The 56,364-nt window shown below is 59.4% G+C and carries 59 protein-coding genes (2 of these 59 running past the window's edge); 20 read left to right on the forward strand and 39 right to left on the reverse strand.

Annotated features, from left to right (window positions below):
* The 9 genes from hisD to M5B43_RS03995 form a co-directional block, all read right to left on the reverse strand.
* Positions 1-1,038: the 5' portion of a histidinol dehydrogenase gene (gene hisD / locus M5B43_RS03955; protein ID WP_248748878.1), read on the reverse strand. 279 nt of this gene lie to the left of the window's left edge; 1,038 of the gene's 1,317 nt are visible here — the first part of the coding sequence; its start codon is at positions 1,036-1,038; its stop codon lies beyond the left edge, outside the window.
* A gap of 128 nt (positions 1,039-1,166) precedes the next feature.
* Positions 1,167-1,802: an ATP phosphoribosyltransferase gene (gene hisG / locus M5B43_RS03960; protein ID WP_003188599.1), complete on the reverse strand. Its 636-nt coding sequence runs from the start codon at positions 1,800-1,802 to the stop codon at positions 1,167-1,169.
* Positions 1,803-1,961: 159 nt separating this feature from the next.
* The gene (gene murA / locus M5B43_RS03965) at positions 1,962-3,227 is read right to left on the reverse strand and encodes a UDP-N-acetylglucosamine 1-carboxyvinyltransferase (protein ID WP_248748879.1); all 1,266 of its coding nucleotides are present in this window, start codon (positions 3,225-3,227) and stop codon (positions 1,962-1,964) included.
* Positions 3,228-3,250: 23 nt separating this feature from the next.
* Positions 3,251-3,490, reverse strand: a complete 240-nt coding sequence (locus M5B43_RS03970) for a BolA family protein (RefSeq protein WP_049709972.1) — start codon at positions 3,488-3,490, stop codon at positions 3,251-3,253.
* A 115-nt stretch (positions 3,491-3,605) separates the two neighbouring features.
* Positions 3,606-3,911, reverse strand: a complete 306-nt coding sequence (locus M5B43_RS03975) for an STAS domain-containing protein (protein WP_248748880.1) — start codon at positions 3,909-3,911, stop codon at positions 3,606-3,608.
* A complete protein-coding gene (locus tag M5B43_RS03980; protein ID WP_248748881.1) occupies positions 3,908-4,558 on the reverse strand; it encodes an ABC transporter substrate-binding protein in 651 nt (216 codons plus the stop codon). Before M5B43_RS03980 ends, M5B43_RS03975 begins: the two co-directional genes overlap by 4 nt.
* 11 nt (positions 4,559-4,569) lie before the next feature.
* Complete coding sequence (mlaD, locus tag M5B43_RS03985; protein WP_248748882.1) at positions 4,570-5,037, reverse strand: outer membrane lipid asymmetry maintenance protein MlaD; 468 nt, start codon at positions 5,035-5,037, stop codon at positions 4,570-4,572.
* Positions 5,037-5,834, reverse strand: coding sequence for a lipid asymmetry maintenance ABC transporter permease subunit MlaE (gene mlaE / locus M5B43_RS03990; RefSeq protein ID WP_248748883.1), 798 nt, complete (start codon positions 5,832-5,834; stop codon positions 5,037-5,039). Before mlaE ends, mlaD begins: the two co-directional genes overlap by 1 nt.
* Positions 5,834-6,643, reverse strand: a complete 810-nt coding sequence (locus M5B43_RS03995; RefSeq protein ID WP_003171811.1) for an ATP-binding cassette domain-containing protein — start codon at positions 6,641-6,643, stop codon at positions 5,834-5,836. The genes mlaE and M5B43_RS03995 overlap by 1 nt, the downstream gene beginning before the upstream one ends.
* 308 nt (positions 6,644-6,951) lie before the next feature.
* Here M5B43_RS03995 and M5B43_RS04000 point away from each other — a divergent pair, with 308 nt between their 5' ends.
* The 10 genes from M5B43_RS04000 (at position 6,952) to M5B43_RS04045 (ending at position 13,959) form a co-directional block, all read left to right on the forward strand.
* Complete coding sequence (locus M5B43_RS04000) at positions 6,952-7,926, forward strand: KpsF/GutQ family sugar-phosphate isomerase (RefSeq protein WP_248748884.1); 975 nt, start codon at positions 6,952-6,954, stop codon at positions 7,924-7,926.
* A complete protein-coding gene (locus M5B43_RS04005) occupies positions 7,927-8,451 on the forward strand; it encodes an HAD family hydrolase (protein WP_248748885.1) in 525 nt (174 codons plus the stop codon).
* Positions 8,452-8,459: 8 nt separating this feature from the next.
* Positions 8,460-9,032 carry an LPS export ABC transporter periplasmic protein LptC gene (lptC, locus tag M5B43_RS04010; protein ID WP_248748886.1) on the forward strand — a complete coding sequence of 191 codons (573 nt, stop codon included), beginning with the start codon at positions 8,460-8,462 and terminating at the stop codon, positions 9,030-9,032.
* On the forward strand, positions 9,019-9,552 hold the full coding sequence (gene lptA / locus M5B43_RS04015; RefSeq protein WP_248748887.1) for a lipopolysaccharide transport periplasmic protein LptA: 534 nt from the start codon (positions 9,019-9,021) through the stop codon (positions 9,550-9,552). The genes lptC and lptA overlap by 14 nt, the downstream gene beginning before the upstream one ends.
* Positions 9,552-10,277 carry an LPS export ABC transporter ATP-binding protein gene (lptB, locus tag M5B43_RS04020; RefSeq protein ID WP_248748888.1) on the forward strand — a complete coding sequence of 242 codons (726 nt, stop codon included), beginning with the start codon at positions 9,552-9,554 and terminating at the stop codon, positions 10,275-10,277. The genes lptA and lptB overlap by 1 nt, the downstream gene beginning before the upstream one ends.
* 184 nt (positions 10,278-10,461) lie before the next feature.
* The gene (locus tag M5B43_RS04025; RefSeq protein ID WP_248748889.1) at positions 10,462-11,955 is read left to right on the forward strand and encodes an RNA polymerase factor sigma-54; all 1,494 of its coding nucleotides are present in this window, start codon (positions 10,462-10,464) and stop codon (positions 11,953-11,955) included.
* A gap of 74 nt (positions 11,956-12,029) precedes the next feature.
* A complete protein-coding gene (gene raiA / locus M5B43_RS04030) occupies positions 12,030-12,335 on the forward strand; it encodes a ribosome-associated translation inhibitor RaiA (RefSeq protein WP_003171804.1) in 306 nt (101 codons plus the stop codon).
* A 10-nt stretch (positions 12,336-12,345) separates the two neighbouring features.
* Positions 12,346-12,810, forward strand: coding sequence for a PTS IIA-like nitrogen regulatory protein PtsN (gene ptsN / locus M5B43_RS04035; RefSeq protein WP_248748890.1), 465 nt, complete (start codon positions 12,346-12,348; stop codon positions 12,808-12,810).
* 2 nt (positions 12,811-12,812) lie between these two features.
* Positions 12,813-13,670: an RNase adapter RapZ gene (rapZ, locus tag M5B43_RS04040; protein WP_248748891.1), complete on the forward strand. Its 858-nt coding sequence runs from the start codon at positions 12,813-12,815 to the stop codon at positions 13,668-13,670.
* A gap of 16 nt (positions 13,671-13,686) precedes the next feature.
* Positions 13,687-13,959 (forward strand): HPr family phosphocarrier protein, encoded by a 273-nt coding sequence (locus tag M5B43_RS04045; RefSeq protein WP_248748892.1) that lies wholly within the window; start codon positions 13,687-13,689, stop codon positions 13,957-13,959.
* Positions 13,960-13,996: 37 nt separating this feature from the next.
* On the opposite strand, the gene M5B43_RS04050 is transcribed toward M5B43_RS04045, so the two are convergent.
* From M5B43_RS04050 to pmbA, 6 genes are all read right to left on the reverse strand, one after another.
* Positions 13,997-14,890, reverse strand: coding sequence for a ZIP family metal transporter (locus M5B43_RS04050; RefSeq protein ID WP_248748893.1), 894 nt, complete (start codon positions 14,888-14,890; stop codon positions 13,997-13,999).
* Positions 14,891-14,924: 34 nt separating this feature from the next.
* The gene (locus M5B43_RS04055) at positions 14,925-15,536 is read right to left on the reverse strand and encodes a superoxide dismutase (RefSeq protein WP_248748894.1); all 612 of its coding nucleotides are present in this window, start codon (positions 15,534-15,536) and stop codon (positions 14,925-14,927) included.
* A 1-nt stretch (position 15,537) separates the two neighbouring features.
* A complete protein-coding gene (locus M5B43_RS04060; RefSeq protein ID WP_248748895.1) occupies positions 15,538-15,966 on the reverse strand; it encodes a hypothetical protein in 429 nt (142 codons plus the stop codon).
* Positions 15,967-15,993: 27 nt separating this feature from the next.
* Complete coding sequence (locus M5B43_RS04065) at positions 15,994-17,370, reverse strand: class II fumarate hydratase (protein ID WP_248748896.1); 1,377 nt, start codon at positions 17,368-17,370, stop codon at positions 15,994-15,996.
* A complete protein-coding gene (locus tag M5B43_RS04070; protein WP_248748897.1) occupies positions 17,363-17,758 on the reverse strand; it encodes a FagA protein in 396 nt (131 codons plus the stop codon). Before M5B43_RS04070 ends, M5B43_RS04065 begins: the two co-directional genes overlap by 8 nt.
* Positions 17,759-17,901: 143 nt before the next feature.
* Positions 17,902-19,248: a metalloprotease PmbA gene (gene pmbA, locus M5B43_RS04075; protein ID WP_248748898.1), complete on the reverse strand. Its 1,347-nt coding sequence runs from the start codon at positions 19,246-19,248 to the stop codon at positions 17,902-17,904.
* A gap of 108 nt (positions 19,249-19,356) precedes the next feature.
* Between pmbA and yjgA the strand changes: the two genes are divergently transcribed.
* Complete coding sequence (gene yjgA / locus M5B43_RS04080; protein ID WP_248748899.1) at positions 19,357-19,878, forward strand: ribosome biogenesis factor YjgA; 522 nt, start codon at positions 19,357-19,359, stop codon at positions 19,876-19,878.
* Positions 19,879-19,923: 45 nt separating this feature from the next.
* Here the strand turns inward: yjgA and tldD are convergent, their stop codons facing one another.
* The 8 genes from tldD to mreB all read right to left on the reverse strand — a co-directional run bounded on the left by tldD (position 19,924) and on the right by mreB (position 31,098).
* Positions 19,924-21,366 (reverse strand): metalloprotease TldD, encoded by a 1,443-nt coding sequence (gene tldD / locus M5B43_RS04085; RefSeq protein ID WP_248748900.1) that lies wholly within the window; start codon positions 21,364-21,366, stop codon positions 19,924-19,926.
* Between the two features lie 16 nt (positions 21,367-21,382).
* Positions 21,383-22,231 (reverse strand): carbon-nitrogen hydrolase family protein, encoded by an 849-nt coding sequence (locus M5B43_RS04090; protein ID WP_248748901.1) that lies wholly within the window; start codon positions 22,229-22,231, stop codon positions 21,383-21,385.
* 48 nt (positions 22,232-22,279) lie between these two features.
* The gene (locus tag M5B43_RS04095; protein ID WP_248748902.1) at positions 22,280-26,095 is read right to left on the reverse strand and encodes a YhdP family protein; all 3,816 of its coding nucleotides are present in this window, start codon (positions 26,093-26,095) and stop codon (positions 22,280-22,282) included.
* 76 nt (positions 26,096-26,171) lie between these two features.
* Positions 26,172-27,629, reverse strand: coding sequence for a ribonuclease G (gene rng, locus M5B43_RS04100; protein WP_248748903.1), 1,458 nt, complete (start codon positions 27,627-27,629; stop codon positions 26,172-26,174).
* Positions 27,630-27,699: 70 nt separating this feature from the next.
* The gene (locus M5B43_RS04105) at positions 27,700-28,296 is read right to left on the reverse strand and encodes a Maf family protein (RefSeq protein WP_248748904.1); all 597 of its coding nucleotides are present in this window, start codon (positions 28,294-28,296) and stop codon (positions 27,700-27,702) included.
* Positions 28,297-28,347: 51 nt separating this feature from the next.
* Positions 28,348-28,836, reverse strand: coding sequence for a rod shape-determining protein MreD (gene mreD, locus M5B43_RS04110; RefSeq protein WP_248748905.1), 489 nt, complete (start codon positions 28,834-28,836; stop codon positions 28,348-28,350).
* Positions 28,836-29,921, reverse strand: coding sequence for a rod shape-determining protein MreC (gene mreC, locus M5B43_RS04115; protein WP_349292356.1), 1,086 nt, complete (start codon positions 29,919-29,921; stop codon positions 28,836-28,838). Before mreC ends, mreD begins: the two co-directional genes overlap by 1 nt.
* Before the next feature lie 139 nt (positions 29,922-30,060).
* The gene (gene mreB, locus M5B43_RS04120) at positions 30,061-31,098 is read right to left on the reverse strand and encodes a rod shape-determining protein MreB (RefSeq protein ID WP_002555108.1); all 1,038 of its coding nucleotides are present in this window, start codon (positions 31,096-31,098) and stop codon (positions 30,061-30,063) included.
* A 210-nt stretch (positions 31,099-31,308) separates the two neighbouring features.
* Between mreB and gatC the strand changes: the two genes are divergently transcribed.
* From gatC to M5B43_RS04150, 6 genes are all read left to right on the forward strand, one after another.
* A complete protein-coding gene (gene gatC, locus M5B43_RS04125; RefSeq protein WP_003171764.1) occupies positions 31,309-31,596 on the forward strand; it encodes an Asp-tRNA(Asn)/Glu-tRNA(Gln) amidotransferase subunit GatC in 288 nt (95 codons plus the stop codon).
* 16 nt (positions 31,597-31,612) lie between these two features.
* The gene (gene gatA, locus M5B43_RS04130; protein WP_248748907.1) at positions 31,613-33,064 is read left to right on the forward strand and encodes an Asp-tRNA(Asn)/Glu-tRNA(Gln) amidotransferase subunit GatA; all 1,452 of its coding nucleotides are present in this window, start codon (positions 31,613-31,615) and stop codon (positions 33,062-33,064) included.
* 10 nt (positions 33,065-33,074) lie between these two features.
* Entirely contained in the window at positions 33,075-34,520 is a 1,446-nt protein-coding gene (gatB, locus tag M5B43_RS04135; protein ID WP_248748908.1) for an Asp-tRNA(Asn)/Glu-tRNA(Gln) amidotransferase subunit GatB, read from the forward strand.
* Between the two features lie 160 nt (positions 34,521-34,680).
* The gene (locus M5B43_RS04140; RefSeq protein ID WP_248748909.1) at positions 34,681-35,052 is read left to right on the forward strand and encodes a septal ring lytic transglycosylase RlpA family protein; all 372 of its coding nucleotides are present in this window, start codon (positions 34,681-34,683) and stop codon (positions 35,050-35,052) included.
* Positions 35,053-35,102: 50 nt separating this feature from the next.
* The gene (locus M5B43_RS04145) at positions 35,103-36,158 is read left to right on the forward strand and encodes a calcium/sodium antiporter (RefSeq protein WP_248749074.1); all 1,056 of its coding nucleotides are present in this window, start codon (positions 35,103-35,105) and stop codon (positions 36,156-36,158) included.
* Complete coding sequence (locus M5B43_RS04150; RefSeq protein WP_248748910.1) at positions 36,155-36,535, forward strand: carboxymuconolactone decarboxylase family protein; 381 nt, start codon at positions 36,155-36,157, stop codon at positions 36,533-36,535. Before M5B43_RS04145 ends, M5B43_RS04150 begins: the two co-directional genes overlap by 4 nt.
* Here the strand turns inward: M5B43_RS04150 and M5B43_RS04155 are convergent.
* The 5 genes from M5B43_RS04155 to kdgD all read right to left on the reverse strand — a co-directional run bounded on the left by M5B43_RS04155 (position 36,532) and on the right by kdgD (position 43,086).
* Positions 36,532-37,473 (reverse strand): AEC family transporter, encoded by a 942-nt coding sequence (locus M5B43_RS04155; RefSeq protein ID WP_248748911.1) that lies wholly within the window; start codon positions 37,471-37,473, stop codon positions 36,532-36,534. The two genes, M5B43_RS04150 and M5B43_RS04155, sit on opposite strands and share 4 nt — an antisense overlap.
* 175 nt (positions 37,474-37,648) lie before the next feature.
* Positions 37,649-39,202 (reverse strand): galactarate dehydratase, encoded by a 1,554-nt coding sequence (gene garD, locus M5B43_RS04160; protein ID WP_248748912.1) that lies wholly within the window; start codon positions 39,200-39,202, stop codon positions 37,649-37,651.
* A gap of 11 nt (positions 39,203-39,213) precedes the next feature.
* Entirely contained in the window at positions 39,214-40,578 is a 1,365-nt protein-coding gene (locus M5B43_RS04165) for an MFS transporter (RefSeq protein ID WP_248748913.1), read from the reverse strand.
* Between the two features lie 96 nt (positions 40,579-40,674).
* The gene (locus M5B43_RS04170) at positions 40,675-42,120 is read right to left on the reverse strand and encodes an aldehyde dehydrogenase family protein (RefSeq protein WP_248748914.1); all 1,446 of its coding nucleotides are present in this window, start codon (positions 42,118-42,120) and stop codon (positions 40,675-40,677) included.
* Positions 42,121-42,174: 54 nt separating this feature from the next.
* Positions 42,175-43,086 (reverse strand): 5-dehydro-4-deoxyglucarate dehydratase, encoded by a 912-nt coding sequence (gene kdgD / locus M5B43_RS04175; protein ID WP_248748915.1) that lies wholly within the window; start codon positions 43,084-43,086, stop codon positions 42,175-42,177.
* A gap of 233 nt (positions 43,087-43,319) precedes the next feature.
* Here kdgD and M5B43_RS04180 point away from each other — a divergent pair, with 233 nt between their 5' ends.
* On the forward strand, positions 43,320-44,477 hold the full coding sequence (locus M5B43_RS04180; RefSeq protein WP_248748916.1) for a phospholipase: 1,158 nt from the start codon (positions 43,320-43,322) through the stop codon (positions 44,475-44,477).
* A gap of 140 nt (positions 44,478-44,617) precedes the next feature.
* Here the strand turns inward: M5B43_RS04180 and M5B43_RS04185 are convergent, their stop codons facing one another.
* The 8 genes from M5B43_RS04185 to rplM all read right to left on the reverse strand — a co-directional run bounded on the left by M5B43_RS04185 (position 44,618) and on the right by rplM (position 50,416).
* Positions 44,618-45,367: a FadR/GntR family transcriptional regulator gene (locus tag M5B43_RS04185; RefSeq protein WP_248748917.1), complete on the reverse strand. Its 750-nt coding sequence runs from the start codon at positions 45,365-45,367 to the stop codon at positions 44,618-44,620.
* A gap of 156 nt (positions 45,368-45,523) precedes the next feature.
* On the reverse strand, positions 45,524-45,943 hold the full coding sequence (locus M5B43_RS04190) for a ClpXP protease specificity-enhancing factor (RefSeq protein ID WP_248748918.1): 420 nt from the start codon (positions 45,941-45,943) through the stop codon (positions 45,524-45,526).
* A 17-nt stretch (positions 45,944-45,960) separates the two neighbouring features.
* Positions 45,961-46,578 (reverse strand): glutathione S-transferase N-terminal domain-containing protein, encoded by a 618-nt coding sequence (locus M5B43_RS04195; protein WP_005784778.1) that lies wholly within the window; start codon positions 46,576-46,578, stop codon positions 45,961-45,963.
* A gap of 149 nt (positions 46,579-46,727) precedes the next feature.
* On the reverse strand, positions 46,728-47,507 hold the full coding sequence (locus M5B43_RS04200) for a cytochrome c1 (RefSeq protein WP_248748919.1): 780 nt from the start codon (positions 47,505-47,507) through the stop codon (positions 46,728-46,730).
* Complete coding sequence (locus M5B43_RS04205) at positions 47,507-48,718, reverse strand: cytochrome bc complex cytochrome b subunit (RefSeq protein ID WP_248748920.1); 1,212 nt, start codon at positions 48,716-48,718, stop codon at positions 47,507-47,509. Before M5B43_RS04205 ends, M5B43_RS04200 begins: the two co-directional genes overlap by 1 nt.
* Complete coding sequence (gene petA, locus M5B43_RS04210) at positions 48,718-49,314, reverse strand: ubiquinol-cytochrome c reductase iron-sulfur subunit (protein WP_248748921.1); 597 nt, start codon at positions 49,312-49,314, stop codon at positions 48,718-48,720. Before petA ends, M5B43_RS04205 begins: the two co-directional genes overlap by 1 nt.
* Positions 49,315-49,580: 266 nt before the next feature.
* A complete protein-coding gene (rpsI, locus tag M5B43_RS04215) occupies positions 49,581-49,973 on the reverse strand; it encodes a 30S ribosomal protein S9 (RefSeq protein ID WP_002555064.1) in 393 nt (130 codons plus the stop codon).
* Positions 49,974-49,987: 14 nt separating this feature from the next.
* Positions 49,988-50,416, reverse strand: coding sequence for a 50S ribosomal protein L13 (gene rplM / locus M5B43_RS04220; protein ID WP_003188508.1), 429 nt, complete (start codon positions 50,414-50,416; stop codon positions 49,988-49,990).
* 250 nt (positions 50,417-50,666) lie between these two features.
* Here rplM and M5B43_RS04225 point away from each other — a divergent pair, with 250 nt between their 5' ends.
* Entirely contained in the window at positions 50,667-51,707 is a 1,041-nt protein-coding gene (locus M5B43_RS04225; protein ID WP_248748922.1) for an NADP(H)-dependent aldo-keto reductase, read from the forward strand.
* A gap of 352 nt (positions 51,708-52,059) precedes the next feature.
* On the opposite strand, the gene M5B43_RS04230 is transcribed toward M5B43_RS04225, so the two are convergent.
* Positions 52,060-53,196 carry an acyl-CoA dehydrogenase family protein gene (locus M5B43_RS04230; RefSeq protein WP_248748923.1) on the reverse strand — a complete coding sequence of 379 codons (1,137 nt, stop codon included), beginning with the start codon at positions 53,194-53,196 and terminating at the stop codon, positions 52,060-52,062.
* Between the two features lie 244 nt (positions 53,197-53,440).
* On the opposite strand from M5B43_RS04230, the gene M5B43_RS04235 reads away from it, so the two are divergent.
* Complete coding sequence (locus tag M5B43_RS04235; protein ID WP_248749075.1) at positions 53,441-54,337, forward strand: GlxA family transcriptional regulator; 897 nt, start codon at positions 53,441-53,443, stop codon at positions 54,335-54,337.
* A gap of 115 nt (positions 54,338-54,452) precedes the next feature.
* Here the strand turns inward: M5B43_RS04235 and zapE are convergent, their stop codons facing one another.
* Together zapE and M5B43_RS04245 are read right to left on the reverse strand one after the other, a co-directional pair.
* Positions 54,453-55,547 carry a cell division protein ZapE gene (gene zapE, locus M5B43_RS04240; protein WP_248748924.1) on the reverse strand — a complete coding sequence of 365 codons (1,095 nt, stop codon included), beginning with the start codon at positions 55,545-55,547 and terminating at the stop codon, positions 54,453-54,455.
* Positions 55,548-55,626: 79 nt separating this feature from the next.
* Positions 55,627-56,364, reverse strand: the 3' portion of a protein-coding gene (locus M5B43_RS04245) for a tryptophan--tRNA ligase (protein WP_248748925.1). It continues 618 nt past the right edge of the window; the window shows 738 of its 1,356 coding nt (coding positions 619-1,356); its start codon lies beyond the right edge, outside the window; the stop codon is at positions 55,627-55,629.

A 56,364-nucleotide genomic window follows, 5' to 3' on the forward strand; every position in this document is an offset into this window, starting at 1 on the left:
CAGCCAGGCTTGAGGGTCGGCTACCGACAGTTCCAAGTGCTCCGGCGCAATACGGTTGGCCACTTCAATGGCCTGCTCCATGTCGCGTACCAGGATCAACGCACCGCGGCCATTGATCGACTTCTCGATGATCTCGGCGCGCTCCATGGTCGGCAGCAACTTATTGATGCTGGCGGCGACCTTGTCGAGGAACTCGGCGTCGGGGCTGACCAGGATTGCCTGGGCGTCTTCGTCGTGTTCAGCCTGGGAAAACAGATCCATGGCGATCCAGTCCGGGTCGGTCTGGCCGTCACACACCACGAGGATTTCCGAGGGGCCGGCGATCATGTCGATACCGACCTGGCCAAACACATGGCGCTTGGCGGTCGCGACGTAGATGTTGCCCGGGCCGACCACTTTGTCGACCTTCGGCACGCTTTCGGTGCCATAGGCCAGGGCCGCAACCGCTTGCGCACCGCCGATGGTGAACACGCGGTCAACACCGGCGATGCAGGCGGCGGCCAGCACCAGTTCGTTGATTTCACCGCGCGGGGTTGGCACCACCATGACCACTTCGGTCACGCCCGCCACTTTGGCCGGGATCGCGTTCATCAATACCGATGAAGGGTACGACGCTTTACCGCCGGGCACATACAGACCGGCACGATCCAGTGGCGTGACCTTTTGGCCGAGCACAGTGCCGTCGGCTTCGGTGTAGCTCCAGGAGTCCTGTTTTTGCTTTTCGTGGTAGCTGCGCACGCGTGCCGCCGCGATTTCCAACGCTTCGCGCTGCGGCACAGTGATACGCGTAAGGGCCAGCTCCAGGCGTTCGCGGGGCAAAATCAGGTCGGACATGGACTTGACGTCCAGACCGTCGAACTGGCGGGTGAAGTCTACCAGCGCTGCATCACCGCGCTCGCGCACGGCCTTGATGATGTCGAGCACTCGCTGGTTGACCGAGTCGTCGGACACGCTTTCCCAGCTCAGCAGATGATCCAGATGATGGGCGAAATCCGGGTCGGCAGCGTTGAGTCGGGCAATTGCAGTGGACGTGGTCATAGCGAGGGCCTCAATAGAATTGGCAAAAACTCAGGCGCCCTAAACTAGCAGTCGTTTCCGCTTGGGCACCTGAGAATTCTGGCTATGAGGCGGATAGACGGGCGCAGCTTTTCAGCTACGCGGGTGAGTCAACCGCGGTGTCGAGACTCCACTGCCTTGCGCAGGGTGTCGATCAACGCCTGGATACGGGCGTGCTGCATCTTCATCGAAGCTTTGTTGACGATCAGGCGGGAGCTGATGTCGGCAATGAAGTCCTGCGGTTCCAGACCGTTGGCGCGCAGCGTGTTGCCGGTGTCGACCACGTCGATGATCTTGTCGGCCAGACCGATCAGCGGCGCCAGTTCCATCGAGCCGTAGAGCTTGATGATATCGACCTGACGGCCTTGCTCGGCGTAGTAGCGCTTGGCGACGTTGACGAACTTGGTCGCCACCCGCAGGCGGCCTTTAGGCTCGACGTCACCGACACGGCCGGCAGTCATCAGCTTGCACAGCGCAATCCGCAGGTCCAGGGGCTCGTACAGGCCCTGGCCGCCATATTCCATCAACACGTCTTTGCCGGCGACACCCAGGTCGGCGGCGCCATGTTCAACGTAGGTCGGCACGTCGGTAGCCCGTACGATCAGCAGGCGAACGTCGTCCTGGGTCGTGGGGATGATCAGCTTGCGGCTCTTGTCCGGATTCTCGGTCGGCACGATGCCCGCTTCAGCCAGAAGCGGCAACGTGTCGTCAAGGATGCGGCCCTTGGACAGTGCGATGGTCAACATGGGAAATGTCAGTCCTTCATCAGGCTATTGCTGTCCGGTCGCAAACGGCGCCAGACACAGATCGAGGCCATGACAGCCTCGATTTGAAACAAATTCAGCTAACAGCGAACCCAGTCCTGTGGCGAGGGAGCTTGCTCCCTCGCCACAGTGACGGTGTTACTAGCCCGGTACGCGGCGGATTTTTGCGCCGAGCATCTGCAGTTTTTCTTCGATGCACTCGTAACCACGGTCTATGTGGTAGATGCGGTCGATCAGGGTATCGCCTTCGGCGCACAGTGCCGAGATCACCAGGCTGGCCGAGGCACGCAGGTCGGTCGCCATCACTGGCGCGCCCTTGAGCTTGTCGATACCGGTGACAATGGCGGTGTTGCCTTCGACCTGGATCTTGGCGCCCATGCGGTGCAGTTCATACACGTGCATGAAGCGGTTTTCGAAGATGGTCTCGATCACGGCACCGGTGCCTTCAGCAATCGCGTTCAGGGAAATGAACTGCGCTTGCATGTCGGTCGGGAACGCTGGGTATGGAGCGGTACGCACGTTGACGGCTTTCGGCCGCTTGCCGTGCATGTTCAGCTCGATCCAGTCTTCACCGGTGGTGATTTCAGCACCCGATTCCTTGAGTTTTTCCAGGACGGCTTCAAGGATGGTCGGATCGGTATCCTTGACCTTCACGCGGCCACCGGTCACGGCAGCGGCAACCAGGTAGGTGCCGGTCTCGATACGGTCCGGCATGACCTTGTAGGTAGCCGAGTGCAGGCGCTTCACACCGTCGATGGTGATGGTGTCGGTGCCGGCACCGGAGATGTTGGCACCCATGGCGATCAGGAAGTTGGCCAGGTCGACCACTTCGGGCTCGCGCGCGGCGTTCTGCAACACACTGCGGCCATTAGCCAGGGCAGCGGCCATCATGATGTTCTCGGTACCGGTTACGCTGACGGTATCAAAGAAGAAGTTTGCACCGCGCAGGCCGCCTTCCGGCGCCTTGGCCTTGATGTAGCCGCCTTCGACGTCGATGGTTGCACCCATGGCTTCCAGGCCACGGATGTGCAGGTCGACCGGACGCGAGCCAATGGCGCAACCACCAGGCAGTGCCACTTCGGCTTCGCCGAAACGGGCGACCATCGGGCCCAGCACCAGGATCGACGCACGCATGGTTTTCACCAGTTCGTACGGGGCGATCAGGGTCTTGATAGTACGAGGGTCGATTTCGACCGCCAGCTTTTCGTCGATCACCGGCTCAATGCCCATGCGACCGAACAGCTCGATCATGGTGGTGATGTCGTGCAGGTGCGGCAGGTTGGCCACAGTCACCGGGCCATCGCACAGCAGGGTCGCTGCCAGAATCGGCAAGGCGGAGTTTTTCGCACCGGAAATGCGGATCTCGCCATCAAGGCGGGCACCGCCGGTAATAATCAATTTATCCATAAGAATCTCGACGCCTTGGGGGCTCAGGTGCGCTCGGCCCAGGCCGCGCGGCTGAAAAATTTCATAGTGACCGCATGGATGCTGCCATCGGTGATCCACGGGTTCAAATGGGCATAGATCTGCTGTTGACGCTTGACCGGGCTCAATGCCGCCAGTTCATCGCTAATCACGTTCAGCTGGAAGTTGCAGCCTTCGCCTTCAACTTCAACGCTCGTTTCCGGCAGCTTTCCTTCAAGGAAGCTCTTAACTTCTAGGGCCTGCATGCTCAACCTCTATCGGCGCCCAGTGCGCACGGGTCGCACATCATACAAAAAAGCCCCGCGCCTGCGAACCCCGCATAGCAGGACTCTGACGGGGGGCTTCATTGATAGTGGGTATTTAAGGATGTGCCAACAGCTCGGTCAGGCCAGAAACCTGGGCAATTTCACGCATGTCGTCGGGCAATGCGCGAATGCTGACCGACTTCTTGGCCGCTTCGGCATCGCGTATGAAACACAGCAGCAACGACAGGCCAACGCTGCTGGACTTGGTGACTTGCGAACAATCAAGTACCAATGCCGGGGCAGTGCTGGCCTTGATCAACGCCTGGCCCTGCTTGCGCAGGTCAGGCCCTGAGCGGTAATCCAACACGCCACTGAGGAACAACTCGCCGGCGTCGCCAAGACGGACAGCCGACTCGGTCATTGTGCGGTCTTCCCAGCTGCTTCTTTATCGGACGTTTCCTTGGCCTTGGCGACTTCACCCGCCCAGCCATTGATGGTCTTGTCCAGGTCGTTGCCATTGCGCTGCATGGCATCAGCGAACTGATCACGGAACAGCTTGCCGATGTTGATGCCGTTGATGATCACGTTACGCAGTTTCCACTCGCCGTTGATCTTCTCCAGCGTGTACTGCACCGGGTACACCGCGCCATTGTTGCCCTTGACGCTCATGTTGACGCTGGTGCGATCACCCGACTCATCGCCGGCAGGTGCGACGGTAATGCCCTGGTTGTTGTACTCAAGCAAAGCGTTGCCGTAGAACTGGAACAGGCCCTTCTTGAAGTTTTCCTGGAACGTCTGCATCTGCGCAGGGGTTGCCTTGCGCGAGTACTTGACCGTCATGATGCTTTTGGAAATGCCTTCAGCATCGACCACCGGACCAACAATGGTGTTCAACGCATCGTAGAATTTACTCGGGTCTTGCTTGTACTGTTCTTTGTTGGCCTTCAGGTCAGCCAACATCTTGTTGGTCGTGTCCTGCACCAGATCGTGCGCAGAACCCGCCGCGTTGGCCATCAGCGGCAGCGCTGCAAGCAGTACCAGCAGGCCACGTCGCAAGGTAGAGATCATGAACACATTCCTCATTTGGCGTCTTTATTGACCGTATTGAGCAGGAATTTACCGATCAGGTCCTCAAGTACCAGCGACGACTGCGTGTCGTGGATGGTGGAACCATCCTTGAGCAGAGCTGTTTCCCCACCCACGCTGACACCGATGTACTTCTCGCCCAGCAGACCCGCAGTGAGAATAGATGCAGTGGAGTCAGTCGGCAGATTATCTACCTTCTTATCGATTTGCATGGTCACTCGACCGGTGAAGCTGTCGCGATCCAGATCGATTGCCGTGACCTTGCCGATGGTGACACCGGCCATGGTCACTTTGGCTCTGACAGTCAAGCCGGCGATATTGTCGAAGTATGCGTAAAGTTTATAAGTGTCGGCGGTGGGGCTGGCCGAAAGGCCACTGACTCGCAGGGCCAGCAACAGTAAAGCCAGGATGCCAGCCAGCAAGAATAGGCCGACACCGATTTCCACAGTGCGGTTTTGCATCAGAAATCTCCAAACATCAAGGCGGTCAAAATGAAGTCAAGGCCCAGTACCGCCAATGAGGCGTACACAACGGTCTTGGTGGTGGCGCGACTGATCCCCTCTGAGGTGGGCTCACAGTCGTAGCCTTGGAATACGGCGATCCAGGTCACTACAAAGGCAAAGACGATGCTCTTTATGACGCCGTTGAGCACATCACCCGTGAAAGTCACGCTGTTTTGCATGTTGGCCCAGTAGGAGCCGTCGTAGACCCCCAACCAGTCCACCGCCACCCACGAACCGCCCCAGATGCCGACCACGCTGAAGATCATCGCCAGCAATGGCAGGGAAATGAAGCCGGCCCAGAGGCGCGGGGCAACGATGTACTTGAGCGGGTCCACACCGATCATTTCCAGGCTGGACAGTTGTTCGGTGGACTTCATGTTGCCGATTTCGGCAGTCAGCGCGGAACCGGCACGCCCGGCGAACAGCAAAGCGGTGACTACCGGGCCAAGCTCACGCAGCAGCGTCAGGGCCACCATCTGCCCCACAGCCTGCTCCGAACCGTAGCTGGAAAGGATATTGAAGCCTTGCAGCGCCAGCACCATGCCGATGAATACCCCGGAGACCACGATGATCACCAGGGACATCACGCCGACCGCATGCAACTGCTTGATCAGCAAGCCAAAGCCGCCACCAATGCCGCCACGACCGAGCAAGGCGTGAAACAGGAAAATAGTCGAACGGCCCAGGACTTCGACGATGTCGATACCCGAGCGGCCGAAAAGGCGAACCTTCTCGATGAGAGATGTCTTGCGCATCAGCGCTTCCCCAGAAGATCTGAGCGGTAGTCCGCTGCCGGAAAGTGAAAAGGCACCGGGCCATCGGGATCGCCGGTCATGAATTGGCGAATGCGCGGGTTATCGGCGTTCATCAACTCTTCAGGCGTGCCCTGCCCCAGAACCTGGCCATCACCCACCACATAGAGGTAGTCGGCGATGCTCGCGGTTTCGGCCAAATCGTGGGACACCACGATACTGGTGATCCCCAACGCATCGTTGAGCAAGCGGATCAGGCGCACCAGCACGCCCATGGCGATCGGGTCCTGGCCAACAAAAGGCTCGTCGTACATGAGAATCTGGGGGTCGAGGGCAATGGCTCGCGCCAGGGCAACACGGCGTTTCATGCCGCCGGACAATTCGTCCGGCATCAGGTCAATGGCACCGCGAAGGCCCACGGCCTGCAGTTTCAACAAGACGATGTCACGAATCATTTCATCGGACAGCTGGGTATGCACCCGCAGCGGAAACGCTACGTTTTCGAAAACATCGAGGTCGGTGAACAACGCACCGCTCTGGAACAACACACCCATGTGCTTGCGTGCATCGAACAGATCGCTGCGCGACAACGTCGGCAGGTTCTGGCCGTTGACCCATACTTCGCCGGCACTGGGCCGCAATTGCATGCCCATCAGGCGCAACAGGGTGGTCTTGCCGCAACCGGAAGGCCCCATGATGCCCGTGACCTTGCCGCGAGGAATGCGAATATCGACGTTATTGAAGATGCTGCGCGTCCCGCGCTTGAAGGTAAGGCCCTTCAGCTCGACCGCGTAGGCGTTATCGGCACTCATCTAATCTCCTTGGGATGCAGCCTTTCACTCAGACACCATGCTTGCGACTTTCGTTTGCAATGGATGCGCAATATTTAGCGCCATGGGCTGGGCGGACCGAACTGGCGGCGAACTATATCACTGCTGGTACAGAGCCCCCAAGGCCGGAACAGCGCTTGTTCAGATTCGGGACAGGGAAAAACGTCGCCAGCCATGTTTTGAAGGTGAATCCCTGGCACCCCGCAAATAAAGCCTGACGAACTTACGTGAGGGAATTGATCATTACCGCTATAATCGCCGACTTTTCGTCAGGCTATACGATTTCAGACATGAGCCAATCCAGCGACCTTATTCAATCCGCACAACGCACCATCCGCCTCGAGCTTGAAGCCGTAGAAGGTTTACTGGCCCATATCGACGCGGATTTCGTACGCGCCTGCGAGATGATTCTGGCCAGCAAGGGCCGCGTTGTCGTCGTCGGCATGGGCAAGTCAGGCCACGTCGGCAACAAGATCGCCGCGACGCTGGCCAGCACCGGGACCACGGCGTTTTTCGTGCACCCGGCCGAAGCCAGCCATGGCGACATGGGCATGATCACCAAGGATGACATCATCCTGGCGCTGTCCAACTCCGGCACCACCAACGAAATCGTGACCTTGCTGCCCCTGATCAAGCGCCTGGGCATCCAGATGATCAGCCTCACGGGCAACCCTGAGTCAACGCTGGCCAAGGCCGCCGACGTCAACCTGAACGTGCACGTGGCCCACGAAGCCTGCCCACTGAACCTGGCGCCCACCTCCTCCACCACCGCCGCACTGGTCATGGGCGATGCCCTGGCGGTGGCGCTGCTGGAGGCTCGCGGGTTTACCGCCGAGGATTTCGCATTTTCCCATCCCGGTGGAGCACTGGGCCGTCGCCTGTTGCTGAAAGTGGAAAACGTCATGCACAGCGGCACAGAACTGCCGAGCGTTCCACGCGGCACCCTGCTTCGGGATGCGCTGATGGAAATGACCCGCAAGGGCTTGGGCATGACCGCCATCGTCGAAACCGATGGCCGGCTGGCCGGGATATTCACCGACGGCGACCTGCGTCGAACCCTGGACCGCACCATTGATATCCATACCGCCACCATCGACGCAGTAATGACCCCTCACGGCAAGACCGCCCGCGCCGAAATGCTCGCGGCTGAAGCGTTGAAAATCATGGAAGACCACCGGATAGGCGCACTTATCGTGGTCGACCACGATGATCGGCCGATCGGGGCCCTTAACCTTGGCGACTTGCTGCGCGCAGGAGTGATGTAAATGACCAGCGACCTGTTGCAACGCGGTAAAAACATCAAACTGGCGATTTTCGACGTTGACGGCGTGCTGACCGACGGTCGCCTATATTTTCTCGAAGATGGCAGCGAATTCAAGACGTTCAACACCCTCGATGGCCAGGGCATCAAGATGCTGATGGCGGCGGGTGTGCAAACGGCGATTATCAGTGGTCGAAAAACACCGGTTGTGGAACGTCGCGCACAAAACCTGGGGATTCCTCACCTGTATCAGGGCCGCGAGGATAAACTGGTGGTTCTGGACGAGCTTCTGGGCCAACTCAACCTAAGCTATGAACAGGTTGCCTACCTGGGTGACGATCTGCCTGACCTGCCGGTCATTCGCCGGGTGGGCCTTGGCATGGCTGTCGCGAATGCCGCGGCATTTGTTCGCGAACATGCCCACGGCATTACCATCGCCCGTGGCGGCGAAGGTGCCGCGCGCGAGTTCTGCGAGTTGATCCTGCGCGCCCAGGGCAGCCTTGAAGCGGCCCACGCCGCCTACCTATAGAGCTTTATATGCTGAGCAAAAAGATTCGCAACTTCCTGCTATTCGGGGTCATCGCCGCGCTGTTCCTTGCGGTGGGCTACTGGAATATCAGCCCGGAGCGCTTCCTCGACAAACCTGTTGCACAGGTTGATGAAGGTGCTATCGACTATTACGCCACCCATGCCTATAGCGTGCAGTTCCTGCCTGACGGCAAAGTGCAGTATGAGATGACCGCCGACAAGGTCGAACATCTGAAGGCCTCCGAGGTCACTTTGCTGACCAATCCGGACATGAACCTGTACCGCGGCACCGAGTTCCCCTGGCATGTCACGAGCCTGCGTGGCGAGGTCAACCCGGACGGCACCCAAGTAGAATTGATCGACTCGGTGCGCGTTGCGCGTACCGACGAACAGAACCGCGACACCATCATTACCAGCAGTCGCATGACCGTATTCCCACAACAGCAATATGCGCAGACCGAGCAAGACGTTAGAATCGACGGCGCTGGCGGTGTATCGACTGGCAAGGGAATGAAAGCGTATTTGAAAGAAAGCAGGATACACCTGCTATCGAACGTAAGAGGACAGTATGAGGCTCGTTAAAACCCTCCCTATTTTGCTCGGTCTGGGCGCAGCACTGGGAAGCGTGAGCGCCTGGGCTCTGCCGAACGATAGCCAGCAACCGATCCACATTCAGGCCAACGATGCCCAGCTGGATGACAAGCAAGGCGTCGCGACCTATACCGGCGATGTGATCATTACCCAGGGCTCGATGAAGATCACCGGTAACACGGTGACGCTCACGCGCACCAAGACCGGTGACATCGATGTCGTCACCTCGGTGGGTAACCTGGCCTATTTCGAACAGAAGCAGGCCGCTGCCGATCCTGGCCCGATGAAAGGCTACGGCAAGACCATTCAGTATCACGCCCAGCAAAACCGTATCATCCTGATCGACCAGGCCAAGGTCATCAGCACCGACGGCAACACCACGGAAGGTGAAAAAATCACCTATGACACCGTGAAACAGATCGCTAGCGCCGGTCGCGCCAATGGCAACAAGGTCACCGCACCTCGCCCGCGCATCGACATGGTTATCCAGCCGAAGAAGAAGGCCGAGTAATGGCAACCCTGAAAGCCCAGCATCTGGCCAAGGCCTATAAAAGCCGTCAGGTCGTTCGCGATGTGAGCCTGTCGATCGACAGCGGCCAGATCGTCGGCTTGCTCGGCCCCAACGGTGCCGGCAAGACCACTTGCTTCTATATGATCGTCGGGCTGGTCCAGGCAGACCAGGGGCGCGTACTGATCGATGACCTGGACGTCAGTCACCAGCCGATGCACGGTCGTGCGCGCGCGGGTATCGGCTATCTTCCCCAGGAGGCGTCGATCTTCCGCAAACTGTCGGTTGCCGACAACATCATGGCGATCCTCGAGACCCGCAAGGAACTCGACCGTGACGGCCGTCGCAAAGAGCTGGAAAGCCTGCTGCAGGAATTCCACATCAACCACATTCGTGACAACCTCGGCATGAGCTTGTCCGGTGGTGAGCGCCGCCGTGTCGAAATCGCCCGCGCCCTGGCGACCGCGCCGAAGTTCATCCTGCTCGACGAACCGTTTGCCGGCGTTGACCCGATCTCGGTTGGCGACATCAAGCAGATCATTCACCACCTCAAGGCCAAGGGCATCGGCGTTCTGATCACCGACCACAACGTCCGCGAGACCCTCGACATCTGTGAAACTGCTTATATCGTCAATGACGGCCAACTGATCGCCGAAGGCGATGCCGCCACCATCCTGGCCAACGACCTGGTCAAGGAAGTGTACCTGGGCCACGAGTTCCGCCTGTAATCACGGTGGCATCAGGGTTACGCACCAAGACGCGCGGGAAGCAATAAAAACCTCATTTTTTTATTGTTACCGCGCTCTAGGCAAAGGCCCCGATATCAGGCATATAATTTGCTTATGTTTGGCGCTCACGCGCCCTGTCGTGGATGGCGCATTGCGCCGGCGAATAAGGTGTTAAGCCCCTGCCATGAAACCATCGCTAGTCCTGAGAATGGGCCAGCAGCTGACGATGACACCGCAGCTGCAACAGGCCATCCGCCTGCTCCAATTGTCGACCCTGGACCTGCAACAGGAAATCCAGGAAGCCTTGGAGTCCAATCCGATGCTCGAACGCCAGGAAGAAGGCGACGACTTCGATAATGCAGACCCGCTGGCCGACAACATCGAGCAAAAACCCAACACCGACGTGCAGGAACCGTCCTATCAGGAAACCGCCCCTACGGTGGACAACCTTGAGGAAGGCGAATGGAACGAACGTATTCCCAACGAACTTCCCGTGGACACCGCCTGGGAAGACGTCTACCAGACCAGCGCCAGCAGCCTGCCCAGCAGTGATGATGACGAGTGGGACTTCACCACCCGGACATCCGCTGGCGAAAGCCTGCAAAGCCATTTGTTGTGGCAACTGAACCTGGCGCCAATGTCCGACACCGATCGCCTGATCGCTGTCACCCTGATCGACTGCATCAATAATCAGGGCTACCTGGACGAAACCCTTGATGAAATCCTCGAGGCCTTCGACCCGGAACTGGACATCGAGCTGGACGAAATCGAAGCCGTCCTGCATCGCATCCAGCAATTTGAGCCGGCCGGCATCGGCGCACGCACCCTCAGCGAATGCCTGCTGCTGCAACTGCGTCAACTGCCTGCCAAGACGTCCTGGCTTGCCGAAGCCCAACGCCTGGTTAGCGACTACATCGACCTGTTGGGCAGCCGCGACTATAGCCAGCTGATGCGCCGCATGAAGCTCAAGGAAGACGATTTGCGCCAGGTCATCGAACTGGTGCAGAGCCTCAACCCACGTCCGGGCTCGCAGATCGAATCCAGCGAAGCCGAATACGTCGTCCCTGATGTGATCGTACGCAAGGATAACGAACGCTGGCTGGTGGAGCTGAACCAGGAGTCGGTGCCACGCCTGCGGGTCAACCCGCAATACGCCGGTTTTGTGCGTCGCGCCGATACCAGCGCCGATAACACCTTCATGCGCAACCAACTGCAGGAGGCGCGCTGGTTCATCAAGAGCCTGCAAAGCCGCAACGAAACCCTGATGAAGGTCGCGACCCAAATCGTCGAACACCAGCGCGGCTTTCTGGAATACGGCGACGAGGCAATGAAACCGCTGGTGCTGCACGATATTGCCGAAGCAGTCGGCATGCATGAGTCAACGATTTCCCGGGTGACCACGCAGAAATTCATGCATACCCCACGGGGTATTTATGAGCTGAAATACTTTTTCTCCAGCCACGTCAGCACCTCCGAAGGCGGCGAATGCTCGTCCACGGCGATCCGCGCGATCATCAAAAAACTGGTTGCTGCGGAAAATCAGAAAAAGCCGTTGAGTGACAGCAAGATCGCTGGTTTACTGGAGGCACAAGGCATTCAGGTCGCCCGTCGAACCGTCGCCAAGTACCGCGAGTCCCTCGGGATCGCGCCTTCCAGCGAGCGTAAGCGTTTGATGTGACGGGCGGGCCATAGCGTTCCAGTGGCAGGCGTTTTGCCTGCCGCTTTATGCACTGGCAACGAAGGAGAAGCTGCATGCAAGTCAACATCAGTGGACACCAGCTGGAAGTCACCAAGCCCCTGCGTGAATACACCGAGAGCAAGCTTAATAAGCTTGCGGGGCATTTTGACAAGATCACCAATGTGCAGGTCATCATGGAGGTCGATAAGCTCAAGCAGAAAATCGAGGCCACCCTGCACGTACCGAATGCCAAACTCGTCGCCAATGCGGAACATGAAGACATGTACGCGGCGATTGACTCGCTCTACGACAAGCTCGACCGCCAACTCATAAAGCATAAGGAAAAGAATCTGCACCTGATGCAAGGTACAGGTCGTTAACTCTCCCCCCATGATCCGACTTGAAACCATCCTGACCCCCGGCCGTTCCCTTGTGAACGTGCCGGGCGGCAGTAAAAAGCGCGCCCTCGAACAAATTGCCAACCTGATCGGCCGCGAAGTGCCCGAATTGGACACGCAAGCTGTGTACGAAGCGTTGATCGCCCGTGAAAAACTCGGCTCGACCGGTTTTGGCAACGGCATCGCCATTCCTCACTGCCGGCTCAAAGGGTGCGAAAACCCCGTCAGCGCCCTGCTGCACCTGGACCACCCCATTGATTTCGACGCTATCGACGGCGCCCCGGTTGACCTGCTGTTCGTGCTGCTGGTCCCGGAAGCCGCCACCGACGCGCACCTGGAACTGCTTCGGCAGATCGCCAGCATGCTCGACCGCAAGGAAGTACGCGACAAACTGCGCAGCGCCAAGGGCAATGAGGCGTTGTATCAGGTTGTCCTGGATGAACAAAACGGGCAGTAATCATGCGTTTGATCATCGTCAGCGGCCGTTCCGGCTCAGGTAAAAGCACCGCCCTCAATGTGCTTGAGGACAGCGGTTTCTATTGCATCGACAACCTGCCAGCCGGCCTGCTGCCGGAATTGGCGGAGCGCGCCCTGATTCACACCGAATTGCCGCAACCCCTGGTTGCCGTATCGATTGACGCCCGCAACCTGCCCAGCCACCTCTCGCGGTTCCCGGAACTGCTGGAGGAAGTGCGCGCCAAGCACATTCATTGCGATGTGTTGTACCTGGACGCCGATGAAGAAACCCTGCTCAAGCGTTTTTCCGAAACCCGCCGACGCCACCCCCTGAGCACACCTCAGCGCTCACTGGCCGAAGCCATTGAGGACGAGACCAAACTGCTTGGGCCGATCATTGACCTGGCCGACCTGAAGATCAACACCACCAATCTGAACCTGTATCAACTGCGCGACGCGATCAAGCTGCGCCTGCTGAACCAGCCAGAACCAGGTACAGCGTTTCTGGTGGAGTCGTTTGGCTTCAAGCGTGGCATGCCAGTCGATGCCGACCTGGTGTTCGACGTGCGCTGCCTGCCCAACCCTTATTGGAAGCCGGAGTTGCGTGATCAGTCGGGGCTCGATCAGCCAGTGATTGACTACCTGGCAGCTCAGCCGGATGTGGAAGAGATGTTCCAGGACATCTCCAGCTACCTGCTCAAATGGTTGCCACGTTTTGCCGCAAGTAATCGCGCCTATGTCACCATTGCCATTGGCTGTACCGGCGGCCACCACCGCTCCGTCTATTTGACTGAACGGCTGGGCCAGGTGCTGCAACAAACCCTCAAGAACGTCCAGGTTCGCCACCGCGACCTTAGCTGAAAGGAACACCCCCGCGATGCCCGCTCTGGAAATTGAAATCATCAACAAGCTGGGCTTGCACGCCCGGGCCTCCGCCAAGTTCGTCGGCGTGGCCGGGCAGTTCCCCTGCCAGATCCGCGCCGGGCGCACACCGCAGTCGATGGTCGACGGCAAAAGCATCATGGCCATGATGATGCTGGCTGCCGGCAAGGGCACCAAGATTCACCTGCTGACCGAAGGCGAGCAAGAGCAGGAAGCGATGGACGCCTTGGTGAAGTTGATTAACAACTACTTTGATGAGGGTGAGTAACCTCACCTTTTGAAACAGGTGCGAGGCTGCAATGGCCTCACCCTAATGCCGTGTCCATGACCATCATCAAGCAGAACCCGATACACAGTCCCAGGCTGGCGAGTTTTTCGTGACCATTGCGACGCGACTCGGGGATGACCTCGTGAGTCACGACCAGCAACATCGCCCCGGCGGCCAGCGCCAGCCCCAGTGGCAACAAAACCTCCGCCAGGCTCACCAACCACGCGCAGAGCACTGCAAATACCGGTTCGACCAAACCTGATGCAGCCCCAATCAGGAACGCCTTGACCCGCGACATCCCGGCCCCCGCCAGTACCAGCGCAATCACCAGACCTTCCGGCACATCCTGCAAGGCGATCCCCATGGCCAGGCTGTCAGCATCCGGGATACCACCGCCGGCAGAAACACCTACGGCCATGCCCTCCGGAATATTATGAGCAATGATGGCAAACACAAACAGCCAGATACGTGGCGGGATGACCGGCTTATCCGGCGTGCCCATCAACCTCTCCGGGCTGCCACCAGAGACCTTGCGGTCCACCAGGTACAGGCCGAACGCCCCAAGCATGATGCCGAAGCTGATCAAGCCGCTGGCGCCCCAAGGTGAAAGCCCCAAGCTTTCAGCGGCAGCAATGCCGGGTACGATCAGCGAAAACGCCGTCGCCGCCAACATGACCCCGGCACCAAAACCCAACAACGTATCGCTCAGTGCCACCGGCATTCGGCGTATCACCAAAACCGGCACAGCCCCCAGCGCCGTGCCAAGCGCGCAGACCGCCCCGCCCTGCAAGGCGCGCAGGATGCGAGGCTCCAGGTTCAGCCAGGCCAGCCCTTGGGCCACCAGCAATGCAGTGCCTGCCAATACCAGCAGCGAACCTAACGCATAACGAAACATTCGCACGCTGCTGATCGCCAGTGTTTCAGTGCCCATAGCCAGCCTTAGATCTTGTTGTAAAAGGGAAATGTCAGGCCAGGGTGGCCTCGTAGCGCGTGGCAACTTCCTGCCAGTTGATGACGCTGTAGAAAGCATTGATGTATTCCGGGCGGCGGTTCTGGTACAGCAGGTAGTAAGCGTGCTCCCAGACGTCAAGACCGAGGATCGGTGTGTTGCCACTCATGAGCGGGCTGTCCTGGTTGCCACTGCTTTCTACCACCAGCGTCTTGTGCGGCGTGACGCTCAACCAGGCCCAGCCACTGCCGAAGCGAGTCAAGGCCGCCTTGGTGAAAGCCTCCTTGAAACGATCGAAGCCGCCCAATTGCGCGTCGATAGCCGCGCCCAACACGCCGCCAGGTTTGCCGCCGCCCTGGGGCGACATGACCGCCCAGAACAGCGAGTGGTTGGCATGACCACCGCCTTGGTTAATCACCGCCGCGCGCAGTTTTTCCGGCAGTTGCTGGACACTGGAGACCAGCCTCTCCACAGGCCAACCGGCGAACTCCGTCCCCTCGACCGCGGCATTTAAGTTATTGATATAAGTCTGGTGGTGCTTGGTGTAGTGAATCTCCATGGTTTGCGCATCGATATGCGGCTCCAGCGCATCGTAGGCATAGGGCAACTCAGGCAAGGTGTAGGTCATGTCAGTGTGCTCCGTAATAAGGCGTGGTCGGTTGCGGTACCGAACCGCCCAATAAGCGATGAGTGCGCGGGTACTCGCCGTGATCGCTGATGAAGTTCAACAGCTCGACATAGGTCTTGCTGCTCTGGCGCAAAGCCGCCTGGCGCAGTTGCGGGCTGAGGCGCGCGTCCTGCATGGTCTGCAGCAAACGCTGGTGTATGGCACAGAGGTACTCCGCACTTTCCTCTGGCTGGTTCAGGCGCAAGTGCAGGTCAGCAAGGTTGTGATGGGAAATGACACACGCCGCCACTGCTTCATCGGCATCCGCCCAACGCTCGAACAACACCTGGGCCAGGGCAAGGGCTTGTAAATAGGCCTCGCGAGCGTCAACCAGTTCGCCGGCCATAAAGCAGCGATTGGCCCGCTCGATCGTGCGTTTCCAGTGCTCCATGGTGAGCCTCCACAGCAGAGTCAGTGATTACACGCCACCCGCCGTGAGCTTTTCCGGGTCCAGCAGGACTTCCAGTTGGCTACGAGGCAAGTCGGTGTGCTCGAGGGCGACATCAATGACCGGACGACCTTGCTGATAAGCCTGCTTGGCGATTTCAGCGGCCTTTTGGTAACCAATGATCGGGTTAAGGGCAGTGACCAGAATCGGGTTGCGCGACAGTGCCTCCTTGAGCTTGGTTTCGTTGACTTTGAAGCTGGCAATCGCCTTGTCCGCCAACAAACGACTGGCGTTGGCCAGCAGCTCAAGGCTGCTGAGCAGGTTCTGGGCGATGATCGGCAGCATCACGTTCAGTTCAAAGTTGCCCGATTGGCCGGCCACCGTGATCACCGTGTCATTACCGATGACTTGTGCGGCCACCATGGCCGTCGCTTCCGGGATCACCGGATTGACCTTGCCGGGCATGATCGATGAGCCCGGCTGCAGCCCTTCGAGTTCGATTTCGCCAAGACCGGCCAAGGGGCCAGAGTTCATCCAGCGCAGGTCGTTGGCGATTTTCATCAGCGACACAGCCGTTGCTTTCAATTGACCGGAGACTGCAACGGCGGTGTCCTGGGAGCTGATCAACGCAAACAGGTTCTTACCCGGCGTGAACTTCACGCCAGTCAGGGTGCTCAGTTGCTCGCTGAAGCGCACTGCAAACTCGGGGTGCGCATTAATCCCGGTGCCGACTGCCGTACCGCCTTGGGCCAGCGCTTGCAAACTCGGCAGCAGGTCTTGCAGGTGGCTGATATTGGCCTTGAGCTGTTGCGACCAGCCGTTAAGCACCTGGCTCATGCGTACGGGCATGGCGTCCATCAGGTGTGTGCGACCGGTTTTGATGAACGGGTGAACCGCTTCGGCCTTCTGCTCGATCACCTGCACCAGGTGCCAAAGGGCCGGCAACGTTTGCTCATGCAGCACCAGCGCGGCACTGACGTGGATGGTGGTCGGGATGATGTCATTACTGCTTTGACCGCAATTGACGTGATCATTAGGGTTGATCGCCTCGCCGAGCAAACGACTGGCAAGGGTCGCAATCACTTCGTTGGCGTTCATGTTGGAGCTGGTGCCGGAGCCCGTCTGGAAGATATCCACAGGGAAGTGCGGCATGTAATCACCCTCCAGCAAGCCCTGGGCGGCGTCGACAATGGCTTTGCCCTGCCCTTCGCTGATCTGCTTGAGGTCGACATTGACCTTGGCGGCGGCGGCTTTGGCCAGAATCAGGGCGCGGATGAATTGCGCCGGCATGGGTTGATGGCTGATCGGGAAGTTATTCACCGCGCGCTGGGTTTGCGCGCCGTACAACGCCTCGGCGGGGACTCGCAGTTCGCCCATGCTGTCGCGTTCGATACGGGTATTACTCATCGGAAGATCCTTGCACCAAGTCGGAGTGAGAAAGTGATGGCCGCAATTCGCAGGTCGCCAATTGCCAGGCAAACGTCTGCCAACGCTTGAGGCGGCAGGCGCAGCGGGAGAGTTTTTCGAGGTCGCGCAAGGGGCGCCACGCCTGGTCCAGGCACAGGGATCGCCAGTGCCAGGGCAGCGCAATGTCGCTGGCGGTGTCGATCAGCAGGCGAAATGATGTTTCGGCGATGGTCCACGGATGAGTGGCGGTACAGCACGCCAGGTATCGCCCCTCATTGAGGTAATGTTCGATCAGGCGAGGTTCATTAGGATCGAGGCCGCAGCGAATCTGACGACTCATCCAGCGCCAGCTTTCCAGGTACGGATCCTCATGCAGGACAGAACTCATGATCCACACTCATTCAGTAATGATATTCATTATTAAATGATATTAAGAATCAAAACAAGAGCGCCGCATAGTCCATCTATGACACAGGCAAAAAAAAGGCGCGCTATCGGTAAGATGGCGCGCCTTCTTGAGTGTTGGAGAGCTTAGCTACCGGCGACAGTCATTCGCTCAATCAACACTGAGCCCGTGCGAATGTTGCTGCGCAGTTCCAGGTCATTACCCACCGCCACAATCTGCTTGAACATGTCACGCAGGTTGCCGGCAATGGTGACTTCCTGAACGGCAAATTGAATTTCGCCGTTCTCCACCCAGAACCCCGCCGCGCCACGGGAGTAATCGCCCGTGACCATGTTCAGGCCATGCCCCATCAGCTCAGTCACCAGCAGGCCACGCCCCATGCGCCGTAACAGCGCCACCTGATCTTCGTCGCCGTGGGTCACGAACAGGTTGTGAACGCCACCGGCGTTGGCGGTGCTCGGCAGGCCGAGTTTGCGACCGGCGTAAGTGCCCAATACATAGGACACCAACTCACCCTTCTCAACGAACGGTTTGGCATAGGTTGCCAAGCCATCGCCGTCGAACGACGAGCTGCCCATGGCCCGCATCAGATGCGGGCGCTCATCGATAGTCAGCCACTCGGGAAACAACTTTTGCCCGATAGCCCCCTCAAGAAACGAGGATTTTCGATACAGGTTGCCACCGGAAATAGCCCCCAGGAAGCTCCCGAACAACCCACCGGCCAGCTCTGCCGAAAACAGCACCGGCACTTCGCACGTCGGCACCGGACGCGCGCCCAAACGGCTCGCTGCCCGTTGCGCAGCACGCTGGCCAATGCTCACCGGGTCGGCCAGCAATTCGCCCTGACGGTTAACGTCGTACCAGTAATCACGCTGCATCTGGCCATTGGCTTCGGCAATCATCACGCAGCTCAAGCTATGGCGGGTAGAGGCATAACCTCCGATAAAACCATGGCTGTTGCCGTATACACGACACCCCTGATGAGTGCTCAGCGTGGTGCCGTCAGCATTTTTGATCCGGGCATCGGCGTCAAAAGCCGCTGCCTCACAAGTCAGCGCTTGCTCAATAGCCTGTTCCGGTGTGATGTCCCACGCGTGAAACAGATCGAAATCCTTCAACTCCTTAGCCATCAGCGCCTTGTCGGCCAGGCCCGAGCTTTCGTCTTCGGACGTATGCTTGGCAATCGCCAGCGCAGCGGCAACCGTCTCGCGAATCGCCTCCGGGCCACTGGCCGACGTGCTGGCAGAGCCTTTGCGCTGGCCCACATACAATGTGATGCCAAATCCCTGGTCGCGGTTGAATTCGACGGTTTCCACTTCCCGCTGACGTACCGACGTCGACAGCCCCTGCTCCAGCGACACCGCTACTTCACAGGCGCTGGCCCCCTGGCGCTTGGCCTCGGCAAGGATCTGCTCGACTTGTTCCTGCAGTGCCGGTAACGCTTGCGGACCGACGCTTTGGGCTGCACTCATGGTTTTCTCCACTCAAATTCTGCTTTCGGTTAAGGCCATCGAGCGACCGGGCCGGACAAGCGGCCCCCGACTGGTTATCATGGCGGCGTTTCTTTGCGGACTGCCACCATGGTTGATTCTTACGACGACTCCCTCGATGGGGAGAAAAGCAAAACCCAGGTCAAACGCGAGCTGCATGCGCTGGTTGACCTCGGCGAGCGCCTTACAACGCTCAAGCCGGACTTGATTGCAAAACTGCCACTGACCGACGAAATGCGCCGGGCTCTGGCGGATGCGCCCAAGCACACCGCGAATATCGCGCGTAAACGGCACATCTCGTTTATCGGCAAGCTGATGCGCGACCAGGACACTGACGCCATTCTGACTCTGCTCGATCAACTGGATGCCTCCACTCGCCAGTACAACGAACGCTTCCATAACCTGGAACGTTGGCGTGACCGCCTGATCTCGGGCGATGACGCAGTACTGGAGAAATTCGTGGTGGACTATCCGGACGCCGATCGCCAGCAACTGCGCTCCCTGATTCGTCAGGCCCAGCACGAACTGGCGCAAAACAAGGCACCGGCTACCAGCCGTAAAATCTTCAAGTACATCCGTGAGCTGGACGAGACTCAACGCGGCCTGCGCTGATCCTCTTCCCCGGGTGGCGGTCTTCGCCACCCGAAGCTCCATGCCTTACGACCCCGTGCCACCCACGGTGATCGCATCAATTTTCAGGGTCGGCTGGCCGACACCCACCGGCACCGACTGCCCGTCTTTCCCGCACGTGCCCACACCACTGTCCAGTGCCAGGTCGTTGCCGACCATCGACACCTTGCTCATGGCCTCAGGCCCGTTACCAATCAACGTCGCCCCTTTGACCGGCGCGGTAATCTTGCCGTCTTCGATCAAGTACGCCTCGCTGGTGGAGAACACGAACTTGCCACTGGTGATATCCACCTGGCCACCGCCGAGGTTGGCGCAGTAGATACCGCGCTTCACAGAAGCAATGATTTCCGCCGGATCGCTTTGGCCACCCAGCATGTAGGTGTTGGTCATGCGCGGCATCGGCAGGTGTGCGTAGGACTCACGACGACCGTTACCGGTGCGTGCCACACCCATCAGGCGAGCATTGAGCTTGTCTTGCATATAGCCCTTGAGCACGCCGTTTTCGATCAGCGTGGTGCACTCGGTCGGCGTACCTTCGTCATCGACGCTCAGCGAGCCACGGCGACCGGCCAGGGTGCCGTCATCGACAATGGTGCACAGCTTGGACGCAACCCTCTCGCCCATGCGACCGCTGTAGGCGGAGCTGCCCTTACGGTTGAAGTCACCTTCCAGGCCATGGCCCACGGCCTCATGCAACAACACACCGGACCAGCCCGACCCCAATACCACCGGTAATGTCCCCGCCGGCGCCGGGATGGCTTCCAGGTTAACCAGAGCCTGGCGCAGCGCTTCGCGGGCATAGCCCATGGCGCGGTCTTGCGCGAGGAAATAGCGGTAGTCGGTACGCCCGCCACCGCCATGGCCACCGCGTTCGCGGCGACCGTTCTGCTCGACGATCACGCTCACGTTGAAACGCACCAGCGGCCGCACATCCGCCGCCAGGCCACCGTCGGTGGACGCTACGAGGATGCGCTCCCACACACCGGCCATGCTCACGGTCACTTGCTGGATACGCGGGTCCAGCGCCCGGGTAGCGGCGTCGACACGCTTTAGCAACTCGACCTTTTCCGCGCGGCTGATCACCTCCAGTGGGTTATCCGGCGCGTACAACTGAGCCACGTCCTGGGTGCTGAATGCCTGTACCGTGCCGTTCTGGCCGGCACGGGAAATCGAACGTGCCGCCCGAGCAGCCAGGCCCAGGGCCTCCAGGGTAATCGCGTTACTGTAGGCAAAACCGGTTTTTTCACCGGATTGCGCGCGAACGCCTACACCCTGGTCAAGGTTGAAACTGCCTTCCTTGACGATGCCGTCTTCCAGCGACCAGGACTCGGAAATCTGCCCCTGGAAATACAGATCGGCGGCATCGATGCCCGGCCCGGCCAGATCGCCAAGCACGGTTTGCAAGCTTTCGATGGTCACGCCACCGGGTGCCAGGAGGTGTTCACTGACTGAGGACAACAACTCGCTCATAGGTTTGGCCTTAAATTCATCGTTCTGAAGCAGGTCGCTGCGCGCCCTGCGAGAAAAAGCGCCGATGGTTCACCACCGGCATGCGCGCCCGTATCGACGCCTGTTCACTGCTATCGCGCTCGGCCAACAACACCGCTTCGCCAGAATCCTGTTGCTTCAACACTCGCCCCCAAGGATCGACAATCGCCGCATGCCCGAAGGTTTCCCGTGGGCCCGGATGCACGCCACCTTGAGCGGCCGCCAGCAGATAACACTGGGTTTCGATGGCCCGCGCCCGAATCAGCACATCCCAATGCGCGGCACCGGTCACCGCCGTAAAGGCCGAGGGTGCCGTAATCAGTTCAGCCCCCGCTGCGCGTAATTCGCTGTAAAGCTCGGGGAAGCGCAGGTCGTAGCACACCGTCAGGCCCAATCGCCCTACCGGCGTGTCCGCCACCACGACATGGTTACCGAAAGCATAGTCGTCGGATTCACGATAACGACCTCGAGCATCGGCTACGTCGACATCAAACAGGTGCAGCTTGTCGTAACGGGCGACGACTTCGCCCCGATCATCGATCAGCAGCGAGCAGGCGTTGGACTTGGCGTTCGGTTGGCCCTTGGGCGGCAGCGGCAATGTACCTGCCACTATCCATAAGGTGAGGTCGCGGGCGGTCTGTTTCAACCAGGGCAGGATCGGACCTTCCCCCTGTGCCTCGGCGCGGCCGATATCGGCGATGTCACGACGCCCCATGGCGGCGAAATTCTCCGGCAGTACCGCCAGCTTCGCACCACCCGCTGCCGCTTGCTCCAGCAGGCGTCGCGCCTGGGCCAGGTTGGCCAGCACGTCACTCTGGCTGACCATTTGAATTACCGCAAAGGACATGGGCCGACACTCCATAATAGGCATGCGGCCATGCTACTCCACAGGCTCTCAGTTTGGCTTTTCAAATGGCTTGTCGAAGGTGATTTTTGGATCCTTCCACGGGCCCTGCACTTTGTATTGCACGCTGGCGAAGCGCGAAACCCGATCACCAATCAATTTGTCGATCAGGAACAACGCACCACCAATGGCCGGCGCACCGACAATCAGCGCCGCGATAGGCAGGTTGTTGGTGACCGGCAAAGTAACCAGCAGCTTGGCATCGACACGATCAGCCACCAGGTCCAGGGTGCCGTTAAGCTCCAGATTGGTCGATGGCCCGGTCATGGTAATGGGCTCACGGGTCACGAACACACCATTGCTGGCTGCCAGCAAGCCCTTGACTCGGTCGTAGCTCAAGCCTTTGCCAAGCAAGTCAGAGAAGTCCAAGCGCAAACGGCGACCGATGGAGTTGAAGTTAAGCAGGCCGAATACCCGCAACGCCTGCGCGCCCCCTTCCACTTCCACAAACTGCCCTTTACGGAATGACGCGTCCAGGCTACCGGAGAAACGCTTGGGCCCGACCCAGGCCGGCGAACCCGGCCAACGGCCATCCACGTCCAGGTGAAAGTCCTCGCTGGTCACCGTCGGCGCAAAGCCCCAACCCTTGAGGACGTCGGCAATGTTCTTGCCATCAAGTCGCCCCTTGTACCAACTGCTGCTGGCACCCGGTGCACCTTCCCAACCTCCCGCGCCCTTGAGCAACATGCCCTTGAGACCCAGGTCCAGGTTATTGAAGGCCAGGCCCTTGGCAGTTGGACGGATCTTCAGCGACCAGCCCCCCACCAGGTCCGGCCCCTGGAAGAGTTGGTCAATGACGATGTCCAGTGCCGGTATATCCTTGGGATCGATATCAGCCAACGGGTCCGGTGCGTTCTCGTCCGCCTGTGCCGTCGGATCCACTGCCGGCAGCTTCACGTACTTCAGGTTGATCGCAATCGGTGCTCCCTTGGCGTCCGGCAGGTTTACCGTCCCCTTGGCTTGTTGGCTGTCTAGCTGCAGGCCCCAGGCAGCGGGCTTGCGATCAAGTTGCAAGCTGACCTGGTCAAACTGGGTGCCAAAACCGGTCAGTTTGCCCACCTTGAAATCAGCCCCGCTGAGCAGTTGCTTGGCACTCCCGCCCGGGTCATTGCCCGCGTAGCGGTTCACGAGTTTTTTCCACGGGTCGATGTCCAGCTCCGACAGTACGCCACGGATGCGCAGGCCCTTCGCCGCAGGCAATAAAGCACCGCCGTCGCCGAGGAACAGCTCACCGCGCCCTTCGCTGAACTTGTCGGGCGGTGCCGCAAAGGTGAAGCTCGCCAGCTCACCGTAATCAAACCAGTAGCGACGCTCGGCGCCTTGCAAGGTCATACGGAACACGCTGTCACGCCCCTGGCTGGCCGGCATACCGAACGGCGCCGGCAAGTCGACCGCGACCCCCTTCATCGTAGAGCTGACCATCAGTTGGCTATCCGCGCCATCCAGCGTCAGCTGTAATTGGTACGGTATATCACCGGACACCGGCAGCGGCTGGCTGATTTTCAACCAATCCGTGAGTCGCTTGACCGTGACCTGGCCCTTGGCGCTGATACGGGTGCTGAGATTACCCGGCTTGCCATCGGCAAAGATCTGCGCGGTGATCGGCCGCTCGAACGCCTGGGCCGAAATGTTCCGGCCACTCAGGCCCTTGGCGCTGTCGAAGCGGAAATCACCCTTGAGCTGGGTCAAGTCCAGGGTCGGCTCCGCCAATTGCAGGCGCGACTTATCAGTCTTGAAATCCACTACGATCTTAGGCTCGGCGCCCTTGGCCAGGGGTACATCCAAGTCGATGCTGCCTTGCAGGTCGCCCTCGCCCTTCCAGCCGGCAAAGGTGGATGCAGTACCAATGGGCGCCTCCTGGAGGATTTTCAGGCCGTCACCCAAACCGCCGGAAAACCCACCGGTGATCAGCAGATGGCTGTCCTGGCCAGCAGGCGCATGGGGAATATTGACGTAGACGTCCTTGACCTGGGTATCCAGCAATTGGCCCTTGCTGGCCAGAATGCGCACGCCACTTTCTTCGACGAACACGTCGCCATTGACCTTGCTCACATGAGGCCAGCCCGGCTGGAAGGCAAGCTCGGCGTCATGCACCTTGAAGAACAGGCTGATATTGCGCGAAGCCGGCAACGCGTCGTGGTTCAGTGAGCCTTGATACTGGAAGAAACCCTGATCAACCGCGCCTTTGAGGATCGCAGTGCGTAACCACTCATCCAACGACGGGCTCAACACCGCCGGTAAATACTTGGGTGTGAAACGCCCATCACCATCGACCATGCCGACCCGCAGGTCCATGTAGTCTTCCTGGCTGTGGTCGAAGTGCAGGCGAATCAGGAAGTCCGCAGCGACCTTGCCCTCTTCGCCCAGCACCTTGATATACGGGGCTATCAGGGTGAAGCCTTCTTTGTCCAGCGTCCACGTCAGGCGTGCATTGGCCTGGATGTACTGCCAGGGCTTGGCGAAGATCGGGAACAGGTGCAGGGAAAAGTCCTTGCTGTCCATGCGCAACTCGCCATGCCCCAAGTCGCCGCTGATACTGCCGGACACGTTACGTGCGGCAGGTGCGCCGAAATAGGCATCAAACCCGATGCGCTCAAGGTTGGCGGCAAAGCTGAGTTTTTGGTCGGTGGTGTCTTGTGGCCGCAAGTCCACCAGCACATTGCGCAACAGGCCGGTGGCCTTCAAATGCTCAAGGGCCGTGGCGAAACCTTCGGGTAATGGCGCCAAGGCATTCAGCAGCGGTGTGATAGGGGTCAGGTCGAGACGATCGGCCTGCAGCTTCCACACTTCCAGGTCTTTATCGGTAGCCAGGCTTTGCTGCAATTGCAGGCGTGATTCCCAGCGGGTTTCCCCAATGTTCAGCGCCAGCGTATCAAACAGCACCTGGAGGCCACCCTCGCGACGTTGCAGATAAGCCGTCAGGGCGAGGTTCTCGAGGTGCACGGGCTTGCGGTCAGCGTAACTGCCCTTCACTTGCGGCGAATTGAGGCGCACCGCAGCACTTTGCACAGTGCCTTTGGCCCAACTGAGCCAAAACTCACCACCGGCCTTGAACTGCGTAAGCTTCCATTGCTGGGTCAGCTTGGCGGGGATCCACTTGGCCCAGTCGCTTTGAGGGAGGCTCAGGTAAGCCTCGACTTCAGCGTCTTTCCATTGTTCGGCGCGCATGCGGCTACGCAGGCTTAAGGCAAGCGGCTGGCCGTCAGGCAGGGTCAGGCGGGCGTCCAGGCGTTGGTGGGTCATGCCGGTGTGCAGGCTCAAGCCCACATAAGTCAGGGCCAGTGGCTCCTGGCCGAACGGTTGCACGGTGACCTGGCTGTCCAGCAACGACACACGCTTGACCATTTGCATGCGTGTCAGCAACTGTTGCGGGTCCAATGACTGGTCATCCTGAACCGGCAGACCTTGCACCACCCAATGGCCGTCTTTGTCTTCCTTGACGCTCAGTTGCAGGCCACTGACTTCCAGGTGGGCGATGCGTACTTCTCGGGCCATCAAACTGGCCCAGATGTCCGGCACCACTTCGACCTGGTCCAGGCTCAAGGCACTGCTGCCCTCGCCGAGTATCACGTCGTGGGCCAACAACACCGGCGCAAAGCCGCTCCAACGCCCTTCAAGGCTGCCGATATGCAGGGGCATATCCACAGCAGCCTGGGCCTTGGCCTCGACCTCGGCACGGTACTCAGCCACCAGCGGGGCCAATTCACGACCCAGGCTCACGTACACCGCCGCCAATACCAGCAGCAACGCACACAGGCCCAGGCACCAACGGGTCAAAGCGGCAAAAAAGCGTGTCAGACGCTCCATGTCAGGCGACCCTCAAGGCAGTAGTCGGACGGCAGATCAAGGTCTGTCGGTCTCGTAAAAGGAAAGCGAATGGGGATCAGAGCAGCACCACGTCGTATTGTTCCTGCGAATACATGGTTTCGACCTGGAAGCGAATCGTGCGACCGATAAAACCCTCCAGCTCAGCGACGTTACCAGACTCCTCATCCAGCAGCCGATCGACGACTTTCTGGTTGGCGAGCACTCTATAACCCTCGGCCTGGTAGGCGCGCGCCTCGCGCAGGATCTCGCGGAAGATCTCATAGCAAACGGTTTCCGGAGTCTTCAATTTACCGCGCCCCTGGCAACTGCTGCACGGTTCGCACAGCACCTGCTCCAGGCTTTCACGAGTGCGCTTGCGGGTCATCTGCACCAGGCCCAACTCGGTGATACCGATGATATTGGTCTTGGCGTGGTCACGCTCCAGCTGCTTCTCGAGGGTACGCAGCACCTGGCGCTGGTGCTCTTCGTCTTCCATATCGATGAAGTCGATGATGATGATGCCGCCCAGGTTGCGCAGGCGCAGTTGGCGCGCGATCGCCGTAGCGGCTTCAAGGTTGGTCTTGAAAATGGTCTCTTCAAGGTTGCGATGGCCCACAAAGGCGCCAGTGTTGACATCGATGGTGGTCATGGCTTCCGCCGGGTCCACGACCAGATAGCCGCCGGACTTGAGCGGCACCTTGCGATCCAGGGCTTTCTGGATTTCGTCTTCGACGCCATACAGGTCAAAGATCGGCCGCTCGCCGGGGTAATGTTCCAGACGATCGGCAATTTCCGGCATCAGCTCGGCAACAAATTGCGTGGTGCGCTGGAACGTTTCCCGCGAGTCAATGCGGATTTTTTCGATCTTCGGGCTGACCAGATCGCGCAGCGTACGCAACGCCAGGCCGAGGTCTTCATAAATGACGCTCGGTGCGCCAATGGTCTTGATCTGCGCACCGATCTGGTCCCACAGGCGCCGCAGGTAGCGGATGTCCATGAGGATTTCATCGGCACCAGCGCCTTCAGCGGCAGTGCGCAGGATAAACCCGCCCGCCTCCTTGATGCCTTCGGCGGCCACGCAGTCGCTGACCACCTTCTTGAGGCGCTCGCGCTCGGCTTCGTCCTCGATCTTCAGGGAAATACCGACATGGGCAGTGCGTGGCATGTAAACCAGATACCGCGAGGGAATCGACAGCTGGGTGGTCAGCCGGGCGCCTTTGGAACCGATGGGGTCCTTGGTGACTTGCACCACCAGGCTCTGCCCTTCATGTACCAGCGCGCTGATGCTTTCCACCGCCGGGCCTTCACGCATGGAGATTTCCGATGCATGGATAAAGGCGGCACGGTCCAGGCCGATGTCGACGAATGCCGCCTGCATCCCTGGCAATACACGCACCACCTTGCCTTTGTAGATATTGCCGACGATCCCGCGCTTCTGGGTACGCTCGACGTGCACTTCTTGTAGAACACCGTTCTCTACCACCGCCACGCGCGATTCCATCGGCGTGATATTGATCAGAATCTCTTCACTCATGGCTGGGTCTCGTTCAGGCGTTTTCACAATAGTGACCGGTCGCTTAAGGCTTGGCGCTGGAATAGGGCGTTCAGCGCACGGTAAGGTTTTGCCAACAGGGTATGCCGAATTGGCCGAGCAGTTGCGCGGTTTCGCACACCGGCAGGCCAACTACGCCGGAATAGCTGCCATTAAGCCCGGCGACAAACACCGAACCCAACCCCTGGATAGCATAGCCGCCCGCCTTGTCCTGCGGTTCGCCACTGTGCCAGTAGGTTGTAGCCTCCTCGACAGAAATACCGCGAAAACGTACACGACTGCTTACACATTGAGTTTCGCAGCGCGCACCGTCGGTGAGGGCAATAGCGGTGAGGACTTCATGTTCACGCCCTGCCAAGGCCATCAACATCGCCAAGGCATCGGCCTGGTCCACGGGTTTTCCGAGGATCTGACCCTCGACGATCACAGCCGTGTCGGCGCCCAGCACGCAGGCGCCCGCCGTACATTCAAGCGCAGCAAAACCCGCTGTGGCCTTGCCGCGCGCGAGGCGCTCGACATAGGCAACAGCGGATTCATTTGTAAGAGGGGTTTCATCAATAGCGGCGCTGACAGCGGTGAAGGGCACACCGATCTGCATCAACAGCTCACGTCGCCTCGCAGAACCCGAGGCCAGATAAAGCGAATTCATTGCAGCCTCTCCCTGTAGAGTTCGATAACCAGGCAGAGCCTCGCAATCCATTCAATTGATTTTATAGCGACGACGTAACCCACGCAGGCCGAAACTGACCCAAGGCCACAACAATGCACTGACCAGGGCCGGTAATACCAACGCCAGGGTTGGCTGGCGATTGCCGGTCAAGGCACTGAGCCACAACTGCACCAACTGCGCCAGGCCGAAGATCACCAGGATCACCAGGCACTGCTGCCACATCGGGAACATGCGCAAACGTTGCTGCAGCGACAACACCAGGAAGGTGATCAGGGTCAGGATCAACGCGTTCTGGCCCAACAAGGTGCCATACAGCACATCTTCCGCCAAGCCCAGGCACATCGCGGTGACCATGCCCACCTTGTGCGGCAGGTTCAACGACCAGAATGCCAACAGCAAGGCCAGCCATAGCGGGCGCAAGATTTCCATGAATTGCGGCAGTGGCGAAACGCTGAGCAACAAGCCGATGGCAAAGGTCAGCCAGACGATCCAGCCGTTGCGCGAATGAGTACCGGCCATTATTCCTCCCTCTGCCGCGTGGTTGCCGGGGTCGTGGCCGCAGGCGTGGTGGCAGCGGGTTTAGCCGCTGGCTTGGCCGCACGGGCACTACGGGCGGCGGGCTTGACCGGTGTTGCCACTGGCGCTGCCGGGGTTGCCGGCGGTGCAGGTGGCCCTACAAAGGCCGGTTTCGGCACCGTGGCAGGAATGACCGGCGCAGTGCCGTTCTGCTTGTCTTCCGCTTCCTGGGCCTGCGCTGCGTCGTTGGCGCGCTCTTCCGGGGTGCGGTTGTCGCTGAATACCAACAGCAGGTAGCGGCTGCGGTTCAACGCTGCCGTCGGCACGGCACGCACGATAGCGAACGGTTGGCCGGAGTCATGGATCACTTCCTTGACCGTCGCCACCGGGTAGCCCGCCGGGAAGCGCTGGCCCAGGCCGGAGCTGACCAGCAGGTCGCCCTCTTTGATGTCGGCCGTGTCGGCCACGTGCCGCAACTCCAGGCGCTCCGGATTACCGGTGCCGCTGGCAATCGCACGCAAGCCGTTGCGGTTGACCTGCACCGGAATGCTATGGGTCGTGTCTGTCAGCAACAGGACGCGCGAGGTGTAGGGCATCAGCTCAACCACCTGGCCCATCAGGCCACGGGCATCGAGTACCGGCTGGCCAAGCACCACCCCGTCGCGCTCACCCTTGTTGATGATGATGCGATGCGTAAAGGGGTTGGGGTCCATGCCGATCAACTCGGCCACTTCGACCTTTTCATTGACCAGTGCGGAGGAGTTGAGCAACTCGCGCAGCCGAACGTTCTGCTCGGTGAGGGCCGCAAGCTTTTGCATGCGCCCCTGCAACAGCAGGTTCTCAGTCTTGAGTTTTTCGTTCTCGGCGACCAGCTCTGTGCGGCTGCCGAATTGGCTGGCCACGCCCTGGTAGAGACGTTGCGGCAGGTCGGTGATCCAGTAGGTCTGCATCAACACCAGCGACATCTGGCTACGCACGGGCTTGAGCAGTGCAAAGCGGGCATCGACCACCATCAGCGCGACCGAAAGCACGACCAGCACCAATAAGCGCACGCCCAATGAGGGGCCTTTGGCGAAAAGCGGTTTAATAGGCCGCTCCTCCCAGGCAAATGTTCTCTTTATTCATACGGCATCAAACCGGCCTGGATGCAGATTGAAGAAGATAAACGCCAACAGGCAGCACTGCAAAGTGCTGCCTGCCGACGACGCATGAACCATCCAGGCAATCTTATTCGCTGGAGAGCAGGTCCATGGTGTGTTTATCCATCATTTCCAGTGCACGACCACCGCCGCGGGCAACGCAGGTCAGCGGGTCTTCGGCGACGATCACCGGCAGGCCGGTTTCCTGGGCCAGCAACTTGTCGAGGTCGCGCAGCAATGCGCCACCACCGGTCAGTACCAGGCCACGCTCGGCGATATCGGAAGCCAGCTCCGGCGGCGATTGCTCCAGGGCGCTCTTCACAGCCTGAACGATAGTGGCCAGGGACTCTTGCAGAGCTTCCAGCACTTCGTTGGAGTTCAGGGTGAAGGCACGTGGGACGCCTTCGGCCAGGTTGCGACCACGAACATCGACTTCGCGAACTTCGCCGCCCGGGTAAGCGGTGCCGATTTCCTGCTTGATGCGCTCGGCGGTGGATTCGCCGATCAGGCTGCCGTAGTTACGACGTACATAAGTGATGATCGCTTCGTCGAAGCGGTCGCCGCCTACGCGTACGGATTCGGCATACACCACACCGTTCAGGGAAATCAGGGCGATCTCGGTGGTACCACCACCGATATCCACCACCATCGAACCGCGCGCTTCTTCGACCGGCAGGCCGGCACCGATCGCAGCAGCCATTGGCTCTTCGATCAGGAACACTTCGCGGGCACCGGCACCAAGGGCCGACTCACGGATGGCGCGACGCTCCACCTGGGTGGACTTGCACGGAACGCAGATCAGCACACGAGGGCTGGGCTGCAGGAAACTGTTTTCGTGAACCTTGTTGATGAAGTACTGCAGCATCTTCTCGCAGACGCTGAAGTCGGCGATCACGCCATCCTTCATCGGACGAATGGCAGCAATATTGCCTGGTGTACGGCCGAGCATGCGCTTGGCCTCGGTGCCAACGGCAACGACACTTTTCTGATTACCATGGGTCCGAATGGCCACAACCGATGGCTCATTCAGGACGATACCGCGCTCGCGCACGTAAATAAGGGTGTTGGCAGTGCCCAGGTCAATGGAAAGATCGCTGGAAAACATGCCACGCAGTTTCTTGAACATGGGAAAGGGACCCTAGGCAACGCGTGGGTAAAAAAGTGCGGCAAACTCTAACAACGACAGGGATTTTGGGCAAGGCGCCAATGTGCTAAATTGGCCGACTTTCTGTGCACCAACCCCCACAATCGCGGCCATATGACCGTAGAAATGCGGTAGTGTTCCGACAATCTAACACACGGACGCCCTCCGTTCTGTTTTCCACTGGAGAATCCCATGGCGCTTGAACGCTCCGACGTGGAAAAAATCGCTCATCTGGCCTCGCTTGGCCTGAATGAAGCCGATCTTCCACAGACCACCGCAGCCCTGAACAGCATTCTCGGGCTGGTCGACCAAATGCAGGCCGTGAATACCGACGGCATCGAGCCCCTGGCTCACCCGCTGGAAGCCAGCCAGCGCCTGCGCGCAGACGTTGTGACCGAGCGTAATAATCGCGAGGCCTACCAGTCCATCGCGCCAGCGGTCGAAAACGGCCTGTACCTGGTTCCGAAAGTCATCGACTAAAGGGAAAGAGCCTTTCATGCATCACATGACTCTGGCCGAGATCGCCCGCGGTCTCGCCGACAAAAAGTTTTCTTCCGAAGAGCTGACCAAGACCCTGCTGGCGCGTATCGCCGAGCTGGACCCCAAGGTCAACAGCTTCATCAGCCTCACCGAGGAACTGGCCTTGAGCCAGGCCAAGGCCGCCGACGCACGTCGCGCCAACGGTGAAAATGGCGCACTGCTGGGCGCCCCGATCGCCCACAAAGACCTGTTCTGCACCCAGGGCATTCGCACCAGTTGCGGCTCGAAGATGCTCGACAACTTCAAGGCGCCTTACGATGCCACCGTGGTCGCCAACCTGGCCGCTGCCGGCGCCGTGACCCTGGGCAAGACCAACATGGACGAATTCGCCATGGGTTCGGCCAACGAGTCGAGCTACTACGGCGCGGTAAAAAACCCATGGAACCTGGAGCACGTGCCGGGCGGCTCGTCCGGTGGCTCGGCGGCGGCCGTTGCCGCGCGTTTCCTGCCAGCGGCCACCGCCACCGACACCGGCGGCTCAATCCGCCAGCCAGCGGCCTTCACCAACCTCACCGGCCTGAAGCCGACCTACGGTCGCGTTTCCCGCTGGGGCATGATCGCCTACGCCTCCAGTCTGGATCAGGGCGGCCCATTGGCACGCACTGCCGAAGACTGCGCAATATTGTTACAAGGCATGGCCGGCTTCGATAAACAGGACTCCACCAGCATCGATGAGCCCGTGCCGGACTACAGCGCCAGCCTCAACACTTCGATCAAGGGCCTGCGCATCGGTGTGCCGAAAGAGTATTTCAGCGCTGGCCTCGACCCGCGCATTGCTGAACTGGTGCACAACAGCGTCAAGGAGCTGGAAAAGCTCGGCGCGGTAATCAAGGAAATCAGCCTGCCGAACAACCAGCACGCGATTCCTGCGTACTACGTGATCGCGCCGGCAGAAGCCTCCTCCAACCTGTCGCGTTTCGACGGCGTGCGCTTCGGCTACCGCTGCGAAAACCCGAAAGACCTGACCGACCTGTACAAGCGCTCCCGTGGCGAAGGCTTCGGTGCCGAAGTACAACGCCGGATCATGGTGGGTGCCTACGCCCTGTCGGCCGGCTACTACGACGCTTACTACCTCAAGGCGCAGAAAATCCGCCGCCTGATCAAGAACGACTTCATGGCGGCCTTTGAAGAAGTCGACGTGATCCTCGGCCCGACCACGCCGAACCCGGCCTGGAAGATCGGCGCCAAGACCGGTGACCCGATCGCCGAGTACCTGGAAGACCTGTACACCATCACCGCCAACCTCGCGGGCTTGCCGGGCTTGTCCATGCCCGCCGGTTTCGTCGATGGCCTGCCGGTTGGCGTGCAACTGCTCGCCCCGTATTTCCAGGAAGGCCGCCTGCTCAATGTGGCGCACCAGTACCAGTTGAACACCGACTGGCACACTCGCACCCCTACCGGCTTCTGAGGAGAACACTATGCAATGGGAAGTTGTGATCGGGCTGGAGATTCATACCCAGCTCGCCACCCAATCGAAGATTTTCTCCGGTAGCGCCACCACGTTCGGCGCAGAACCCAACACCCAGGCCAGCCTGGTAGACCTGGGCATGCCCGGTGTGCTGCCGGTGCTGAACCAGGAAGCGGTGCGCATGGCGGTGATGTTCGGCCTGGCGATTGACGCCGAGATCGGCCAGCACAACGTGTTCGCGCGCAAGAACTACTTCTACCCGGACCTGCCCAAGGGCTACCAGATCAGCCAGATGGAATTGCCGATCGTCGGCAAGGGCCACCTGGACATCCCACTGGAAGACGGCACCATCAAGCGTGTCGGCGTGACCCGCGCGCACCTGGAAGAAGATGCCGGCAAAAGCCTGCACGAAGAATTCCCGGGCGCCACCGGTATCGACCTGAACCGTGCCGGCACGCCGTTGCTGGAGATCGTTTCCGAGCCGGACATGCGCAGTGCCAAGGAAGCAGTGGCTTACGTCAAGACGATCCACGCGCTGGTGCGTTACCTGGGCATCTGCGACGGCAACATGGCCGAAGGCTCGCTGCGTTGCGACTGCAACGTATCGATCCGTCCCAAGGGCCAGGTCGAGTTCGGCACCCGCTGCGAGATCAAGAACGTCAACTCGTTCCGCTTCATCGAGAAGGCGATCAACAGCGAAGTGCGTCGCCAGATCGAGTTGATCGAAGATGGCGGCAAGGTCATCCAGCAAACGCGCCTGTACGACCCGAACAAAGATGAAACCCGCGCCATGCGCAGCAAAGAGGAAGCCAACGACTACCGTTACTTCCCCGACCCGGACCTGTTGCCGGTGGTGCTCGAGGATTCGTTCCTCCATGACATCCGCGCCACCCTGCCGGAGCTGCCACAGCAAAAACGCGAGCGCTTCCAGGAGCAGTTCGGCCTGTCGGTCTACGATGCCAGCGTATTGGCTTCCAGCCGTGAACAAGCCAACTATTTCGAACACGTCGTGAGCATTGCCGGCGACGCCAAGCTGGCGGCCAACTGGGTAATGGTTGAGTTGGGCAGCCTGCTGAACAAACAGGGCCTGGAAATCGACGAAGCGCCAGTGACCGCCGAACAATTGGGCGGCATGCTGCTGCGCATCAAAGACAACACTATCTCCGGCAAAATCGCCAAGACCGTGTTTGAAGCGATGGCCAGCGGTGAAGGCAGTGCCGACGAGATCATCGAGAAGCGTGGCCTCAAGCAGGTCACCGACAGCGGCGCCATCTCGGCCGTACTCGATGAAATGCTCGCGGCCAACGCCGAACAGGTCGAGCAATACCGCGCGGCCGACGAAGCCAAGCGCGGCAAGATGTTCGGCTTCTTTGTCGGCCAGGCGATGAAAGCCTCCAAAGGCAAGGCCAACCCGCAACAAGTGAACGAACTGCTCAAAAGCAAGCTCGAAGGCTGATCGCGGTGAAATGGTTGGAGCAGACTCCAAAGTCTGTATCTAACCCCTGTGGGAGGGGGCTTGCCCCCGATAACGGTGTAGCAGTCAATACATGTACCGACTGACACGCCCTCATCGGGGGCAAGCCCCCTCCCACATTTGATACGGGGGCATCTTGAAAATGAAGCGTCTACTCGGCCTACTGGCCCTGCTCTCCTTGCTGGCCGGTTGCGCCAGTGGCGTCATCGACCCCAACGGCTACGACGAAACCGGCACGGCCTCTTATTACGGCGCCAAGCACCATGGCAAAAGAACCGCCAGTGGCGAACCTTTCAACCTCAACGCCCTGACTGCTGCCCATCGGCGCCTGCCCTTCGGCACCCAGGTCAAGGTGACCAATCTCGACAACAAAAAATCTGTCGTGGTACGCATTAATGATCGCGGCCCGCATACCCGTGGGCGCCTGATCGACCTTTCACGCAAGGCTGCCGAGCAGTTGGGTATGCTGGGCAGCGGCACCGCACGGGTTCGCGTGCAAGCCCTGAGCAACTGATCGAGGTAGCCTTGGCCATTTTCGGATTGAACGCCCTCTCGCCCTGGAGCCTGCTTGAATTGGTCAGTGGCTTGCTGCTGTTGATCGTCGGCGCCGAAATCCTGGTGCGCGCCGCTGTGCGCCTGGCCGCCAGCCTCAAGGTACGTCCGCTGATCATCGGCCTGAGCATCGTCGCCTTCGGCAGCAGCGCCCCGCAAATGACCGTCAGCCTGCAGGCCACGCTGGCCGGCAATACCGACATCGCCGTGGGCAGCGTGATCGGCAGCAGTATCTTCAATATCCTCGTCACTCTGGGCTTGTCGGCACTGATCATTCCGCTGCGGGTGTCGCGGCAACTGGTGCGCCTGGACATCCCGGTCATGATCCTTGCCGGCCTGCTGGTGTTTACCTTGGCAGCCAATGAAGCGCTGACACCGTTCGACGGGCTGCTACTGCTGGTTGCGCTGGTAGCCTACCTGGGTGTGCTGCACTACCAGACGCGCCATTCGCGTCGCCCGCGCACCCTGGACACCGTCGTCAAGGCGCCCTGGCTGAGCAGCGTGTTGTTGATGCTCAGCGGGTTGCTGGTATTGGTGTTGGCCGGGCATCTGATGCTGGGCGCGGCAGTGGATGTGGCAGGCGACCTGGGCTTGTCGGAGCGCATCATCGGCCTGACACTCATCGGCGTCGGCACCTCGTTGCCGTGCCTTGCCACGTCGCTGATCGCCGCCTTGCGGGGCGAGCGCGAAATTGCCGTGGGCAACGTGATCGGCAGCAACCTGTTCAACCTGCTGGGCGTCCTGGGCTTTACCGCGCTGGTGGCGCCATCTCCGCTGTCGGTGTCGCCCAACGCGCTGGACTTCGACCTGCCGGTGATGCTCGGCGCCATCACGCTGTGCCTGCCGATCTTCTATACCGGCTACCGCGTCACTCGCGCCGAGGGCCTGGTGATGCTGGGACTGTACCTGGCGTACGGCCTGCATGTGATGGCATTCACCACCGGCATGCCCCTGGCCACCAAGCTTGAACAATTGATGTTGTATTACGTCCTGCCGGCGCTGGTGATCTTGTTGTTGTTCACGTCGTTGCGCGCCTGGCGTCGCCAACATAAGAGGGAATCGCCATGACCGATCAGAAAAAACCCGGGGTTGAAATGCGTCGCCAGGTGATGGGCGATGCGTTCGTCGACCGCGCCCTGGGCAATGCAACCGAGTTCACCCAGCCACTGCAGGACTTCGTCAACGAGCACGCGTGGGGCAGTGTGTGGAACCGCGAAGGCTTGTCGTTGAAGACCCGCAGCCTGATCACCCTTGCCGCGCTGACCGCCCTCAAATGCCCGCAGGAACTCAAGGGCCACGTGCGCGGCGCGCTGAACAACGGTTGCAGCGTGGAGGAGATTCGCGAAGCGCTGCTGCATTGTGCGGTCTATGCCGGTGTGCCGGCGGCGATCGATGCGTTTCGCGCAGCCCAGGAAGTGATCGACGCTTACCAGAAAGACGCCTAGATCCAGCCACCCGCCTGCAGCACAAAGATGCCGATATTCGTGGTCACCGCCGCCATCAGGGTGGTGATCACGATAATCGCCGCCGCCAACTCATGATTGCCCTCGGCGGCCCTGGCCATCACGAAGCTCGCCGCAGCCGTCGGCGCGCCGAAATACAGGAACAAAATCCCCAATTCCGGCCCCCGGAACCCAAGCAGCCAGGCGCCTAGCGTCGCGATCACCGGCAGCCAGACCATCTTCATCAAACTCGCGCTCAGCGCCACGTCGCCGCTCTTGCGCAGCGCCGCCAGGGACAACGTGCCACCGATGCAGATCAACGCCAGCGGCAACGTGGTATCCGCCAGGTACTGCAGGGACTTCTCCAGCCAGCCGGGCAAGCCAATCTGAAAATAGGCGAACGGCGCGGCGACGATCACGCTGATGATCAGCGGGTTGGCCACCACGCTTTTGAAGATGCTCCACGGGTCAGACTTGATCACCGGGCTGTACACCGCCAGCACAATGGTCGACAGGGTGTTGTAGAACAGGATCACCAGCGCCGCGAGGATCGCGCCAAGAGAAATGCCGTAGTCACCATACATACTGGCCGCCAGGGCCAGGCCGATTACCCCGTTGTTACCGCGAAACGCGCCTTGAGCGTAGATCCCACGGTCTTCACGCGCACAGCGAAAGATCGCCCAGCCCCAGGCCAAGGCAAAGCTCAGCAGGGTGGCGACGGCAAAATAGATCAGCAAACCCGGCTTGAGTGCCGAGTGCAGGTCGGCATGCACAATGCCCAGGAACAACAGCGCCGGCATGGTGACGTTGAACACCAGGGACGAAGCCGTGTGGATAAAGTTGTCGTTGATCCAGTTGATGCGCTTGAGCATCACCCCCAGGAACAACATGGCAAACACCGGCGCAGTGATGGTCAGGGTGGTGAGGAAGATTGCCAGCATGCCGGGGAGAACCTTGGTGGGCGTCGTTAGTTGGCTAATGATAAGCCATGCAGCCCGACGGCGCCTGGGAGACCGCCATCGGGAGCAAGCCCCCTCCCACATTTGACCGCGTCCATCCTGTAGGAACGCGGCCGAATGTGGGAGGGGGCTTGCTCCCGATGCAGGCGACTCGGTCTCAGGTAATCGGCGCCGGGTTGAACAACGTAATGTCGTTATGCAGCTTGTGCCGCTGCGCCCATGTCTGCTTCTTGCCGCTGGCCACGTCCAGATAAAAGTGGAACAACTCCCAGCCCAACTCCTCAATGGTTGCGCGCCCGGTGGCAATGCGCCCGGCGTCGATATCGATGAGGTCCGGCCAGCGCTGCGCCAGCTCGGTACGGGTCGATACCTTCACCACCGGCGCCATGGCCAGCCCGTAAGGCGTGCCACGTCCGGTGGTGAACACATGCAGGTTCATCCCCGCCGCCAGTTGCAAGGTGCCACATACGAAATCACTGGCCGGCGTCGCGCAAAAGATCAGCCCCTTGCGCTTGAAACGTTCGCCTGGGCCGAGTACACCATTGATCGCACTGCTACCGGATTTGACAATGGAGCCCAAGGACTTCTCTACAATATTCGACAACCCCCCCTTCTTGTTGCCCGGCGTGGTATTGGCGCTGCGATCCGCCTCCCCCTTGGCCAGGTAACGGTCGTACCAATCCATTTCTCTTACAAGCTCCTGGGCAACTTCTTTGCTTTCAGCGCGTGACGTCAGCAGGTAAATCGCATCACGTACTTCGGTGACTTCGGAAAACATCACCGTTGCCCCAGCCCTTAACAGCAAGTCCGAGGCATAACCCAATGCCGGGTTGGCGGTGATGCCGGAGAATGCGTCACTGCCGCCGCACTGCATCCCCAGGATCAGCTCGGAAGCCGGCACCGTTTCGCGGCGGCGCTGGTCGAGTTTCTTCAACCGGGTTTGCGCCAACGCCATGATCTGCTCGATCATCTCGGTAAAGCCGTGGCTGGAGTCCTGCAAGCGATACAGCCACGGCTCGCTCAGGTCGACGGAGCTGTCGTTGTCGTGCATCACCTGCCCGGCCTGCAATTTTTCACACCCCAGGCTGATTACCAGGGCTTCGCCACCCAGGTTCGGATTGCGCGCCAAGTTACGCACGGTCCGGATCGGGATATACGCGTCCGCTGCCGTGATGGCCACGCCACAGCCGTAGCTATGGGTCAGCGCCACCACGTCATCCACGTGTGGATACTTGGGTAACAGCTCGTCCTTGATGCGCTTGACCGCATGGTCCAGCACACCGGTGACGCACTGCACCGTGGTGGTGATGCCCAGGATGTTGCGCGTGCCCACAGTGCCGTCGGCATTGCGATACCCTTCGAACGTAAACCCCTCCAGTGGCGCCTGGGTGTCCGGCACCTCGGTGGACAGTGGCAAACTGTCCAGCGGAGGCGCGGTTGGCATGCGCAGTTGATCTTCCTGCACCCAACTGCCACGCGGAATCGGCGCTAGCGCGTAACCAATGGTCTGGCCATAGCGAATAATCTGACCGCCTTCGGGAATGTCTTCCAGGGTCACCTTGTGGCTCTGCGGGATGAATTCCACAGTCACCAAACCATCGGGGAACTCAGTCCCGGCCGGTACGCCTTGGTCGTTCACTACAATCACCACATTGTCACGCTCGTGCAAACGGATCGAGCGCGGCGAGTCGGCATGTTCAATCAACTGCATTACATCGCCCCTCAGGAGTGCGCTTGGGTCAGGTTGGTCAGCTCAGGCCCGTTGCTTGGCGGCTCTTTGAGCACCACGCGTTTGATCGGGCCAACAATCACGAGGTAACTGAACACAGCCACCAGTGCGTTGGCGCCGACGAACACCAGGGCCCATTTGAACGAGCCTGTGGTGCTGATGATGTAACCGATCACGATCGGCGTACTGATGGAGGCCAAGTTGCCGAACATATTGAACAGCCCGCCACTCAACCCCGCGATTTGTTTCGGTGACGTGTCGGAAACCACGGCCCAACCCAGTGCGCCAACGCCTTTACCGAAGAAGGCCAGGGCCATGAAGCCCACCACCATCCACTCGATGTCGACATAGTTGCACGCCACGATGCTGCTGGAGATCAGCAGCCCACCAATGATCGGCGCCTTGCGGGCAAACGTCAGCGAATGGCCTTTGCGTAGCAGGTAATCAGATATCACACCGCCGAGTACCCCGCCGATAAAACCGCAGATGGCCGGCAACGAGGCGATGAAACCCGCCTTGAGGATGGTCATGCCGCGATCCTGCACCAGGTACACCGGAAACCAGGTCAAGAAAAAGTACGTGATGCCATTGATGCAGTATTGGCCAAGGTACACGCCAAGCATCATGCGGTTAGTCAGCAACTGGCGGATGTAGTCCCACTTCGGACCGTCGGTTTTCTGCCCCTTGACCTTGTCCTGGTCCATGTCGACCATCGCGCCATTCTCAGCAATGTGCTTGAACTCGGCTTCGTTGATCATTGGGTGCTGACGCGGGCTGTGGATAACTTTCAACCAGACCAGTGAAAACACGATGCCGATACCGCCCATCACGATAAACACGTGCTGCCAGCCGAAGGTGTAGACGATCCAGCCCATCAACGGTGCAAACAGCACCGTGGCGAAGTATTGCGCCGAGTTGAAGATCGCCGATGCCGTACCGCGCTCAGCCGTGGGAAACCACGCCGCAACGATGCGGGCATTTCCGGGAAACGAGGGCGCCTCTGCCAGGCCCACCAGAAAGCGCAGCATAAACAGCGCAACCACAGCGGTAGAGACACCAAACTCACCGACATAGCCTTGCAACACGGTGAACAACGACCAGGTGAAGATGCTCAGGGCATAGACTTTTTTCGAACCGAAGCGGTCCAGCAGCCAGCCGCCGGGGATTTGCCCGGCCACGTAGGCCCAGCCGAATGCGGAGAAGATATAACCGAGGGTGACCGCGTCGATGCCGAGGTCTTTTTGCAGGCTGGAGCCGGCAATAGCGATGGTGGCCCGGTCGGCATAGTTGATCGTGGTCACCAGAAAAAGCATGAGCAGGATCAAATAGCGGACGTGGGTCGGCTTGGTCGCTTGCATGTAGAAGTACTCCCACTAATTATTTTTTTTGCGGGTAATCATTTCTGTTTTGAGTGTGGGAACCGGCAGGCAGCCGGTTCCCACTGGTTACGCGTCCTACGAACCGATGTAGCTGGTTTTCACCACGGTGTAGAACTCTTGCGCGTAGCGACCCTGCTCACGCGAACCGTAGGATGAGCCCTTACGGCCGCCGAAAGGAACGTGGTAATCCACGCCGGCAGTCGGCAGGTTGACCATCACCATCCCGGCCTGGGCGTGGCGCTTGAAGTGGTTGGCATATTTGAGCGAAGTGGTGGCGATGCCCGCCGACAGGCCGAACTCGGTGTCATTGGCCATGGCCAGCGCCGCCTCGTAGTCCGCCACGCGCACCACATTGGCCACCGGGCCGAAGATCTCTTCACGGCTGATGCGCATGGCGGCTTCGCTGTCGGCAAACAGCGTCGGCGCCAGGTAATAGCCTTCGGTGTCGCAGGTGACCAGGCCGCCACCGCTCACCAGCCGGGCGCCTTCGCTCTGGCCGATGTCGATGTATTTCATGTCCTGATCCAACTGGGCCTGGGATACCACCGGGCCAATATCGGTGCCACTGTTCAAAGCATGGCCGACCTTGATCGACTTCATGCGCTCGGCCATCGCCGCGACAAACTGGTCGTGAATCCCGGCGGTCACAATCAGACGGCTCGATGCGGTGCAACGCTGGCCGGTGGAGTAGAACGCACTCTGCACCGACAACTCGACAGCCTGTTTGAGGTCAGCATCGTCGAGAATGATCTGCGGGTTCTTGCCGCCCATCTCCAACTGCACTTTGGCTTGGCGCGATACACAGCTGACGGCGATCTGCCGCCCCACGCCAACCGAACCGGTGAAGCTGATACCGTCGACTTTCGAGCTGTTGACCAACACATCGCCCACCACACGACCGCTGCCCATCACCAGGTTGAATACACCTGCGGGGAAGCCGGCGCGGGAGATGATTTCCGCCAGGGCCCAAGCGCAGCCCGGCACCAGTTCCGCAGGCTTGATCACCACGCAGTTGCCGTAGGCCAGGGCCGGGGCGATCTTCCAGGCGGGGATGGCAATCGGGAAGTTCCACGGGGTGATCAAGCCCACCACACCCAGGGCTTCGCGGGTGACTTCAACGTTGACGCCCGGGCGCACCGAGGGCACGTAATCACCGGACAGGCGCAGGCATTCACCGGCAAAAAACTTGAAGATATTACCGGCGCGGGTCACTTCGCCGATGGCTTCCGGCAGGGTCTTGCCCTCTTCCCGGGCCAGCAGGGTGCCGAGCTCTTCGCGACGGGCGAGTATTTCACTGCCGACTTTATCCAGAGCATCGTGACGCGCCTGGATACCGGATGTCGACCAGGCCGGGAAAGCCGCGCGAGCGGCGTCGATGGCTGCATTGACTTGGGCCACATCGGCCTTGGCGTATTCGCCAATCACATCGGACAGATCCGACGGGTTGATGTTGGTGCAGTAGTCGGCGCCGGTCACCCACTCGCCATTGATGTAGTTCTCAAAACGTTTCGCTTGGGACACGAATCTTCTCCTGACACAAAAGGCCGCTGATTGCTCAGCGGCCCTGTAGATAAGTTATTGCGCGCCTTGCTTGTCGATCAGCGCGGCCAGGGCTTCATATTCTTCCGGCAGCAGGTCGGTCAGCGGCGTACGCACCGGGCCTGCGTCGTAACCGACGATTTTTGCGCCCGCCTTGACGATGCTCACCGCGTAACCGGCTTTACGGTTACGGATGTCCAGGTAGGGCAGGAAGAAGTCGTCGATGATCTTGCCGACGGTTGCGTGATCTTCGCGGGCAATGGCGTGATAGAAATCCATTGCGGTTTTCGGAATGAAGTTGAACACCGCCGAGGAGTACACCGGCACCCCGAGGGCCTTGTAGGCAGCGGCGTAAACCTCGGCAGTCGGCAAGCCACCGAGGTAGCTGAAACGGTCGCCCAGACGGCGGCGGATCGACACCATCAACTCGATATCACCCAGGCCATCCTTATAGCCGATCAGGTTCGGGCAGCGCTCGGCCAGACGCTCCAGCAGCGGCGCGGTCAAGCGGCAGACATTGCGGTTGTAGACCACCACACCAATTTTTACCGATTTGCACACCGCCTCTACGTGGGCGGCAACGCCGTCCTGGCTGGCTTCGGTCAGGTAGTGCGGCAGCAACAGCAAGCCTTTGGCGCCAAGGCGTTCGGCTTCCTGGGCGTACTCGATGGCCTGGCGGGTAGAGCCACCGACACCGGCAAGAATCGGCACGCTGGAAGCGCAGGTATCAACGGCGGTTTTTACCACTTGAGAATATTCGCTGGCGGCGAGGGAGAAAAACTCACCGGTACCGCCCGCAGCGAATAAAGCGGTCGCGCCGTAAGGGGCTAGCCATTCCAGGCGCTTGATGTAGCCCGCCTGGTGGAAGTCACCCTGGGCATTGAAATCGGTCACCGGGAAAGACAGCAGACCGTGGGAGAGGATGGACTTCAGTTCTTGTGGATTCATTATTCGAACACCCTGGGCGAAGACTTTCTAACGAAAGGTTGTTGTTGGTTTTGATGATGTCGTACGTCATCGTACAACTATAAATAAATTCGTCAACTGCAATTCATCCGTCGTGATCCTGCGAAGGCTTAAGACGCGGCTCTTGACGTAGGAAATTTCTCACCTATGATTCATATAACTGTATGGATATACAGTTATCAAAGAAAATTCCTACGGCATAGCAAGGAGCTAACATGTCAGGTCTTGAACTCGCAGCACCCGAAAAAACACCGCCTACCCTGCGCTTCGAAGGCGGTGAACACACCGCCATCGGCGATGACACCCTGCTTCGCTTCGTCAAGGACGCCCCGGCCATTCCTGCGCGCCAAGTCGAACTGCACCTGCCCAACGGGCTTGCGCTGACCTATGGCCAAGTGATCGCCCTGGGCGGCGACTTCTATGGCATCCCCGGCCAACCGATCAGCGATGGCAACTCCCCGGCCGAGCGCGTGCAACGCTTCATCGCGGCCTTCAATTCTCTTGCCGTACTGCCCGCCTCACGGGAAGAAGCGCAGAAGATCCTGGCGGTGATGCAAAAGGAAATCAACGCCGTCAACCAGGCGATCAAGGACGGCAAACAGGCGCACGAAGCCTATGACGCCCTGGGTGATACGTTGTCCGAGGAGTGGAACCGCATTACCGGCGGTGGCAGCGCTGTTTCGGCCCTCGTGCCGCTGGGCCGCTACCTGAAGCTGGCAGCGGACAACGCCGACCACTTCGGTGAATGGGCCCTTTCCGCCTACTTGGCCGGCCATACGGCAGCATTGCAACAGGCGGTGGTGGCCCATCAGACCGGCACCGACCAGGCCCTGGAATTGGCCTACGCCATGAACAGCTTCGCCGATCACTTTTTGACCGACCTGTTTTCCGCCGGCCACCTGCGCGTACCACGCAAACAATTGGCCGCGGTGGTGACGCCAGGCGAACTGGGCTCGCTGATCAGTCGCTTCATGCACGACGAAGACAGCAAGTTCGGGCTCAAGGTCCGCAATGCCATGGGCGATCAATGGCATGCCTATGGGGATAAACGCTACTTCGACACTATCGACGCGGACAACCGGGTACAGGTCAAACGGGCGGTGCAGGCATCGGCCGATGAGATCTTCGACACCTTTATCAGCGGTGTCGCCCCCTCCCCGGCCAGCTTCAAGGCGCCGTTGTATGTGCCGGACCTGAACGCAGCACAAAACCCGGCGAACAATTTCTCGCCGCTGTTCAAGATGGAGGGGGACAAGGTGCTGCGCCGCAAGGATGTAAATGACCTGAACGACAAGCACTGGACCAATGACTGGTGGGGCTGGAGTACTTACCTGCTTCTGAAGGACTACACGCCCAACCAGCCCGCCAGCTAAGCGAACGTAACACGCAGGTAAACGGAGATCGAATGTGGGAGTTGTCGAGCTTTAGCGAGGCTGCGATAGCGGTGTGTCAGGCAGCACAATTGTCAGTAGCGCCGGCGCTCAACTGCTCCCACACTGGATCGGCTTATCCTTCAATTACGCTGCGCTTGTGCCTCTTCATGGGCCTGGCGCAGCCGTTCGCGGCTATTGGTCAAATGCAAGCGCATCGCCGCCCGCGCCGCATCCGAATCCTGACGAGCAATCGCCTCATAAATTTCTTCGTGTTCGCGGCTCAAACGGCTCATGTAGTGCTGTTGATCATCATGAGCCAGTCGCGCCGAATTCAAGCGGGTACGCGGAATGATGCTGGTGCCCAGGTGCGTCATGATGTCGGTGAAGTAGCGGTTGCCGGTAGACAGCGCAATTTCCAGGTGGAACGCGAAGTCCGACGCCACCGCATCGCCAGCGTGGGCCGCACTTTCATTCAAGGCATCGAGGGCCGCACGCATGGCCGCCAACTGCTCATCGCTGCGACGCAGCGCCGCGAGCCCCGCCGACTCCACCTCCAGGCTGATACGCAGCTCAAGAATCGCCAGCACATCACGCAGGGTAACCACCGTGGCCGGGTCAATCCGGAAGCCGCTGGGGCTGGGTGTGTCCAGCACGAAAGTGCCGATACCGTGACGCGTTTCCACTTGCCCCGCTGCCTGCAAACGCGATATGGCCTCACGCACCACCGTACGGCTGACGCCATGGGCTTCCATGATCGCCGACTCGGTGGGCAGCTTGTCACCACGCTTGAGCTGGCCGTCGCGGATCTGCTCGGACAACACCGTGACCAATTCCTGGGCAAGGCTGCGGCGCTTGCGGGGAAGACGTGGGGCGGTGCTGGCGTTTTCCATATGAACCATCTTTCTTGGCGAACTAAAGACGGCATCATAGCCCATGGCGGTTGTACGATCACCGTCCCCGCATGACTTTCATCGAAACCTGCAGGCAAAAAAATACCCCGGCAAGCGCCGAGGTATTTTTCAGGCTCGCCCGAAGGCGAAAGCCGCTTACTTCACCACTTTCAGGCTCGGCCGACCGCTTGGGCGCGGCGGCTCGGCATCCGGTGGCGGCACATCATCACCGTCGTCACCGTCGATCGTTTCGTCACCGTCGAAAGGCGACTCCAGATCGAACACCATGCCTTGGCCATTTTCCCGGGCATAGATCCCGAGAATCGCGCCAATTGGCACGAACAGCGTATGCGGCACACCGCCGAAACGCCCTTCGAAGCTCACGGCTTCGTTGTCCATGTGCAGGTGACGCACAGCACTGGGCGACACGTTCAAAACGATCTGCCCATCACTGGCAAAACCCTGCGGTACCTGAACCGCAGGAAATTCGGAATTGACCAGCATGTGCGGGGTGCAATCGTTGTCCACAATCCACTCATAGAGCGCGCGGACCAGGTAGGGTCGACTGGAGTTCATCAGCGGCTCCTTAAGCCTTAGCGCATATCGCGTTCGACACCAGACAGACTCGCCTGGAAAGCCTCACGCGCAAACTGGCGCTCCATGTAATCAAGCAACGGCTTGGCCGGCCGTGGCAATTCAATGCCCAGAATCGGCAAACGCCAGAGTATGGGTAATAGGCAGCAATCCACCAAGCTTTGTTCCTCACTGAGGAAAAAAGGTTTGTCGGCGAACAACGGCGAAACGCCGGTCAGGCTCTCGCGCAATTCCTTGCGCGCCTGCACCCGAGCGGCTTCTTTTGAACGTGAATCCAGAATCACATCCACCAGCCCGCACCAGTCACGCTGGATCCGATGGATCAGCAAGCGGCTGTTGGCACGCGCCACCGGGTATACCGGCAGCAAAGGTGGATGGGGGTAACGCTCATCCAGGTATTCCATCACCACGGTTGACTCCCACAACGCCAGGTCACGATCGACCAGGGTGGGCAAGCTGCCGTAAGGGTTCACTTCGATCAGTTTCGGCGGATGACGACCTGCCTCCACACTGATGATCTCGGCGCTGACACCCTTCTCTGCAAGTACGATGCGTACTCGGTGGGAATAGTGGTCGGCGGGGTCGGAGTAACAGGCCAACCGATTGGTCACGCCCATGGCGGTCCTCCTCGCTTGTTGAAATTATCGAAAGCTCAAAAACGAGCGCGCCCAGAGAGCATCTCTGCAGTGCCTGGTTCAACCAGAGCGCTACGTGTTCAGAGATGCCGCTGGGCGCGCAAGATTAACAGCAATTGCTTACGGTTGGATCAATGCACATCCTTCCAGTATTCACGTTTGAGCAGATAGGCGAATACAAAGAAGAAAGCCAGGTACAGCAAGACGTAGGTACCGATGCGCTGGTGCTGCAGTTTGACCGGGTTGGCCGAGTAGGCCAGGAAGGTCACCAGGTTCTTGACCTTCTCGTCGAACTGCTCTTCATTCAGCGTTCCGGTCTTGGGCACGATGGTCAGTTGATCGCACGCTTCATGCGTCAGCGGCGTACCGGTCAACGGATCATATTGCTTCTTGCCGTCTTCAACGACCTGAACCTGCTTGCATCCTACCACTTGGCGACCCTGCAGGCCGACTAGAACGTTAGGCATACCGACGTTCGGGAAGACTTTGTTATTCACGCCATAAGGGCGCGCGGGGTCTTCATAGAAGGATTTCAGGTAGCCGTAGAGCCAGTCGGTACCACGTACGCGGGCAACCAGGGTCAGGTCCGGCGGCGCGGCCCCGAACCAGGTCTTGGCGTCAGCAGTTTGCATACCGATGTTCATGTGGTCGCCGATCTTCGCACCGGTGAACACCGCATTGCTGAGCATCACCTCATGGGGGATGCCCAAGTCATCGGCGACACGCTCGTAACGCTGGAACTTGGCGCTGTGACAGCCCATGCAGTAGTTGGTGAATGTACGCAGCCCGTCTTGCATGGCGGCCTTGTCAGACACATCAATATCGACTTTTTCCAGTTCAGCGCCATGCTCGGCGGCGAAGGACAGTAGCGGCAGGGCCGCAAGCACTAATGCAACGAATAATTTTTTCATCAGCCAGTCACCCTTTCCGGAACCGGTTTGGTCTTCTCGAGCCGGGTGTAGAACGGCATCAGAATGAAGTAGGCGAAGTACAGGAAGGTGCAGACCTGCGACAGCAACGTACGCTCCGGGGTTGGCGCCAATACGCCCAGCACACCCAGGATCACAAAGGCAATGCAGAACACCCACAGCCAGACCTTGCTCAGCCAGCCCTTGTAGCGCATGGACTTGACCGGGCTTCGGTCCAGCCACGGCAGCACGAACAGCAGCGCGATCGAGGCCCCCATTGCCATTACGCCCATGAGCTTGTCAGGGATCGCCCGCAAGATGGCGTAGAACGGTGTGAAGTACCAGACCGGGGCAATGTGCTCAGGTGTCTTGAAGGCGTTGGCCTGTTCGAAGTTAGGCTTCTCCAGGAAATAACCGCCCATCTCCGGGAAAAAGAACACGATCGAGCAGAAGATAAACAAGAACACCACCACGCCGACGATGTCTTTCACGGTGTAGTACGGATGGAACGGAATGCCGTCCAGCGGTACACCGTTTTCGTCTTTGTGCTTCTTGATGTCCACACCATCCGGGTTGTTGGAACCCACTTCATGCAGCGCCAGGATGTGCAGCACCACCAGGCCCAGGATCACGATCGGCAGCGCCACAACGTGCAGGGCAAAGAAGCGGTTCAGGGTAATACCGGAGATCAGGTAGTCACCACGAATCCACTGGGTCAGGTCGTTACCAATTACCGGGATAGCACCGAACAGCGAGATGATCACCTGGGCCCCCCAGTACGACATCTGGCCCCATGGCAGCAGGTACCCCATGAAGGCTTCGGCCATCAGCGCGAGGTAGATCAACATGCCGAACACCCACACCAGCTCGCGAGGCTTCTGGTACGAACCGTAGAGCAGGCCACGGAACATGTGCATATAAACGACGATGAAGAACGCCGAAGCGCCGGTGGAGTGCAGCAGGCGCAGGATCGAGCCGTACTCGACGTCACGCATGATGTATTCGACGGAGGCAAACGCCTCTTCCGCCGACGGGGTGTAGCTCATCGTCAACCAGACACCGGTAACGATCTGGTTGACCAGCACCAGCAGTGCCAGCGAGCCGAAGAAGTAGAAGAAGTTGAAGTTTTTTGGCGCGTAATATTTGCTGAGATGATCTTCCCACATTTTAGTGGCGGGGAAGCGCGCATCCACCCAATCCATGAACTTGCTCATCAGGCTTTCTCCCCCTCGTCGACGCCAATGACAATGACACTGTCAGTCTCGTAGTGATGTGGCGGCACTGGCAGGTTCAAGGGCGCGGGTTGTGACTTGTAGACGCGGCCGGCCAGGTCGTAGTGGGAACCATGGCAAGGGCAGAAATAACCACCAACCCAGTCTTTGCCCAGGTCGGCGGGAGCAACTTCCGGACGGAAAGTAGGCGAGCAACCCAAGTGGGTGCAGATACCGATCAGCAACAGAATCTCAGGCTTGATCGAACGGGTTTCCTTATCGACGTAAGCGGGTTGGTCAGAATTCTTCGAGTCAGGATCAGACAGCTGACCTTCGATTTTCTGCAGATTCCCCAGGATCGCCTCGGTACGACGAACGATGAACACTGGCTGACCGCGCCACTCAGCAATCATTTGCTGGCCTGGGTCGATCTTGCTGACATTCACCTTCACCGGTGCACCTGCGGCTTTCGCCTTGGCACTGGGAAACCATGACCCCACGAACGGGACCGCAGCCCCCACCGCTCCTGCAGCACCCACCACGGATGTGGCTGCTACCAAGAAGCGACGCCGGCCTGCATTCACGCCGTCATTGCTCATTCAGTCCTCTCCCATCAGCTTTTTGGCCTGTTAAATCAGGCGTCTACTAAGTGTTGAATCTTTACTTATAAAAATTTTGACGGATGGTAATGAAAAGCCCCACGTATGACAAGGGAATTGCCCGGGCCTCCGCCCCCAGGCCTTGTAGTATAGGGGGTCTACGGATGTGGCAAGTTGTCACGGCGAAATTTATGCATAAATCGCAGGCAATAAAAAACGCCCAGCTCCGTGAGGAGGCTGGGCGTTTTTGTGGAACGTAAAGCGAATTAACGCTTCGAGTACTGCGGACGCTTACGCGCTTTACGCAGACCGACTTTCTTACGTTCAACTTCACGAGCATCGCGAGTTACGAAGCCAGCTTTGCGCAGAGCGCCACGCAGGGTTTCGTCGTACTGCATCAGAGCGCGAGTGATACCGTGGCGGATTGCGCCAGCTTGACCACTTACACCGCCACCGATAACGGTGACGTAGATGTCGAACTTTTCAACGGTCTCGGTCAATTCCAGCGGCTGACGAACTACCATGCGGGCAGTTTCGCGGCCGAAGAAGTTGTCCAGGGAGCGGTTGTTGATCGAGATGTTACCAGTGCCCGGACGCAGGAAAACACGTGCGGTTGCGGTTTTGCGACGGCCAGTGCCGTAATTTTGAGTCGCCGACATAATGAACTATTCCGTTAAAACTTCAGTTCTTGGGGCTGCTGAGCAGCATGAGGGTGTACAGCGCCCGCATAGACTTTCAGCTTGCGAAACATATCGCGACCCAGTGGGCCCTTAGGCAGCATGCCTTTGACCGCGATTTCGATCGGGGCTTCAGGCTTCTTGGCAATCAGGCCTTCGAAGTTGGAAGACTTGATACCGCCTGGGAAACCGGAGTGACGGTAGTACATTTTGTCGCTTGCTTTGTTGCCGGTTACACGAACCTGCTCAGCGTTGATGATCACGATGTAGTCACCGGTATCAACGTGCGGGGTGTACTCAGGCTTGTGCTTGCCACGCAGACGGCTGGCGACTTCAGTGGCCAGACGACCCAGGGTCTGACCAGCGGCGTCGACGACAAACCAGTCGCGCTGAACTGTTTCCGGTTTTGCAGTAAAAGTTGTCATTCTTTAATAGCCTCAGGGGCCGCCTGTAAATTTAGACGGCGGATCTTACTGAATAGTGCGTACTTTGACAAGGTCAAAGGCAGCCGGATACAGACGCTATCGGGGGCTCGGGTCGGCGCGTCCGTTCAACGGCAAGATTCTTCGGCAGGCGGCGCATCACTTCCACTGCAGAAAGAGGTGGGCAATTATGCAGATTGCGAAAAAAAATTCAACCTGCTTTTATGAATGTTTTCCCCCGAAGGAGCACCCGATGGATTATCGACAGCTGGGCCGGACCGATCTGAACGTGAGCGCGATCGCCTTGGGTACCATGACCTGGGGCGAGCAGAACAGCGAGGCAGAGGCCTTCGCACAGATCGAACGGGCCAAGGCCGCGGGGATCAACTTCCTCGACACCGCGGAAATGTACCCGGTGCCGCCCAAGGCCGACACGTACGCCACCACCGAGCGCTACATCGGCAATTACTTCAAACGCCGCGGCGACCGCAGCGACTGGATCCTGGCCAGCAAGATCGCCGGCCCCGGCAACACCATCGACTATATCCGCGACGGCCATCTGCGCCACAACCGCAAGCACATCGCCCTTGCCCTGGACGCCAGCCTCAAGCGCCTGCAGACCGACTGGATCGACCTCTACCAGTTGCACTGGCCGGAACGCAGCACCAACTTCTTCGGCCAATTGAGCTACAAGCACCAGGACGAAGACGACCTCACCCCATTGGAAGAAACCCTCGAAGCGCTGGATGAGCAGGTGAAGGCCGGCAAGATCCGCCACATCGGCCTGTCCAACGAAACGCCGTGGGGCACCATGAAATTCCTGGCCCTGGCCGAAGCCCGCGGCTGGACCCGCGCGGTGTCGATCCAGAACCCCTACAACCTGCTCAACCGCAGCTTTGAAGTGGGCCTGGCCGAAATTGCCATTCGTGAACAGTGTGGTTTGCTGGCCTATTCACCGCTGGCGTTCGGCATGCTCAGCGGTAAATACGAAGGGGGCGCACGCCCGGCCAAGGCACGCCTGACCGAGTACAGCCGCTTCAGCCGCTATTTCAACCCGCAGTCGGAAGCAGCCTGCAGCCGTTATGTGGCGCTGGCACGGGAACACGGCCTGGACCCGGCGCAGATGGCATTGGCGTTCGTGACACAGCAGCCGTTTGTGACCAGCAATATCATTGGCGCCACGTCGCTGGAGCAGTTGGACAGCAACATTGCCAGTGCTGAATTGAAGCTCTCCAACGAGGTATTGGAAGGGATTGAGGCGATTCAGAAGGTTCATCCCAATCCTGCGCCTTGATTGACCGTTAGGCCGCCATCGGGGGCAAGCCCCAATGCCAGTCAGTTAAGCGCTAGAACGAGCAACCGGTAACCTGTGACGAGCGGGCTTGTCCCGCGTTGGGGCGCGTAGCGCCCCTAAAGAAGGACGAATGCGGTGTATACGATACTCCGCGCAGATAGCTTTTGGGGCTGCTGCGCACCCCAACGCGGGACAAGCCCGCTCGCCACAACAAGCCCGCTCGCCACAGTGATAGTGTTCCTTCTTAACTGACAGACATTAGGGCAAGCCCCCTCCCACACTTGGCCGTGTTCACAGATCAAAATGTGGGAGGGGGCTTGCTCCTGATGGGGCCATCCGCAACACCGCAAGATCAAAGCGCCCGCGCGATGATCTCTTTCATAATCTCGTTTGTCCCCGCATAAATCCGCTGCACCCGCGCATCCGCCCAGGCCCGTGCAATCGGGTATTCCCACATGAAACCGTAACCACCGTGCAACTGCACGCACTCATCAAGCACCTTGCATTGCAGATCCGTGCCCCAGTACTTGGCCATTGCCGCAGTAGGTACATCCAGCTTGCCTTCCAGATGCAGCGCCATGCATTTGTCGATAAACACACGACCGATCTGAATCTCAGTGGCCATCTCCGCCAACTTGAACCGCGTGTTCTGGAAATCGGCAATCGCCTTGCCGAACGCCTTGCGCTCACGGGTGTATTCCAAGGTCCACTGCAATGCCGCCTCGGCCGAGGACAGCGCACCAATCGCCACCGTCAAACGCTCCTGGGGCAACTCCTGCATCAGGTAGGCGAAGCCCATGCCCGCCTGGCCCAGCAGGTTTTCCTTAGGCACTCGCACGTCCTGGAAGAACAGTTCCGACGTGTCCTGGGCCTTCATGCCCACCTTCTCCAGGCGCTTGCCCTTGTCGAAGCCCGGCGTATCAGCGTCTACCAGGAACAGGCTGGTGCCCTTGGCGCCAGCCTTTGGATCGGTCTTGGCCACCACAATCACCAGGTCGGCGAGGTAGCCGTTGGTGATGAAGGTCTTGGAACCGTTGATCACATACTCATCGCCATCCAATACAGCAGTGGTCTTGACCCCTTGCAGGTCAGAGCCAGCCCCGGGCTCGGTCATCGCAATGGCCGTGACCATCTCGCCGGAGATCAACTTGGGCAGGTATTTCTGCTTCAGCGCTTCACTGCCGTAATGCAGGATGTACGGCGCGACAATGTCCGAATGCAGGGAAAAACCGATGCCGGTCAGCCCCAGGCGCCCGATTTCTTCGATCACCACCGCGCTGTACAAAAAGTCCGCGCCCAGGCCGCCATATTCCTCCGGCAAGTGGGAGCACAGCATCCCCGCCTCCCCCGCCTTATGCCATAGGTTACGGTCGATGTAGCCCTGTTTTTCCCACTGCCCATGGAACGGCACGGCGTGTTTTTCGAGGAAGGTACGCACGCTCTCGCGAAAGAGTTCGTGCTCCGAGCTGAACAAGGTTCTGGAGATCATGGGTCACCTGTGTGAATTGTCGAACAAAGACCAGACCACAGAGCCTATGCCGCAAAGACGGCACAGGACACTGGACACATGCGACAAAAAATAAGACGATCCAGCCGTCTGGTGACCACTTTCCCCTATAAGAATAAATGAAATTATGTCTAACCAAATCTCCACGCCCTTGCGGCGCGTCAGCATTTTGGCCATTGATCGGGTATTTGCTTCAACCCTCATGCAAGCCAAGGATTTCTTCCACCTGGCCAGCCTGCGCTATGGCAAGCAACAGGGCCTGGGCCTGACCCCGGCGTTCGAAACGCGCCTGGTCAGCCCCGATGGGCAATCGGTGCGCAGCTTCAGCGATGTGATCATGCCGGTGGACGGCGGCCTGGAAAACGCCGACATCATCGTGCTACCGGCCTTCTGGGACGACTTCGACGTCCTGTGCACTCGCTACCCGCAAGTGCTGCCATGGTTACGCGAGCAACACGCCCGCGGCGCCGTGCTCTGTGGCGAAGCCACCGGCGTGTTCTGGCTGGCTGAAGCCGGGTTGCTCGATGGCAAAGAGGCGACCACTTACTGGCGCTTCTTCAACGCCTTCAGCGAACGCTTCCCCCAGGTCCAGCTCAACCAGGACAAGCACCTGACCGACGCCGACAACCTGTATTGCGCCGGCGGCACCACTTCGGCGTGCGACCTCTACATTTATTTGATCGAGCGCTTCTGCGGCGCCAACATCGCCCAAGCCGTAGCCCGCGACATCCTTTATGAAGTGCAGCGCAGCTACTCACCCGGGCGTATCGGTTTTGGTGGGCAAAAGCTGCACCAGGACGTGATCATCCTACAGATCCAGCACTGGCTCGAAGAGCATTTCGCCGACAAGTTCCGCTTCGAAGACGTTGCCCGGGAACACGGTATGAGCATCCGTAACTTCATGCGCCGCTTCCAGACAGCGACCGGTGACAAGCCGCTGCATTACCTGCAACGCTTGCGTATCGAGACGGCCAAGGGCCTGCTCTCAGGCAGCCGCAAGAGCATCAAGACCATCAGCTATGAGGTGGGATACGACGATGCAAGTTTCTTTGCACGGTTGTTCAGGCAGCACACCGAGCTGTCGCCGAACCAGTATCGCCAGCAGTTCCAGCAAGCCGCGTAAGCAGGGCATGCACAAAACAACTGTGGGAGGGGGCTTGCTCCCGATAGCGGTCTGTCAGTAACAGGTGCACTGACTGATCCACAGCTATCGGGGCAAGCCCCCTCCCACATCGTCTTTAAGGTTTGTGGCCGCGCGACAGGAACTCGTGGGACTGCATTTCCAGCAACCGGCTCAACGTACGCTGGAACTCGAAGTTCAAGCGACCGCCGGTGTAGAGGTCCTTGAGTTCGACTTCCGCCGAGATGATCAGCTTGACGTTACGGTCGTAGAACTCGTCGACCATATTGATGAAACGCCGCGCGATGTCGTCAGTGGTGACGCCCATTTGTTCCACGCCACTGAGGATGACGGCGTGGAAGATCTTGCCCAGCTCAATGTAGTCGTTCTGGCTACGCGGACCGTCGCACAGCTGACGGAACTCGAACCATGCCACGTCATCGCAGGTACGCAGCGCGATGATTTCGCGGTTCTCGATCATCAACTTGTCGTTTTCCACCGCCTGGGTGCATTCCGGCGTCAACGCGCGGAAGCTTTTGCGCAGGCTTTCGTGGGCGGCGTCGTTGAGTGGGAAGTGAAACAACTCCGCTTGCTCGAGGTGACGCAGGCGGTAGTCGACGCCGCTGTCGACGTTGACGATATCGGTGTTCTGCTTGATCAGCGCAATGGCCGGCAGGAAGCGCGCGCGCTGCAAGCCATCCTTGTACAAGCCGTCGGGCACGATGTTGGACGTCGCGACCAGGGTCACGCCGTTCTTGAACAGCTCTTCCATCAAGGTGCCGAGGATCATGGCGTCAGTGATGTCGGAGACGAAGAATTCATCGAAGCAGATCACCCGTGCCTCTTCGGAGAAACGCTTGGCGATGATGGTCAGCGGGTTTTTCTCGCCCGGCAGGGTCTTCATTTCTTCATGCACACGCTTCATGAAGCGGTGGAAGTGAGTACGGACCTTTTCCCTGAACGGCAGCGCCTCAAAGAAGGTGTCTACCAGGTACGTCTTGCCGCGGCCAACGCCACCCCAGAAGTACAGGCCCTTGACCGGCGTGTGGTCTTTCTTGCCAAACAGCTTGCTGAACATCCCAGGCTTGCTTTGCGAGGCCGCGACCAGGTCTTCGTACAGGCGCTGCAAATGACGCACCGCGTTTTCCTGGGCAGCGTCATGGAAGAATTCAGGGCGTTTCAGATCAGCTTGATATCGTTCTAGGGGCGTCATAATTTCGTTAGCAAGGCAACAAAAACGGGCCGTCACTGTAACGACGGCCCCGGATAATGGCAATCAACCCTTGGTCGGGTTAATCCTCGAGGGGGGTCAACGCAACGCGCAAGGCTTCGATGGCGGCATCGCGCGACGCACCATCGGCAAATGCCGCGCTGTCGGCGACCGCAGCACCGTCCAGCCAGACGCTGAAGCCCAGGGCTTCAGTGCGCACATCCAACGCGTCGCCGCTTTGCAGTTGCTTGGTGACCGCACCCGCCGCTTTACCGTCGGCAAAATTGCGCGACAGCAGCAGTTGCTCGCCGTCAGCCGCCAACAGGCGGAAGCGGAAGCTGCCGTCGTCTTCACGGAAGCTCACAAAGCGCGCCGCTTTTGCGGCTTTCTTTTTCGGGCTGACCGGTGCCGCAACCTGGTTGACGAACGAGCGCAGGCCCACGGCCTCACGCAGCTCGGCCAGGAACGGTGCCGCCACGGCACGGGCTTTCTTGGCGCCGATCAGTAGCAAGTCTTCCATGTCCGAAGGACGCGACATCAGTGTGTGATAGCGCTCACGCGCTTCACCGAGCTGGTCATCCAGCAGTTGGAACAAACGGTTCTTCGCCTCGCCCCAGCCCAGGCCCTGCAGCAAATCACTGCGCAATGCTTCTTCCTGAGCCTGGGTGGCAAACGCCTGGTAGAGGGTGAACAGGTGTGAGTTGTCCGGGTCTTTGGCTTCGCCTGGCGCACGAGAGTCGGTGACGATCCGCGAGATCGCGTCCTTCATGTCCTTGGCGCTGGTGAACAACGGGATGGTGTTGTCGTAGCTCTTGGACAT

Source organism: Pseudomonas sp. MWU15-20650 (genome assembly GCF_023242475.1).
In the GTDB taxonomy this organism is placed as follows: domain Bacteria; phylum Pseudomonadota; class Gammaproteobacteria; order Pseudomonadales; family Pseudomonadaceae; genus Aquipseudomonas.

Coding starts and splice junctions, on each gene's coding strand:
- mlaD (WP_248748882.1), bottom strand. CDS start 5,037: ATGCAAAACCGCACTGTGGAAATCGGTGTCGGCCTATTCTTGCTGGCT.
- pmbA (WP_248748898.1), bottom strand. CDS start 19,248: ATGAGTGCAGCCCAAAGCGTCGGTCCGCAAGCGTTACCGGCACTGCAG.
- hisG (WP_003188599.1), bottom strand. CDS start 1,802: ATGTTGACCATCGCACTGTCCAAGGGCCGCATCCTTGACGACACGTTG.
- M5B43_RS04230 (WP_248748923.1), bottom strand. CDS start 53,196: ATGATCTCCAGAACCTTGTTCAGCTCGGAGCACGAACTCTTTCGCGAG.
- garD (WP_248748912.1), bottom strand. CDS start 39,202: ATGCAGTTGATTGAACATGCCGACTCGCCGCGCTCGATCCGTTTGCAC.
- M5B43_RS04095 (WP_248748902.1), bottom strand. CDS start 26,095: ATGGAGCGTCTGACACGCTTTTTTGCCGCTTTGACCCGTTGGTGCCTG.
- kdgD (WP_248748915.1), bottom strand. CDS start 43,086: ATGAATCCACAAGAACTGAAGTCCATCCTCTCCCACGGTCTGCTGTCT.
- lptC (WP_248748886.1), top strand. CDS start 8,460: ATGCTGAGCAAAAAGATTCGCAACTTCCTGCTATTCGGGGTCATCGCC.
- M5B43_RS04045 (WP_248748892.1), top strand. CDS start 13,687: ATGCCCGCTCTGGAAATTGAAATCATCAACAAGCTGGGCTTGCACGCC.
- M5B43_RS04090 (WP_248748901.1), bottom strand. CDS start 22,231: ATGTCCTTTGCGGTAATTCAAATGGTCAGCCAGAGTGACGTGCTGGCC.
- zapE (WP_248748924.1), bottom strand. CDS start 55,547: ATGACGCCCCTAGAACGATATCAAGCTGATCTGAAACGCCCTGAATTC.
- M5B43_RS04200 (WP_248748919.1), bottom strand. CDS start 47,507: ATGAAAAAATTATTCGTTGCATTAGTGCTTGCGGCCCTGCCGCTACTG.
- M5B43_RS04225 (WP_248748922.1), top strand. CDS start 50,667: ATGGATTATCGACAGCTGGGCCGGACCGATCTGAACGTGAGCGCGATC.
- rapZ (WP_248748891.1), top strand. CDS start 12,813: ATGCGTTTGATCATCGTCAGCGGCCGTTCCGGCTCAGGTAAAAGCACC.
- M5B43_RS03995 (WP_003171811.1), bottom strand. CDS start 6,643: ATGAGTGCCGATAACGCCTACGCGGTCGAGCTGAAGGGCCTTACCTTC.
- M5B43_RS04195 (WP_005784778.1), bottom strand. CDS start 46,578: ATGGGCGTGACCAATCGGTTGGCCTGTTACTCCGACCCCGCCGACCAC.
- M5B43_RS04190 (WP_248748918.1), bottom strand. CDS start 45,943: ATGAACTCCAGTCGACCCTACCTGGTCCGCGCGCTCTATGAGTGGATT.
- M5B43_RS03980 (WP_248748881.1), bottom strand. CDS start 4,558: ATGATCTCTACCTTGCGACGTGGCCTGCTGGTACTGCTTGCAGCGCTG.
- raiA (WP_003171804.1), top strand. CDS start 12,030: ATGCAAGTCAACATCAGTGGACACCAGCTGGAAGTCACCAAGCCCCTG.
- M5B43_RS04105 (WP_248748904.1), bottom strand. CDS start 28,296: ATGAATTCGCTTTATCTGGCCTCGGGTTCTGCGAGGCGACGTGAGCTG.
- gatA (WP_248748907.1), top strand. CDS start 31,613: ATGCATCACATGACTCTGGCCGAGATCGCCCGCGGTCTCGCCGACAAA.
- mreD (WP_248748905.1), bottom strand. CDS start 28,836: ATGGCCGGTACTCATTCGCGCAACGGCTGGATCGTCTGGCTGACCTTT.
- M5B43_RS03975 (WP_248748880.1), bottom strand. CDS start 3,911: ATGACCGAGTCGGCTGTCCGTCTTGGCGACGCCGGCGAGTTGTTCCTC.
- rng (WP_248748903.1), bottom strand. CDS start 27,629: ATGAGTGAAGAGATTCTGATCAATATCACGCCGATGGAATCGCGCGTG.
- gatB (WP_248748908.1), top strand. CDS start 33,075: ATGCAATGGGAAGTTGTGATCGGGCTGGAGATTCATACCCAGCTCGCC.
- rpsI (WP_002555064.1), bottom strand. CDS start 49,973: ATGTCGGCGACTCAAAATTACGGCACTGGCCGTCGCAAAACCGCAACC.
- M5B43_RS04150 (WP_248748910.1), top strand. CDS start 36,155: ATGACCGATCAGAAAAAACCCGGGGTTGAAATGCGTCGCCAGGTGATG.
- M5B43_RS04165 (WP_248748913.1), bottom strand. CDS start 40,578: ATGCAAGCGACCAAGCCGACCCACGTCCGCTATTTGATCCTGCTCATG.
- ptsN (WP_248748890.1), top strand. CDS start 12,346: ATGATCCGACTTGAAACCATCCTGACCCCCGGCCGTTCCCTTGTGAAC.
- murA (WP_248748879.1), bottom strand. CDS start 3,227: ATGGATAAATTGATTATTACCGGCGGTGCCCGCCTTGATGGCGAGATC.
- M5B43_RS04055 (WP_248748894.1), bottom strand. CDS start 15,536: ATGACCTACACCTTGCCTGAGTTGCCCTATGCCTACGATGCGCTGGAG.
- M5B43_RS04180 (WP_248748916.1), top strand. CDS start 43,320: ATGTCAGGTCTTGAACTCGCAGCACCCGAAAAAACACCGCCTACCCTG.
- M5B43_RS04005 (WP_248748885.1), top strand. CDS start 7,927: ATGACCAGCGACCTGTTGCAACGCGGTAAAAACATCAAACTGGCGATT.
- M5B43_RS04065 (WP_248748896.1), bottom strand. CDS start 17,370: ATGAGTAATACCCGTATCGAACGCGACAGCATGGGCGAACTGCGAGTC.
- M5B43_RS04050 (WP_248748893.1), bottom strand. CDS start 14,890: ATGGGCACTGAAACACTGGCGATCAGCAGCGTGCGAATGTTTCGTTAT.
- M5B43_RS04185 (WP_248748917.1), bottom strand. CDS start 45,367: ATGGAAAACGCCAGCACCGCCCCACGTCTTCCCCGCAAGCGCCGCAGC.
- petA (WP_248748921.1), bottom strand. CDS start 49,314: ATGAGCAATGACGGCGTGAATGCAGGCCGGCGTCGCTTCTTGGTAGCA.
- M5B43_RS04205 (WP_248748920.1), bottom strand. CDS start 48,718: ATGAGCAAGTTCATGGATTGGGTGGATGCGCGCTTCCCCGCCACTAAA.
- yjgA (WP_248748899.1), top strand. CDS start 19,357: ATGGTTGATTCTTACGACGACTCCCTCGATGGGGAGAAAAGCAAAACC.
- M5B43_RS04025 (WP_248748889.1), top strand. CDS start 10,462: ATGAAACCATCGCTAGTCCTGAGAATGGGCCAGCAGCTGACGATGACA.
- gatC (WP_003171764.1), top strand. CDS start 31,309: ATGGCGCTTGAACGCTCCGACGTGGAAAAAATCGCTCATCTGGCCTCG.
- mlaE (WP_248748883.1), bottom strand. CDS start 5,834: ATGCGCAAGACATCTCTCATCGAGAAGGTTCGCCTTTTCGGCCGCTCG.
- lptB (WP_248748888.1), top strand. CDS start 9,552: ATGGCAACCCTGAAAGCCCAGCATCTGGCCAAGGCCTATAAAAGCCGT.
- M5B43_RS04140 (WP_248748909.1), top strand. CDS start 34,681: ATGAAGCGTCTACTCGGCCTACTGGCCCTGCTCTCCTTGCTGGCCGGT.
- M5B43_RS04070 (WP_248748897.1), bottom strand. CDS start 17,758: ATGAGTTCTGTCCTGCATGAGGATCCGTACCTGGAAAGCTGGCGCTGG.
- tldD (WP_248748900.1), bottom strand. CDS start 21,366: ATGAGCGAGTTGTTGTCCTCAGTCAGTGAACACCTCCTGGCACCCGGT.
- rplM (WP_003188508.1), bottom strand. CDS start 50,416: ATGACAACTTTTACTGCAAAACCGGAAACAGTTCAGCGCGACTGGTTT.
- mreB (WP_002555108.1), bottom strand. CDS start 31,098: ATGTTCAAGAAACTGCGTGGCATGTTTTCCAGCGATCTTTCCATTGAC.
- M5B43_RS04000 (WP_248748884.1), top strand. CDS start 6,952: ATGAGCCAATCCAGCGACCTTATTCAATCCGCACAACGCACCATCCGC.
- M5B43_RS04155 (WP_248748911.1), bottom strand. CDS start 37,473: ATGCTGGCAATCTTCCTCACCACCCTGACCATCACTGCGCCGGTGTTT.
- M5B43_RS04060 (WP_248748895.1), bottom strand. CDS start 15,966: ATGGAGCACTGGAAACGCACGATCGAGCGGGCCAATCGCTGCTTTATG.
- M5B43_RS03970 (WP_049709972.1), bottom strand. CDS start 3,490: ATGCAGGCCCTAGAAGTTAAGAGCTTCCTTGAAGGAAAGCTGCCGGAA.
- lptA (WP_248748887.1), top strand. CDS start 9,019: ATGAGGCTCGTTAAAACCCTCCCTATTTTGCTCGGTCTGGGCGCAGCA.